Consider the following 57671-nt stretch of genomic DNA (forward strand, 5'->3'; position numbering starts at 1 on the left):
ATGTTGCCTGATGCGGGGATCGTAACGGTGGTAGGTGGCCTGGCCGGAGCCGACCCGGCATGACAGGGTACTACCCCTGGAATGTTGGCTTACCCATTGCCTTGCCGGTGCCCAGAGAATCTGCCGGGTGGTATGGCACATCAACTGGCCAATGGATCGTGCGGTGTTGCGTTCGGGATTCATGAATCTGATATGGCCGTGGCATTCGAGGGGCTGGTGGTTCAGATTCGATCATACCCGCAATTCAAGCGGTGGTAAAAACAACAACGGCCAGCGTCAGCTGGCCGTTGATCTGGCAGTACCCGGTGGTCGATCAGGCTTCGATCGGCGAGCGCCAGTCGTCTGCACCGGACGTGCCGGCAACGGCATGCTCCCAGGTGACCTTGCGGTAAGACAGGGATACCTGGACCAGCTGGGTGAAGTCAGCGTTGTCTGAATCCTGGCAGTGAGGCATGTTGCAGTCGATGTCAATGATGGTGGCATCTTCCAGGATGGTGGAGAAGAAGTGCTCCTGTTTGCCCTCAACGGAGGTGCGGTACCACTTCAGCTCCACCTTCGGCAGCATTTCACCGGAAGCCAGGGCGTTGTACATCAGCGGGGTGGCCTTGTTCAGTGCTGAGGTGAACTTGAACGGCTTGTGGACGCGCTGACCGGAAGGCTGACCGGACTGTGGGTCGGTCGGAACGGTGACAACGTGGCTGAATTCCTGAACCAGCACTTCGTCTTCGTGACCTTCCACGTAGATGTTACCGACAGAGTCGGACGTGAATGCGCCGGCGGTGATGTTGCCCTGAGTCTGGCCTTCGATGCTGATATAACAAGGAGTTGGCATAGTCTGCTCCATGACGTGTGAATGAATAAATGTCCCCGGGTTCTTCCCTGGACGGTCTACGTCATAACAAGAGCTGTGCCAGGACAGAAAAGTAGAGAAAAAACAGATGGTTGGGGTTTTGGGTGCCGTTGGCTGCCAGGGGGCTGGGCAAGAGCTCGCTTCAGATCAGGCGAGAGATTGCTGGCCGGGCAATAAGTTGCCCGGCTTCAACGCAGCCGGAAGCGCACCGGGAGCGCGTAACTGAAGCTCCTGCCGTGCATGGATTCAGGCACTTCGGGCAGCGGTGCAGCCTGTTCCAGCATGTCCATGGCGGCCTCGTCCAGCAGGTCGTGGCCTGATGAGCTTCTCAGGGAGTGACTCAGCAGTGTGCCGTCGCGGCTGAACTCGAAGATAATCACCGGTGCGCCCTCCTGCCCCAGTCGGCGGGCACGGCGAGGGTAGTCGTAATAGCGGCTCAGATGCCGGCTCAGTCTGGACAGGTAATTGTCCACATCCGAGGAGCTGCCAGCATTGAGTTCAACCTGCTGACTTTCGCTGTTGTCCTCGGCAGTCTCTTCCGTAGTGTTTTCGGCGTATTCTTCCGCCTCCGGCAGGTCAGGCTCCTCCACCTTTTCGGGGGTGGTTTTTTTCACCGGTTCGGGTGTTGGCACGGGTTCTGGCTCCGGTTCGGGATCCGGCACAATTTCTGGCTCTGGCTCTGGCTCTGGCTCTGGCTCTGGCTCTGGCTCTGGCTCTGGCTCTGCAGGCTGCTCCTCGGGCTCCGCCTTGGGGGCTTCGTTACGGGGCGCTCCCGCAAGGGAGATTTTCATGGCCGGAGCAGTATTGACGGCTGACTCGCCAAGGGCGGGCAATGTCGGTACGTTCCGAGGCATCGCAACAACCACCGCAACTGCGGTAATCAAAACCGCCAGTACCAGAAACAGTCCCCTTACCTTGCTGTTTGCCACCATTATTGCATGGGCTCCGTCAGCAGAATGACTTCGGTGTAGCCGTTATCCTCCAGCAGCCGGAGCAGGTCCTCGAGATCCGACATGGACACGTCTTCGCCAGCGGCAATCTTCAGGGGCGTGGTTTCATCCGGAGCGGGAAGCCGGGTCGGCAGTGCCTCCCTGGAGACGGTTTCACCGTTGATGTGCCAGCCTCTGTCCGCAGAGATCATGAGATCGGCGTGGGGTGGTTGCCTGCTTTCAGCCCGTGCGGCGGCCGGAAGATCCGGCAAGGGGGTATCCGCCAGTTGTCCTGCCACGATGAAGAACATCAGCAACAGGAACACCAGGTTGATCAGTGGCAGCAGGGCGTCTTCTACGCGCTCCATCAGGGTCTTGCCGGACGTCGACGGCGGTGGAACCAGGTCGTTCACGGGCGGCTCCCGGACAGCGGTGTCCGTTTCCAGTGCGCGGTAATTCCCTGATCCTTGAGGCTGCTCAGGGTCTGGGTAAAGTGGTTAAGTCCGGTTTCCGGTGCGGTGCTGACGTTCACCTCCCGGACACCGTTCGCCTGCAAAGCGGGTAAAACCTCTGGCAGGGTGAGGGTTTGGTTTTTCCATTCCAGACGCCCATCCGTCAGCACCCGGAGTTCCGGAATCGGTTCGCCGGTCGTGGGGCTGGTGTCACCCGTCTGGTTGGACAGTTCCAGGAAATCCACCGGCAGTAATCGGCTGGTGAGCATAAAGAACACCAGCAGAATGAACACCACGTCGATCAGGGGTGTTATCCGGATCGGGATCGGGCGGCGCGGCCTCGGATCAACCAGTTGCATGGGCAAGATGGCTCCGGGACTCTGTGGCGACTTCGCGAGGGGGGTGCGCTGGTTTGCGGGCTACCGGTTCCGGAGTCTCTTCAACAGCGGAGTAAATCGTGTCTTGCTGGCTGTTCGGGTCGACGGCAAGAACGCTGACCAGGGCGCCGTTGACGGTTTTGTGGATCCGGCGCAGGCGGAACTCGATCCAGGCCGCCAGGGCCGCAAAGGGAATGGCCACCACCAGACCGGCCGCCGTGGTGGTTAGCGCTTCGTAAATGCCGCCACTGAGCTGGCTGGCGTTGGCCCGTCCTTCGGTTGCGGCCATGGCGCTGAAAGCTTCCATCATACCGAGCACCGTGCCCAGCAGGCCCAGCAGGGGGGCCAGGGCGGCAATCACCTCGATGATTTTCAATGGTGCTTCGAATGGCTCAAGGGATCGTTGTGCATCCCGGGCTGCAGTCTCACGAACCTGTTGTGGGCTACGGCCAGCCAACTGGTTTTCCATGGTGTCTGCCAACAGGTGGTGCAGGGGATTGAGACGCGACCAGAAAGTGGCCTGGTTGCGTAGCCGCTGCGGGGCCTGATTGGACAGGTTTTCTTGCCAAAAGGTAATCGCGTTTTTAAGTTTCCCGGTCAGGCGAGGGGTGTAGAAGGTGCCAAAAAGCATCAGATAGACAAAAGTCACTGCCCCCGCAACGGCCAGTGCAAGCAAAACCACCATCACCGGCCCACCCATTTCAATCAGCTGACTGAGCGGTGTTGCCAGGGGTTCCGGTGAATTGGCAAGGGGAACTTCAGACATGGTTGTGCCTCGCTAGGAAAATAGATCTAAATAATAACGATTATCACTAAATATTCAAGTTTTGTAACCTGAGGTGCGGTGTCGGGTCTGTTAAAATCCTGAAACTATGTCGTTTACCTCAATGCTCATGTACTAACCTGTGTGTAATCATGTTTACCAACCAAAGCAGGGCGGGTTGTCCCGCTTCTGTTTGCCCGGAGTCGCGTCACTGTGCTGATTAAACGCTGGTTGGGTAGCCTGGTAAATCGTGCCGTTGCGTTCGTCATTCTGGTTATCTTTCTGTCGGCGCTTGTCGTCACAATTGCCGGTACGCTGGTCAGTCAAAGCGAACTGGAAACCCAGGCAAAGGCCGAAGTCGTCACCATTGCCAGTCTCGTTGCAGGAGAGCTGGACGACAAACTGGCGGAACGCCTGGCCATCCTTGCCGAAATCGCCGACGGTTTGAGTATGCGCGAGGATATCCTGCAGATTCGCGCCAGCATTCTGATCCGCCGTGAGACTGCCTTGCGTCACCTGTTCGACGGGTTTTACCTGATTGGCGCCGAAGGCAGGATTCTTGCCGAGTATCCTGAGGCGTTTGCCCAGAAAGGCCGGGATGTCAGTGGCCGGGAGTATTTCAAGAGAACGTCTCAGCAACTGACTCCCGTTATCAGCCAGCCCTACCGATCGTTCTATCAGGACAAGCCGGCGATCATGACGACCGCTCCAATCTTCGATCGTAGTGGCCGATTTATAGGTATGATCGCGGGCGCCATTTTGCTGGATGCGGACAATTTTCTGGGGGATGTTGGCAGGGTGCGCGTTGGCAAGACCGGTTATGTCAAGGTCGCCACTCAGTCAGGATTTACTCTGGCCCATGGCAGGACCGGAGCGGTGATGGAGCCGGTACCTGCCAGGAGTTCCCCTATGCAGCAGGCGATGTCCGGATTTGAAGGGGTTTTCGCCTCGGAAAATGGTGATGACGAACAGACCATCATGGCGGTGAAGCAGATGGATCACGTGCCCTGGTTCGTTGCCGCTGTGTGGCCCGCCAAAGAAGCGTTTGCGCCCGCCGGACGCCTGCTGGACAACCTGTTATGGGTGTTATTGGCGGTCATCGTTACGCTGGCCCCCATTGCCTATGTGGTGTTTCGACGGCTGATGACGCCGATGGACGTTCTTGGGCGCCAGATTACCGAAAGGCACCTGGGGGTCCGCACGACGCCGGTGGATGTTACTGGCGTGCGTGAAATCCGCCAGGTAGCGGAAACCTTCAATACGGTGATGGAAGAGCGCGATGAGGTTTTGTCATCGCTGGCTGAGCGGGAAGCGTTTTTCCGTTCACTGACCCAGAGTGCCCCCATCGGTATCGTGCAGACCGATGTGCTGGGTCGGATCGAGTTTCTGAACCCCGCGTTTGAGAAAATCACCGGCAGCGCTGGTAACGGATTGCTCCACAAGTATCTGATTGCAGCCGTCCATGAGGATGACCGGGAGAACGCGCTGGAGAAATGGTATTCCGCCTTACGCAACCACGAAGTGTTCCGTGGGCGTTTCCGGTTGCTGCGTGGCACGTCCGGCGGGTCAGTCTGGGCCGATGTGATGACCGCTGCCATCGAAACGCCGGACAGGTCCCTGGGGACCATTACCGTCGTGCGCGATATCACTCATGAGCTGGCAGTTCAGCAGGCGCTGCGGGAAGAGCAACAGCGGGCGGACAGCATTCTCGGAGTGCTGCAGGAAGGCGTGCTGATGGTGGATACCGGTGGTGTGATCCGGTATGCCAATCGTGCTGCCTGTTCGTTCCTGGGTAATGGGGACAACTGCGAGGATCAGAACTTCTTCAAGCGCACCATCATCGAAAGTGAGGAGCGTCAGTGGCAGGCTACGGATTTTCTCGCCGGTGAGGACTTTGAAAGCCTGTACGTAACCCTTCGTAACGTCCGGGGACAGATTTATGATATCGATCTGACCATGTTGCACCTGCGTAAAGGCCAGCAAAATGAACGGCTTGTCTTTGTGCTGAGGGACGACAGCGAACGCCGCCGCCAGGAGGAGCGATTGTCCTGGGAGGCCACCCACGACAGCCTGACCCAGTTACTGAATCGTCGGGCGTTTAGCGCCTCACTGGTGAAATGTCTTGGCCAGGTCAACGATCAGTCATCCGCCAGTGTGTTGATGCTGATTGACCTGGATTACTTCAAACCGATCAATGATGAAGGTGGCCACCTGCTTGGGGATGATCTGCTGAAACGTCTGGCGGATTTGCTCAGGGACTCCGTACGCCAGACGGACACGGTGGCACGTCTGGGCGGCGATGAGTTCGGGATTATTCTGCCGGCCTGTGGTCTGGACCGAGCCGAAGTGTTGGCCGAAAAAATCCGCGCCGGCGTTCAGGCAATGCGTATCGAACAGGACGGTCGCTCTTTCGGGGTGACCACCAGTATCGGACTGACAGGCTTGTCGTCCGGGGATTCCGGTCCCCGTGAGGTGGTGGCCCGTGCTGATGAGGGGTGCTACATCGCCAAGGCCCAGGGTCGCAACAAGGTTGTTGTGGTGCCGGTTCCCGGGTCCTGATTCTCCGTTCAGATTAAAGCAGGGCTGCGCTGGCAGATTGCCACAGGAGTCTGAGTGCAAGTATCGTCAGCAGAATGTTGAAAGCCAGGCTGAACAGCCGGTTGCTCATGGTCCTGAGCATGTGCAGGCCAATCCAGGTGCCGGCAAAGCCACAGGCAATCATACCCAGAATGAACACCAGCCATTCATGAAAGACAAATCCGGCGACACCAAACACCAGTGCCTTGGGGGCATGCTGCAGGCACATGGCGGTGGCGAAGGTGGCGACGGTGGTGAACCTTTCCGTATGCATCTGCTTGATAAACGCCGCGACCAGGGGGCCGGTGGCACCCACGAACAGACTCACGAAACTGGTTACGCCCGAGGCCACGAAGACCCCGAAAGGCCCGAACGCCCCTTTCGGCAGGCTTGGCCCCCAGCAAAGGTACAGCACGAACAGGGCAATGGTCAGTTGCCAGAGATGGGCTGGCAGATCCACCAGAAGCCAGGCCCCCAAGCCTGCACCTACAAGGACGCCTGGAGCAAAGGCGGCTATGGTTTTCCAGTCCGTGTGGCGGCGGGCCAGGACGGCGCGTCCCGCATTGGAGCCGAGCTGAATCATGCCATGTACCGGGATAATGGCGGCGGGAGGCACCCACATGGCCATTAGCACCAGTAACAGTACGCCACCACCGGCCCCCAGACTGGCCGTGATCATGGACGTAATGACGGAGGCGAGTAGCAGGAAAACCGCAAGGTAGGGAGACAGGCTCTCCGGAATCAGGGTCAGTTCCACACGTTTCCACCGGTGGTCAGTTGCAAAAGTCGGTGTCCTTGAGTTTCGGGCGGTTGCACAGGGCTTCAGTGGCCAGTTGCACGTCCGCCACATAATACAGCGAGGCCAGTCCGAACCGGTCCCTGCCCAGGTTATGGAAGATCATGCCGAACGCGATATCCCCTGCTGTGTAACTGTCATGGTGTTGGGCGAAATAGGCCGCCGGTCTTGCCAGGCTGTCATCGTCCAGCAGTGTCCCTACGCGGTTGGCGCCACCGTGGTAGGCCTGTACCAGCAACAGGGTGAACAGGCGATCCTGCTTGGCTTTTGGCAGGTGGCCAAAGCGTTCTTCGAATGCCGGCCGCAGATTGCTTGCGTTCTGGTTGATCAGGCGCAGGGCACAATCAATCTGCGCCAGTCTATGCCAGTAGTTTGCGGGCCGGATCCTGCAATCTTTCAGGGCTGCCGGCGACAGCTGCAGAATACCGCGGGCATTGGCAGCGGAGTGCGCGCGCTGTTGACCACCACTTTCAATCAGCAACTGGCCACCAAGATAGCGGATCAGATCCCTGGGCAGGCTGATTCTCTGTTGCTGTTTGCGAGTGTCGTACACATACAGCAAGGCGTTGTGAAGGGATTGCGGGGCGTCAGCGGAGGCGAAGCTGAGGTCATCCCAGGCGCCCCAGACCCGGTCGGCGGGCAGGTTCCCGAGATACCGTGCCATGGCTTCGTCGAGATTGACGTGGGGCTGATCGCAGGCCAGGGCAAAGGGATAGCCTGTTGTACCCTCGCTGCCTTCTGCCCAGGTATCGGCACGCCCCTCAGCGACCAGCCGGGCACGGGTGTCATTGAGTCGCCGCTGGGTTTCTTCACGGTTGTCGCCATCGTTCATGTAGCCGAGGAACTGCCCGCGCATGTTGTACAGGATGTGTCGCTCGCTGTCGGAACAGTAACCGGATTCCTTCAGCACCCAGCGCCGGATGGTGACAATGTTGTCGTAGACGCCCTGACTGACCCAATAGGGAGAGTTTCGAATGATGTCTGTCCAGTCATCAACCGACTCCGCCCCCCTGGCAATGGATGCCAGAAATATCAGCGGGACAAACAGGGCAGCCAGAAGGCGACTCTTGAGTCTTGTCGTCATAAGCGTTATACCCGTGACTCGTCAGATATCAGAATAACAAATGGAAGCAACGATGAAGCAATCCGAATACCAAAAATACGATGCCGTGGCTCTGGCCGATCTGATTCGACGGGGAGACGTCTCTTCCCGTGAGGTCTGTGAGGCTGCGATAGAACGAGCGGATCAGGTCAATGGCAGCCTCAATGCCATTTGTTTCCCACAGTTTTCCCAAGCGCTGGAGCAGCCCTACAACAAGGAGGCGCCTTTTGCCGGCGTGCCCCTGCTGTTAAAGGATCTGGCCCAGGAGCAGGAAGGCCAGCCGTGCACCTATGGCAGCCGCGGGTTCAAAAACAATATTGCCCCGAGGGATTCGGAATTCGTACGCCGTGCCCGTGAGGGAGGTTTGTTGTTCCTGGGACGCACGGCCACCCCGGAGTTTGGTCTGAAAGCGGTGACAGAATCCACCCTGTGGGGGCCATCCCGTAATCCCTGGGACACCGGCCTGACGCCCGGTGGTTCCAGCGGCGGATCCGGTGCCGCGGTTGCCGCAGGTATTGTGCCCATGGCCGGCGCTAATGACGGCGGAGGCTCTATTCGTATCCCGGCAGCCTATAACGGATTGTTCGGGCTCAAACCTTCCCGCGGCCGTATTTCTTCCGGACCGTTTGCGGGGGAGGCCTGGACCGGCGCTTCCTCGGACCATGTGGTCACCCGCACCGTCCGGGACAGTGCAGCCATGTTGGATGTGCTGGCCGGACCAGCGAGCGGTGATCCGTTCGTGATTCCGCCTCCGCCGGAACCCTACGCGGATCTGATGCGCCGCGCGCCGGACAAACTCCGCATTGGCGTTTTTACGTCGTCACCCTATCAGACCGAAGTGGCGCCGGAATGTGTGGAAGCGGTCGAGGAAACAGCGCGCATGCTGGAAAACCTCGGCCACCACGTGGAATATGCCCGCCCCGACTTCGATGGCATGGCATTGGCCCGCTGTTACCTGGGGCTGTATTTTGGCGAAGTGTCGGTACTGATGGAAAAGGCGAAAACGGAGTTTGGTGCCAGTGAGGATGATTTCGAGCTGGATACCCGGTTGATTGGCATGTTGGGTCGTACACTGCCATTGCCGGAGTACGTCAGTCGACGACAGCAATGGAACGACTTTTCCCGCGCTTTGGGGGCCTATTTTGGTCAATTCGATCTGTACCTGTGCCCGGCCACTGGTCAACTACCGGCAAAAATCGGGGAGCTGGACACACCGTCGCACCTGCAATTCGCCGCCAAACTGATGCTGGCGCTGAAGGCCGGAAAACTGGTGCACAAGAGTGGCCAGGTCGATCAGATGGCGCTGGAAAACCTCGCCCGTACGCCCTTCACCCAGCTGGCCAACCTGACCGGAACCCCGGCGATGTCGGTGCCCTTGCACTGGACGTCGGCTGGTCTGCCGGTCGGTGTTCAGTTCGGGGGAGCCCATGGCAGCGAGGGGGTGCTGTTGCAACTGGCGGCCCAGCTGGAGGAAGCCAATCCCTGGTTCTCCCAATACGAGCGGCTGGAGGAAGGGATCAACTGAAATCCTTAGCCGGCGGGCAGGGTTGATTTTCCGGATTGTGATCCGACATAGCCAACTCCACGTTTATCTTTATAGGCGGAACAGGCTATGCTGTAAGTCAGGAAGGCCTCAGTCTTCCTGACAGACCCTGATGGCATCGAGGAGGCGAGCGTATTATGAACCAACCGATGGCAATCGACGAACTGGTATCTGTAGCACAGGCCGAGGCCATGGGGGAGCTTGATGCCCCGATGATGGCCATCGTTCTGTCCAGCGAACAAAGCTACGACTTGCCCATCAATTCCCTTGAAACCGATGCCGATAAGGCCCGCTGGGGGTTGATCCTCCGCGCTGCCCGCGAGCATGTGGAAGCGGATGCCGTGGCGGTACTCTATCCCGCCTGGACCACCATTCGCCATAAAAAGCCGGAGAACGAGGCTGCGGACGCAGCCGAGGCAAAGACGGAAGAGGAGGCCGACCCGTCAGACCCCATCGATACGCTGTTCGTGCAGCTACACACCCGGGACCACGTCTACTGGCGGGGGTTTGAGCAGATCCGGGATCCCAAGCACCAACGTATCATTGGTTTCCGCCGCATCAAGGCGCTGTCTACGGACTACAAACGGGATGAAGCGCCTTCTGTGACGGCGTGGTTGAGCACTTTGTTCGAGCCATTGCCGGACGAAGGCGAAGAAACCGAAGTGGACCGCGAACTGGCGGATCTGCTGGAAGAGCCGGAAGTGAGCGCGGCACTCTACCCCAGGCAGATGCGCGCCCTGCACTGAGTCATGCTGAACAATACAGGTAATGGTGAACGCCCGACGACAGTGATGCCGCCGGGCGTTTTTGCAATGGCTGCTAGATGGCCGTTGCGCGCTCAGCCACCCAGTACAGGCTCAGGGCACCCGCCATCAGCAGCATCGCGGGTACCGCGGCGCGCTCGTAGATCCGGAACCGCCCGCACAGGTACAGCAGCGGGAACAGAACCACCAGCAGTACCAGTTGACCCAGCTCCACGCCCAGGTTGAAACCAGCCAGAGCGACGACGGTCTGTGACACTCCGGACGTCAGATTCCCCAGCACACTGGCGAAACCGAAGCCGTGAATCAGCCCGAACCCGAACGCCAGTTTCCAGGTCTTGCGGCCGAGGATCGGCCAGAATACGTTCAGCGCAGCAACGGCGATGGACAGGGCAATGACCGTTTCCACCCAGGCAATGGGCAGTGTCACGATCTCCAGCGCCGCCAGCGCCAGGGTAAAGGAGTGAGCTACGGTAAAGGCGGTGACAACGCCAACCAGCTCAAGCAGGCGGGGTTTCAGATCGTGGCCCCGGCCCGAATGCTTTCCAGACCGGCGGGTTTTCAACGGCAGGGTGGCTGGCAGCATCAGCACCAGCAGGAACAGGATATGGTCGAGGCCGATCAACAGGTGGATGATGCCCTCAGAGAGGAAAGTGCCGAACAGTTTCAGACTGTTGCCGAGCGTGGTCGCGCTGTTGATCAGTGTCAATGTCTGGTCATCGGGCGCCAGCACACTCAGACGTTCGCCCTGGCTGTCGGTGACACTGACGAGCGCGCGGTGCAGGGGGTCCTGCTCAAACAGCAGAGAGTATTTGAGGGACTCCGGTGCGAGGCTGTCCGGGCATGCAACCTGGTAGAGCCCGGCGGCGTATGGGCCGTCACTGTGGCGGGACAGCCCCCATTGCCTGCCGGTCAACTGACAGATACCGCTGGTGTTGCTGAGTGTCACGCCCTGATCAACCAGACGGGTGATGGCCTCCCGTCCTGTGCGGACTTCCGCGCCGGTGAGCTGCCCGTCACCATTGCTGTCCAGGGGCAACACCAGGGCAAGATCCCTCAGGGCCAGGTCAATGCGGATCTGCGACTTGGTCTGGTCCACATAAATGAAACTGTCACTGGCCTTGTGGGCCCATACTGGCAGCGCGAAGACCAGGAGCGCGGTAAAGACGGAAGTGAGTCGAAGCAACGCAGCCATCATGAGCGCACCTCCGGATAGCGGGCATCGCGCTGGTCATGCTGGTCCAGCCAGGACCTGACGTCGGCCTGTACCGAGTCGTTACCGGCTGACTGTGCCGCGCGGAGCAGTAGTCGGGTGTCCAGGGGTTCACGCTGGTCCTGCCAGTTGGCCAGGGCGTGGGTCAGGGCGGTGTCGGCCTCGCCTTCAATGTCCAGGGCGTAACGCGCGAGATCCCGCTGATGCAGCAGGGTGCCGCGCCAGCGGGCTTCGCTAAAGCGTTCTTCCAGCTTGGCGGAAAGTCGGCCGGCGTCCGTATGGTTGTGGCGCTTCATCGCAATGGCGCGGAGCACCGCGAGGGAGTCGACCTGTTCGTAAGTCTCGGTCAACTTGATCACAGCCTCGTTTTCCCCTCGTTCCAGCAGCCAGTCAGCCAGCTGCGCTCGCGTGTAGAGGTCGTCTGGCGCGAGGGTGAGCACCTGGCGCCAGTGTTGTTCGGCTTCGGGTCTGCCAAGTTGTGCGGCAATGTCGGCCAGGGTGCCAAGGGCCCAGGTCTGGCTGGTGCTGTCGCTGGCGGGTGATCGGCGGGTCAGCGCGAGCAGGGATTGGTAAGCTGTTTGTGCCTTGCCGGTTCGCGCTTCCACCTGGGCCAGGCAGCTTGCTGCAATCAGGCCGGGAAACTCGTTCGCCAATTGCTGGCAGTGGGAATGCGCGGACTTGTAGTGACCCTGCACCAGTTCCAGGTTTGCCAGAGTCAGCCTGGCCTGGCTGGAGAGCCGTTGGTTAATATTTGGTGTATTGATAACAGCGGTCAGTTCTTCACGGGCAGGCTCAAAACGGTGAAGGCTCTGGTTGAGTGTGGCGCGAAGGATCCTGAGCCGGTCTGTCATCCTGTTCTCAGGCCAGCGCTCGAATAATGCCTGGGCATAACCAAGGTAACGTGGATCCCCCTGAGAACGTGCCTGAACCAGATATTTCTGGGCCCGTTCCGCAAGTGCCGGGGCGGTTTCCGGGAGTGTATCGGGTGCGATTGCCTCGGAGGGCAATGAAATCAGAACTTCCTGGTCGTCAAACTCTGTTTCAATCGCAGCGGGGGCTGCCAGTGCCGTTTCCAGGGTCAGTGCTGTGACCAGCGCGACGATGGAAAAAGCCCTGCGCCGAAGCGCAGGGTTCAGGGCCGTCAGCCAAGGGTCGGAGTCAGACTGACGGCGGAGCCCGCAGGATTCAAAACAGGTCGTCGTATGCCTGTTCGTTGTCCTTGTCATTGAAACTGAACTCCAGGTTGTTGATGGCAACCGCGTTGCGGTCATTGTCTGTCTGATTGATCTCACCCTTCACGAAGGTGGTAAAATCAACCGGCAGACCTAATCCCTGGCCATTGCCGGAGCCACCGAAGCAGCCCGCCAGTGAAAGTACTGCAACCAGGGTGATACCTATTCGAAGTATCATCGCTTTCCCTCCCTTAAAGGTCATTAGGTGAACCGGCAATCGGAGTAGCCAGGTATGGGAAGGTGGTCCTCAACTCCGCCGGGTTGAGCTGTACACCGTCGGTGTACTCCAGGTCACCATCGGGAGCGTCAGCGGGATCTGCCAGCACACCCATGGCGACGCGAAGCGAGATGTCGACGGTATCGTCAACCGGACGACGGCCGTTGGGGAAACCTGCATTATCCCCACCGAGGACGCCCAGGTCGTTCTGAGAGGCGGGTGCCGTGGTGGCGATGCTCGGGTTCAGCCGCAACATTTCTGACGCGGTGACACCGTCGGGACCGTTCAGGTCCGGTACACCGGTCAGGAACGCGGTGATCAGGTCGTTCCGCGGGAAGTTGTTGGGAGCGGTCACACCAAAGAGGATCTCCACCAACTCGGGCAGTGTCGGGTTGGTAACATAGGTCAGGAACTGGCCATCATCCTTGGGTTCGCTGGCGTTAAAGCCATCCTTGTCCTTCAGGCCAATAACGACTTCGTTGACCAGAGGCATGCCCAGCCGCGAGACCTGCGCATAGGCGCCGCCTTCCACGGTCGCACCCTTGCCGTTGGCAGTCGGTGCCGGATTGATGACGCGGGCCTGACGTACGCTGGCGGTAGTCCAGCCGCCAATAACCGGGTCACCCGAGGCGGTCTGCGCACTGCCGGTCAGACAGGTGGTAGGAACTTCCAGCGCAAAGGAAGTGGTGTTCTTGTCCGCCAGGTCACCTGCGCCTTCCCCGTTCCGTGGGCCGAGCGGGTTGGTGTTTACCAGGTCGAAAATCTCACCCAGGTTCACCGCAAACGCTTCTTTGCGCTGACCCACGAATACCCGGCCTTCGTTACCGCATCCGGGAATCGCAATGTCAAAGATGTGCTGGTTGGCGTAGGCCTCGTAGTCACCGAAGGATTTTCCGCCGATGTTATCCAGTGGCTTGGCGAACGTTTCCGTACCGGTGGTCGCGTTGGTGGCCACCTGGCGTGTGCCGGAGCGGCGGTCGCCACGGATAACGGTGACGGTGTACTCCTGTCGCATCTGCACGTTGGCATTATCGGTGGCGTCGCCAATGTTCTTCAGCGGCACGGAGACCATTTCTCCGCCGACGGGCAGCTGGATATCGTTCAAGACATCCTGCATCTGGAACTGGAAGGTGATGTCTTCCTGGGCGTTGCCAGAGTTATCGATATGAATCTCGTAGATGGCGTCCTCGTCCAGGTCGAAGTAGTTGGGACCGCCATACGCGTCCTGAAGCGGCAAGTAGTTGGCGATCAGGGTGACAAAGTTTTCCCGACCGCTTTCGTAGCTTCGGAACATGTAAAAGTCGGTGCCATCAACCTTGGGAACTTCGGTGATGAACGGCGCCTCGCGGTGACTGGAGGCAGAGGCTGTGCCTGCTGTCAGACAGATGCCGGCAATCGCGAGAGCGAGGCCGGAGCGTTTAATTACTGTGTTCATTCCGCTTTCCTCATCTATTGTTAGTGTTGCATACGGAGAAACGGCATGACTTTGAAAAAAGATGCAGGTCGTTAACAAAAAAATGTTGAATGGGTGTAACAGGGTGACGGTGCATCCCGAACGGCCCAGAGAACGTAGTAAGCAAAAGGCCAGAGGAAGAAAAAGGTGCGAAGATCACAATGATAAATACAGAGATAGAACAGGCAGAATTGATGACGTTGCTGCTGGCTGTTGCCCGCAGTGATCGTCGGGCGTTCGAGAGGCTGTATGAAAAGATCGCGGCCAGAATGTTCGGCCTGTGCTACAAGCTGGCGGGTCAGCAGGAACTGGCTGAGGAAGCCTTGCAGGATGCGTTTGTGCAGATCTGGCATCACGCCGGGGAATATCACAGCGATCGGGGAACCCCGTTGAGCTGGATGTTGACCATTGCCCGGTATCGGACGCTGGATCTGATGAGGGCCAGGACTGTGCGCAGAACCGCCGGAGACGAGCACCTTGAGCACGTGGAGGATCCTCGCAGCGGTCCTCTGGACCATTCATTGCGACGTGCTGGTGCCGAGCAGTTGACGGGCTGTCTTGATGAACTCAGCGATGTCCAGCGAGACAGTATCCTGTTGTCCTACTACCGGGGGTTCACCCATGACGAACTGGCTCAGGCGCTGAGTTCGCCCATCGGTACGGTCAAAAGCTGGATCCGCCGCGGATTGATGGCCTTGAAGAGGTGCCTGGAACGATGAGAAAGACACCGGAAAGAGTTGAAAGTCTGGCGGCGGAGTATGTTCTTGGCTCGCTGAAGGGCAAAGCAAGAAGCCGCTTTGAGCGCTGGATGATGGAGTCGGGCCGGGTCAGGCAGGAAGTCTGGTACTGGGAGGAAAAGCTCGGTCTGCTGGGCAATCAGGTGCCGGAACGTGAGCCTCCGGAATCCGTGTGGCTGGCGATCCAGCAGCGCCTCTGGCCCCAGGACGACACGCGTCCGGCTGTTCAAAGGGAGGCGGCAAACAGGGTCTGGCCGGTCTGGAGCCTGTTCGCAACGGCGGCGGCTCTGGTGCTGGCGGTCCTGTTGGTTCAGCAGCCGGCACCGGAGCCGACGCTGTCGGGTGCGGTTGTTCAGGCGGATGTCAGTGATCCCTTGTGGCTGGTGAGCGAATCCAGTCGCGACAACCGTCTGCGGCTTAGATCTGTGGCCGCAACGTCCGCCGAAGCTGGCAAGGACTACGAGTTATGGATTGTGCCGGATAGCGGCAACCCGCTGTCTCTGGGGGTGATTCCGGTGGGGGACGTCTATCAGGTGAAACTCACGGATGAAGCCCGTGAAACCCTCAGCCAGAGCCGGACCCTTGCGATCAGCCTTGAGCCACGGGGTGGTTCGCCAACCGGCGCGCCAACCGGCCCGATCCTGCACGTCACCAAACTGTACGAGCTGTGAGGCCGGTGAGCCTGGCGGTCAGTTGGATGCCAGCAGCGTAATGCACAACTGGGCGTTCTGGACGAAGTGACCGAACGCCGTCAGTTGCTCGTCCGACGGGACATAGTCCCCGGCGGCGTTGTCGGCATAGAACAGGCCGACCAGGCGGCCTTTGGCTGTCAGCGGGCCGATCAGCGCCGGTACCTTGCCCAGCCAGCGGTCATAGGGCACGCCTCCGTCAGTGGGGGCGGGTCTGAAAATGCCACAGCTGGCATGGGGAAGCAGGTTGCCCAGTGGGCCGGTACCATCCCTGGGAATGATAAACTCCTCGCGCCAGTTTTCAGTACCCCGTCCGCCGACTTTCCTGGGAACCAGATTCTGTCCGGTTTTGTCAGCCATCAACAAGGCCACTCGTTGCATGCCAATGGCCCGGTGAATGCCCTCGATGATCAGCTGGCAGACTTCATTGAGATCCGGTTTCTCCGTCAGGCTCAGGGTCAGGTCTCGTAAAATCTGCAATTGCAGGGCCGGATCCATCACCGGCGCCTGGGCTGACTGGCGGTTGTTACCCTCCTGACTGCCAGGCATCAGTGCCGTCACCTGGGGAATGCCCAGGGAGACCGCTACTTTCGCGGCTTCTTCGGCGTTGACCTTGATCTGATCACGAATGGCAGCCGGTGTCTCGCCAGTGTCCTTACTCAGTTGTTCCAGCACCTTGTCCATCTCGGCGCCGCGCCAGCCATTTTCCGATAGCCGGGCCATTTCCACCGAGTGACGTACCAGACTGGCAGCCATGGAGTTGGCCTGGCCGGAGGAGACCACATCCTTGATGAACGGACCCAGCGCCCAGGCTTCCACCAGACCCCGGGTAATTTCTGTAAAGGTGCTGTGCAGCACGGCTTTCTGAGCCTCAACCGGAGGTTCTTCCAGCCGCAACCGCTGTTCCAGTTCCGTGGCCTGCTCAGTTTCGCAGGACCAGAACGCCAGTTCACCGATATTCATCAGCAAAGCCCCGATGAAGACTTCTTCCAGGGCATTTTCGTTGCGCCTGGGCGTCAGGCAGCGGGCCTGAACGGCAGAGTGAATCGCCCGGGCAAGGCAGCGCAGCAGATGTGGCCGGTCGTTGCGTTGCAGCAGTGAATCCACGATCAGCGATGAGATGGCCATGGATTTCACGGAGTCGAAGCCGATCAGGGTAATCGCGCGACTGACGGTGCTGACCTGGGTCCGCGTCTGGTTGTAGAAAACGGTATTGGAAAGCCGCAATACCTGGGAGGTTAGCTGGGCGTCATTGAGTATCACGTTGGCCAGTTCATTGACGGTACTGTTTGTACTGTCGGTCAACTCGGTGATGCGTTTCAGGGTGTTGGCCAGTACCGGCAGCTCAACCTTACTGAGATAGGTCACCCATGCCTGGGTAGAGTTCATTCTTGAGGGCAGATTCTCGGATTTTGTGGTCACGTTATTTGTTCACTCTGGCTTGCCCTGAGGCTCGAACGGTTCTTTTATTACCCGAGTTTAGCCCAGTGGGCCGGAGAGTGTCGGTAACAGAACGTGTACGGGGATTTACCAAGCGTCGTGAATTCGGGTTTGGCAAGCGATTGGGCTATAATGGCCAGTTTTAACACTGCACCCACAAGGCGCTGACAAGGCTGATCCGTGATTGTATTTGACCAGGTCCAGAAGTCATATCAGGTAGGCGGGCGGGCGATCCCTGCATTGCATTCCACCAGTATGACCATTGAAACCGGCGAGGTGTTTGGCATCGTCGGTCACTCCGGCGCGGGGAAATCCACCCTCGTTCGCCTGATTAATCTGCTGGAGCCGCCCACCGGTGGTCGCATTCTCGTTGATGATGAGAACATCACCGACTACGACGCCGCCGAACTGCGGGCCTTCCGTCGCAAGGTCGGGATGATCTTCCAGCACTTCAACCTGCTGTCGTCGAAGACGGTGGCGGACAACATTGCCTTCCCGATGAAGCTGGCAGGCATATACTCCCGCACCGAGATTCGCGAGCGGGTGGAGGAATTGCTGGCTCGGGTCAGTCTGACGGATCACGCCAACAAGTATCCCTCCCAGCTGTCCGGTGGCCAGAAACAGCGGGTCGGTATTGCCCGCGCCCTGGCCTGTCGCCCCACCATTCTGTTGTGTGATGAAGCCACCAGCGCCCTCGATCCGCAGACGACCCAGTCAGTGTTGCGTCTGCTGGCGGACATCAACCGCGAGCTGGGGCTGACCATCGTGCTGATCACCCACGAGATGGATGTGGTGCGCCGTGTCTGTGACCGGGTGGCGGTCATGGATGCCGGTGAAGTGGTTGAAATGGGAGCGGTCAGCGATGTGTTCCTCCACCCGCAGCATCCCACCACCCGGGATTTCGTGTTCGAGAGCGAAAACATCGATCATGACGAATTGCAGGAGGACCTGCAAAAGGCCAGCGGACGTATCCTGCGGCTGACCTTCCGCGGTGAGTCCACCTACAAGCCGTTGCTGGGCAGCGTAGCGCGGGAATCCGGCGTGGATTTCAGCATCCTCTCCGGTCGCATTGACCACATCAAGGACACACCCTACGGCCAGCTGACCCTCTCCCTGGTCGGTGGTGACCTGGAGGTGGCGATGAAAGCACTGGAAGCCGCAGAAGTTCACGTGGAGGTGGTACGCTGATGGAAGATTTACTGAGTAACGTGGACTGGGCGGAAATCGGCGTTGCCAGTTGGGACACCCTGGTGATGGTGGGTATGTCGCTGCTGTTCAGCGTGCTGATCGGTCTGCCGATCGGCGTGCTGCTGTTCCTGTTTGGCAAACGCCAGTTGCTGGAGCAGCCGGTGGCGTATGCGGTACTGTCGTTCGTGGTGAACGTGCTGCGTTCGGTGCCGTTCATTATCCTGCTGATTGTGATGATTCCGTTTACGGTGATGCTGATCGGCACGTCTCTCGGGGTCGCCGGTGCCATTCCGCCGCTGGTGGCGGGTGGCGCCCCCTTCTTTGCCCGCCTTGTGGAAACCTCCCTGCGGGAGGTGGATCGCGGCATCATTGAGGCTACTCAGGCGATGGGTGCCAACATTCGCCAGATCATTTTTGGTGCCTTGCTGCCGGAAGCGCTGCCGGGCATCATCGCTGGCATTACCGTCACGGCGATCACCCTGGTGTCCTACGCGGCCATGTCCGGTGTGATTGGTGGCGGCGGTCTGGGCGACCTGGCCATTCGTTTCGGTTATCAACGGTTCCAGACCGATGTCATGGTGATTACTGTGGCGCTACTGGTCATTTTCGTTCAGCTGTTGCAGATGGCCGGCGACCGGCTCGTCTTGTATTTCAGCCGTAGGTAAATCAACACAGCCAGATATAGGCGCGCGGTCGGCAACACCTTCCGAAAACGTGGAGCGCCAGGGATGGCGCGACCGAGCCCTACATGGATGTATTCACGGGCGTTTTTCGGAAGGTGTTGCCGACCGTGGGCCGTACTCACAAGCTGAATTAATTGCCCATACATTCCCGTAGGAGAACGTGCGTATGAACTTCAAGAAAACCCTGGTGGCCCTGGCCGCCGTTGCTACTTTCTCTTCTGCTGCCTCAGCGGAAACGCTCTCTGTTGCGGCTACCCCGGTGCCCCACGCGGAGATTCTGGAATTTGTGAAGCCGCAACTGGCGGAGCAGGGTGTTGAGTTGGACGTTAAGGTATTCACCGATTACATCCAGCCGAACATTCAGGTGGATCAGAAGCGGATGGATGCCAACTTTTTCCAGCACCAGCCGTACCTTGATGAATTCAATGATGGTCGTGGTACCAGTCTGGTTACCGTAACCGGTGTTCACGTCGAACCGTTTGGCGCATACTCCAGCAAGATCGACTCCCTGGAAGAGCTGCAGGACGGCGCCGTAGTGGCCATCCCGAACGATCCCACCAACGGTGGTCGCGCTCTGCTGCTGCTCCAGAAAGCCGGGCTGGTCACGCTGGAAGACGAAAGCAAGATCACCGCGACACCCCGTGATATTGCCGACAACCCGAAAGACCTGGACTTCAAGGAGCTGGAAGCCGCGACTCTGCCGCGTATTCTGGGGCAAGTGGATGTTGCGCTGATCAACACCAACTACGCACTGGAAGCGGGCCTGAATCCGTCCGAGGATGCGCTGATTATCGAGGGTTCCGAGTCACCCTACGTGAACATTCTGGTTGCCCGCCCGGACAACAAGGACAGCGAGGCCATGCAGAAGCTGGCGAAGGCGCTGAAGTCTGACGAAGTGAAGGATTTCATCATGGAGCAGTACGAGGGTGCGGTTGTTCCTGCCTTCTGATAGTACACTCTCTATGGAAAAATGCCGGGCATCTGCCCGGCATTTTCGTTATAGGCTGCGGGTGATCAGTCACCGCTCCAGTTGGATGTGGGGTCCGGTGTCACGCGCAGGTAGGACCGAACCTCTCGGTGACCCTGCGGGAAGCGTTCCTTGATTTCGTCTTCGTCCTGCAGCGATGGCACGATGACCACATCGCCTCCACTTTCCCAGTTGCCCGGGGTTGCCACCTTGTGGTTGTCGGTCAGTTGCAGCGAGTCAATGACCCTTAGTAGCTCTTTGAAGTTACGACCGGTGCTCGCCGGGTAGGTGATTATCAGCCTCACCTTCTTTGCCGGATCGATGACGAACAACGAACGCACGGTCAGAGTTTCGTTGGCATTGGGGTGGATCATGTCATACAGGTCGGACACTTTCCGGTCATGGTCTGCAATGATCGGGAAGTTTACCGAACAGCCCTGGGTTTCGTTGATGTCCTTGATCCACTCGTGGTGTGAATCGACCGGATCCACGCTCAGCGCGATAACCTTGACGTCGCGCTTGGCGAACTCGTCTTTGAGCTTGGCGGTCAGTCCCAGTTCGGTGGTGCAAACCGGTGTGAAGTCCGCGGGATGGGAAAACAGAACCCCCCAGCTGTCGCCCAGCCAGTCGTGAAAGCGGATCTTGCCTTCAGTGGAGTCCTGTTCGAAATCCGGTGCGGTATCTCCCAGACGTAAACTCATAGCGTAACCTCCTTCGGTGAAGCTCGTGACAACCTTAAGTGTGTCACCGGCATGATCAATCGCCGGAGTGTTCAATTTGAGTCTATACGATAATCAGTGGTGATGGATGAGAGGAAAACAAGGGAGCTTGATTTGCCTCATCCATCGCTTACCAGAACATTATAGCGGTCATTTATGACCGCTGAAGCGCTGGATCAGTTTTTGACGCCAAGAGCCTTCTCCTTCTCGAAGTGCTCACGAGTCAGCTTGAACACCACCGGGCTGAGGAACAGCAATGCGATCAGGTTCGGCAGGGCCATCATGGCGTTGAGCGTGTCCGCCAGCAGCCAGATGAAACCCAGGTTGATGGTCGCGCCGACCGGAATGGCAAGAATCCACAACACCCGGTAGGGCACGATGGCTTTTACGCCAAACAGGAACTCAACGCATCGCTCCCCGTAGAACGACCAGCCGAGAATGGTGGTAAAGGCAAAGACGGCCAGCGCAATGGCCACCACGTAGTTACCAAAACCGGGCAGGCCGTTTTCGAACGCCAGTGAGGTCAGGGCGGCCCCGGTTTCGCCGGAACTCCAGGCACCAGAGGTAATGATGACCAGGCCGGTGATGCTGCAGACGATGATGGTATCGATAAAGGTGCCCAACATGGCCACCATGCCCTGGGTAATCGGGCTTTTGGTCTGCGCGGCGGCATGGGCAATCGGTGCGGAACCCAGGCCGGCTTCATTGGAGAAAATGCCACGGGCTACACCAAAACGGATGGCGGCCCAGACGGCGGCGCCGGCAAAGCCCCCTTCGGCAGCGATCGGGCTGAAGGCATGCTTGAAGACCATGGCGAATGCAGCAGGAATCTGATCGGCGTTGACCGCCAGCGCAATCAGGCCGACAAAGATGTAAGAAATAGCCATCAACGGAACCAGCGAACTGGCGACGTGTCCGATACGCCTGATGCCGCCGATCAATACCATGCCCACCAGGACCATGAGGATCACCCCGGTCATCCAGTGAGGCAGGCCAAAGTTGGCGTTCAGCACGTCCGCGACCGAGTTGGCCTGTACTGTATTGCCGATACCGAAGCCGGCAATGGCGGCGAAAATGGCGAACAACACACCCAGCCAGGCCCATTTATGCCCCAGCCCGTTGCGAATGTAGTACATCGGGCCACCGACATGAGCGCCGCGCTCGTCCACTTCCCGGAAACGAACCGCGAGAACAGCTTCGGAGTACTTGGTGGCCATGCCCACCAGGGCGGTCAGCCACATCCAGAACAGGGCTCCCGGGCCACCCAGGAAGACAGCGGTGGCAACACCGGCAATGTTACCGGTGCCGACGGTCGCGGACAGCGCCGTCATCAAAGCCTGGAAGGGGGGGATTTCGCCCTCACTTTCCGCACCTGCGCCGGAACGGCCTTTCCACATCAGCCTGAAACCCGCGCCCAGTTTGAGCACGGGCATCATTTTCAAGCCAAGGCTGAGGAAAAGCCCCACGCCGAGGATCATGACCAGCATGGGGGGGCCCCAGACCAGTCCGTTTACTGCACTTACAAAGTTTCCAATGGCTTCCATGGGGATCTCCCTCTGTTTTTGCCAAAGACGGTTTTATGATTTTCCCCTTGTAAGGGTATAACTGATTGAGTTTAGTCGGATATTTCTGTCTGTAAACCGATTGGCCAGGGAATTTGCCCGTTGAACATTGGGGAATGTCATCAAAGTGATTGGATTTGACGTCATTTGCGGTACTGTTTGATAAGCAATCCCGGTTTAAATCACGAGGAATACCGATGTCCCAGAGCGCTGTCGCACAGACCAGCCCGGAATCCGATCTCACCGGTTCTCATGCGGCGAATCATCGTTTTGTCGATGCCAACGGACTGTCTTTCTGTGTGGAAACACGGGGCAATCCCGAGGGTGAGCCGGTATTGTTTATCATGGGGCTGGGTGCCCAGATGACGCTGTGGCCGGAGGCTTTGCTGGACCGATACGCGGACGAGGGATATCACGTAATCAGGTTTGATAACCGGGATATCGGTCTGTCCACACACCTGAAGGATCGGCTGGAGGGCCATCCGGTGGCAATGATGGCACGCTCCAGGATCGGCATGCCGATTCCTGCACCTTACACGCTGAAAGACCTGGCAGCGGATGCGGTTGGAATCCTGGATGCCCTTAATCTGCCAAGTGCTCACCTGGTCGGGGTGTCCATGGGTGGCATGATCAGTCAGTTGGTGTCTTCCTTGTGGCCGGAGCGTGTGCGCAGCGCCACGTTGATTATGACGTCGACCAACAGTCCGCGTTTGCCGATGCCCAAGACGAAACTGATCTGGCGGCTGGCAGGTGTGGGTGCCAAGGGCCACGATGAAGCATCGGTGGTTGCCCGCTCCCTGGATTTCTGGAAACTGATCCAGAGCCCGGCATTCCCGCCGCCGGAGGATAATGTCCGTGAGCGACTGATCCGGGAATACCGCCGCAGCTACCACCCGGCGGGTATTCTGCGTCAGACCCGGGCGATTCTGGCCACTGGCAGTTTGTCGTCCCTGAGCCGGCGGATTCGCGTTCCGACGGCCATTATCCACGGTAAGGCCGATCCTCTGGTACGTCCGGTGTCTGCTGAACAGTTAAAATACCTGATTCCACATGCTCACCTGGAACTGATCGACGGTATGGGGCACGACTTGCCTGAACCCCTGCTGGAGCGCTTTGCGGCCATAAGCCTGTCAGTGATGCGGGCGTCGTCCTGAAATCGCCCCCCCGGGGGAGGATATCCACAATATCCCCCCTTTGTGTTTTCACTTTTTGCCCCCATTGCCTATGGTTATAGGAGGACGTTTCGGTTCTGCGACGTTACTTCGGAACGATAACTGCGAGGGGAATACCCATGCGCTCATTAAAAGCTTCTGATGTCATGTGGAATCACATCGAGCCAATTCGGTGTGGTGAGCCGTTAACCCGGGTAGTGAAAGCGCTCCTGAGGAATCACGTCACCGGTCTGCCCGTGGTGGATGAACACCGGAAAGTCATCGGATTTATTTCAGAGCAGGACTGCATCCACGCATTGCTGGTCAGCAGTTACCACTGTGAGGGTGATCCCATTGTTGATGACGTGATGTTCCGCGAACCTGTGACGATCTCCCAGGAAATGGCCGTGGTTGACCTGGCCCAGAATCTGGGGGCTGGCAAACCCAAGGTATACCCGGTGGTGGATCATGGGCGCCTGGTAGGCATAGTGACCCGCACCGCCATTCTGGCAGAACTTGCCAGAGCGGGTTGCGGCATCGAATTACCAAAGTACGCTGCGGCGGAAGACTGACCAGTATTCGTACCCTGAACCGAGGACATCATGGAACTGCTATCCACCAACGTTTGTTTCGAGGGTGAACACCGTCGTTACCGTCATACCTCGGCAGCCCTGGGCTGTACCATGGAGTTTGCCGTTTACCTGCCGCCGCTGGCGGTTGGTCGCAATCCGCGCCCGGTTCCCGCGCTCTACTGGCTTTCCGGGCTGACCTGTAACGACCAGAATTTCATGCAGAAAGCGGGGGCACAGAGACAGGCGGCCAAACTGGGCATGGCCATTGTGTGCCCGGATACCAGCCCGCGTGGGCTCGGTCTTCCGGGTGAGGACGACAGCTACGACTTCGGCACCGGTGCCGGTTTTTACATCAACGCAACGGAACAGCCTTGGGCTCCGCATTACCGGATGTATGACTATGTCGTGAAAGAGCTGCCGCAACTGGTGGAAGGCCAGCTTCCGGTGACTGACAAGCGCGCGATAAGCGGCCATTCCATGGGTGGTCACGGGGCTCTGATCTCTGCCCTGAAGAATCCGGGGCGATATGCGTCGGTATCAGCGTTTGCACCCATCTCCAATCCCAGCGAGTGTCCCTGGGGACAAAAGGCGTTCACCGGTTATCTGGGTGCCGATAAGAGCCACTGGGAAGAATGGGATGCAACGCTATTGATCCCGACCGCACGGGAACGACTGCCCCTGCTGATAGATCAGGGCACGTCCGACGAGTTTCTGGACAGTCAGCTGAACCCGGATGTATTGGCCGATGCCTGCGAGAAAATGCATCATCACATCAACCTGAGGATGCACCGGGGCTACGATCACAGCTACTTCTTCATCGCCTCGTTTATTGACGATCACTTGAATTATCATGCCGAGGCTCTGGGGCTGAGGTAGGGGACGGTTTCAGCGCAAGTCCCAGATCAGGCTGAAATCCATGGAGGGCATGATTTCGGGTTGTTCCACTGCCCGAATATTGAATTCCAGCAGGCTGCAGTCCCGTTCAAACGTTCCACTGTACCGGTTGCCCTTCGGGCTGATGATGGCCCTTACGAAGGGGCCCAGGTGGCGGATAGGGCGTTGGGTCACAACGCCAACCTCACTATTGGCCAGCCGCACCAGGGTGCCGGGCGGGTAATCTGTCAGCACTGTCAGTAATGCCCTTGGAATGGCCGGGCGTAGCTGGCCGTCAGTCAGGCTGGCGACCAGTTTTCTGGCGTCGATAATGTTCATCCGTTCGCGGTAGGCCCGTTTGGTGATCATGGCGACATAGCGTTCAGCCAGGGCGAGAATTTCCGCTTCCGGCCTTATTTCAGTACCGCTGAGTCCTTTGGGATATCCGGATCCGTCGGCTTGCTCGTGGTGTTGCACAATGATCTCGAACAGGGCCTCGTTCTGGATACCAGCGGCATACAGGGCGTTAACACTGCGTTGCGGATGCTTGCGAATAACCGCGCGTTGATTGCCGTTAAGAAGTTTGCTGGAAGCGTTCAGCTGGTCGGCAACAGGGACTAATGCCAGGTTGGCAACCAGGGCGGCGCTGGTGAGCAGACTGGTTCGGTTGTTATCGAGTCCGAACGTCTGCGCGGTAAAGTGACAGAGAATGGCGTAGAACAGAATCTGTTCGTGAATGGTGGGCTCAACAGAGTACAAATGGATCAGGGCGAGGCTGGCATCCGGTGCTTCGTCGCAGATACGTTCAATCAGGCGGGTAAGGCCGAGCAGGCGCTTTTCTGCACTGTCGTCACCGGAGGTGATGGCGTTCAGGGTTGCTTCCAGAGTTTGTAGCAGCACCGGATAATCCGCGAAGGGATTGCGCTGACGGGTATCCTCGAAGATCTCCTCCTGCTCACGCTCCATCTTGCGGGGGTGGAACAATCCCCGTTCAAACAGCTGCTCGAGCTGCATGTCATTCTGGATGACGTAGCCCTGGCGCAACAGGACGTTGCCTTCAACGTCATAAACGGTCCACGGCAGTGGTCTACCCACCACCAGGGCGCCGGGTGCGATACGGGCGAGATTCGACACGGATTGATTTCCTGAACTTTGTTTTTCTTGCATCGCAGTCTAACGCCAAACTCGGGGTAACTCCAGAAGCCAGGGAGGCCCTCAGGCTACTCCTGCATGAGAGTATAGTAGTGGAAGGCTTGCTGAATATGCTCCCTTATCTGTTTGTCATCCCACGGTTTCGTCAGGAACTTGTATATTGCTCCCTCGTTGATGGCATCCGTGACGGATTTTAGGTCGGTGTAGCCAGACAGCACGATGCGCACAGTATCAGGATGGAGTGCTTTGACCTGGCTAAAGAACTCGGTACCGGACATCTCCGGCATTCGCTGATCCGAAATGATTACCTGCACATGGTTCTGGGCGAGCAGGTCAAAAGCATCATGCACACTGGTCGTCGATAATATCCGGTAACCATCGCGTCGCAGGACCCTTGTTAAGGCTCGGAGAATGTTGGCTTCATCGTCAAGAAGAAGCAAGGTTCTCGTCTCTTCCGCAGTGTCTGACCCAGTAGATATAGATGGTGTTTGATTATAATGCGAATGCAGGTATTTCAGTAGTTTCTGAAATGGTATTGGCCTGGAGTACGCAAAGCCCTGTAGCAGATCGCATTGATGCTTGCGGAGGAACGCTGCATGTGCCTCCGTTTCTACGCCCTCAGCGACTACTTCAAGGCCAAGGTGGTGGGCCATGGAAATGACCCCCTGTGTAATAGCAGCGTCGCTTCGGTTCTTGATGACGTTTTTAATGAATGACCGGTCGATTTTGATCTTGCTTGCCGGAAGCAGCTTGATGTAGCTGAGACTCGAAAAGCCGGTTCCAAAATCGTCAATTGCAACTTTAACCCCCAGATCACGGATTGCACGTAGCGTACTGATGACCTGATCGGTGTCGAACAGTACCGCAGATTCCACAATCTCCAGTTCCAGGCTTTCCGGGGGGAGTCCGGACGCCTTGAGAGCCTGCTTTACGATATCGGCGAATCCGGCTTTGCGAAGCTGAACAGGGGATACGTTGACTGCCACGCTGCATTCTTTGAAACCCTTGGACTGTAAGTGAACGGTATCGCGGCATGCTTGCTCCAGAACCCTTTTCCCCAAACCGATAATTTGCCCGGTTTCCTCTGCCAGAGGCACGAAATCAGCGGGGGAAACCAGTCCCAGTTCCGGGTGCTCCCAACGGACCAGAGCTTCCACCGATCTGGGATGACCCGTTCTCGCGTCAATCACGGGTTGATAGAACAGTGTCAGCTTGTCGTTATCGATGGCGTCCTGCAGCTGATTTCTCAGCCTGACTCGGTAATTGGCCTCCGTGTTCAGGTTTGTCGAATACCATTGGTAGGTATTTTTCCCTAACTGTTTGGCCCGATACATTGCCATGTCAGCTTGCTGTAATAGCTCCATGGGAGTGCAGATATCGCCGTCATCGGTGGTGATGCCGATACTGGCTGTAAGGTGAAGAGTATGATCATCAACCTTGTAAGGAACAGAGAGTTCCCTGATAAGCTTTTCGACAACTTGCAATACGTCGTTCGTGTGCGCAAGGTCCGGAAGCAGGACAACGAACTCATCTCCACTGATACGAGCCACGGTGTCTCCCGACCGCACCGTTCTGGCTAGACGTTCCCCGACCTCAGTCAATATCTTGTCACCCAAGCGATGACCCAACGAGTCATTTATAAGTTTGAAACCATCGAGGTCGACGAATAGAACGGCGACTTTCCGGTCGTATCGGGACGCAAACTGACATGCCTGGGTGAGCCGGTCCTCCAGTAGCGCGCGGTTCGGGAGGCCGGTTAGGACATCGTGGCTGATATTGTAGGCCAATTGATGTTCTACGGATTTACGGTCGGATATATCGTTCAGTACGCCAATGAAATGGGTCACCTGGCCATTGTTGTCCGGGATTGGAGCCAGGTATAGGTCGTTCCAGAACGGCGTCCCGTCTTTTCGATAGTTGCGCAGGACAACCTTGATAGGACTCTGGTTTTCCAGTCCTTCACGTATTTCATTTAATGCCTGTTCGTTGAAGGGGTCGGCGATGGTACCCTGAAGAAATCGGCAGTTTTGTCCGAGCGCTTCTTCCCCGGAGTAACCCGTTATTTGCTCGAAAGCCGGGTTCACATATATAAGCGGAAAATCTGATTCTTTTGCATCCGCGATAATGATGCCATTGGATGTGTATTCAATGCTGCGTTTCAACAGGCGCAGCTGACGACTACTCTTTACCCGTTCCGTTATGTCAGTGAGCATCAAAAGTTGCAGAGGCTGATGGTTGATTTCAATGTCCCGGCTAATAATTTCAACCAGTATCTTGTTACCCGATTTACTTTGGTGGCCTTCCAGTCTAGCGCCCTTGGCCAATAAAATTCCTTCTGACGCCAGTAACTCCGGTTCGTTATACTCGGTTCTCAGGTCCTTAAGGCTCAGCTCGTTTACAGAATTGTTATCATATTGATAAAGATTTCGGGCAGCGTGGTTCATTGAATGCAACCGCTGAGTGCCCGGGTGTACCAGACACATCGGAGCCGGATTATTCTCGAACAACAGACGATAGTGAGCCTCGCTACTCGCAAGACGTTCTGATGCTATTGCTCGATCAATGGCATAGCGGATGCTCCTGATCAGGGTATGGCCATCCAGCATGCCCTTAACCAGATAATCAGTCGCACCCAGCTCAACCGCCCTGACATCCAGTTCCTCGTCACCCTGGCCAGTCAGCAGAATAAACGGTGTCGTAATACCGGACAGTTTGGCGTCGTGGATAAGATCAAGTCCCGAATCCGGGCCAAGACGAAAGTCGATCAGGGCTGCGGCATAGACTTTGGTTTTCAGTGCTTCAAGTCCCGCACTGGCAGTGCTGTACCAGTCGAGGTGTGTGGGAACTGGGCTGCTATCTTTAAGCAGGTCTCGTGTGATCAGGTAATCGTCTTCGTCGTCCTCGATCAGGAGGATATTCAGTTCAGGGTCAAATTTACTCATAATATTCCGCATTTCCCGGCAGACGGACGGTATCGACCCAATAGGTCTTCAACGATTGGACTACACCCAGTAAGTCTGAATACCGCGCCGGCTTTATGATGTAAGAATTTGCTCCCTTCTCGTAACATTCGTCGACGTCATCTTCGCTCTTGGAGGTGGTCAATACCACCGTTGGCAGTTTCCTCAGTCTTGGATCGGATTTGATCTCTTGCAGGGCTTGCCGCCCATCTTTCAGAGGCATGTTAAGGTCGAGTAGGATCAAGTCCGGTAATCCACAGTATGATTCTGGTGTCGCAGCCTCGGGATCGCCGTTGAGGAACCGCATCAGTTCCTCGCCATCCTGCACGAAGCAAAGGAGGCACTCGTTACATCGCTCATCAAATGCATCCCGTATCAGCAGGCGATCATCCGGATCGTCGTCAGCAACAAGAACAAAAGGTGTTACATCCTGATTATCCATCTTGGGGAGAAACCTCCTTGTTGTTCGCCACAAACCGAATCCTGAAAGTCGTACCAGCATTCGGGGCGCTTTCCACCTCAATCGATGCGTTATGACGGTCCAGTATTTTTTTGACGATGGCCATACCTATGCCGGTACCGTCATACTCATGCTTCTGATGAAGTCGCTGGAACGGGTGGAACAGCTTGTCCGCATACTTCGGATCAAAACCAATGCCATTGTCTTGAACCACCAATGTCCACCCATCTTGAGCCTTATTTTCAGGGTAGACCAAAATCCTCGGTGGCCGATCTTTTGGATGAAATTTGACAGCATTACTCAACAGGTTTTGAAGCACCTGGCGGATCTGCGTCGGATCTCCGTGAATCGGAGGTAAACGGGATGTCTCCAGCACAGCGTTTTCCCGAGCAATGGTTGCCTCCATGTCGTCGAGGACTCCCTGTAATATCTTGTTGGTATCGCAATTGACGAACGGTTTGGCCTTGCTTGTCACCCTGGAGTAACTCAGTAAATCGAGAATCAATGCCTGCATTCGCATAGCCGCAGATTGCATCCGCTTGAGGTAGTCCAGATCCTGAGTGGTTAACCGATCTGACGTACTGATCAGGCGGTCGGAGAATGCCTGAATCTTCCTCAGTGGCTCCTGCAGATCGTGCGAGGCGACAAAGGCAAAGTCCTGGAGTTCCCTGTTACTGCGCTCCAGTTCCTTAAGTGTGGTTTCAAGCTTCTCCTGGGCCTCTTTGCGTTCGGTGATACTACGATAGTAGACGGATAGTCCTTCTTCGGACGGGTATGCACTTACTTCGAACCATTCCCTCAACGGGGGGTAGTAGGCCTCGAATGCGACCGATTCACCTTTCTCCATGGCGTATCGATACTGGTCATCGAATTCTGATCCAATGGCTTCGGGGAACCACTCCCAGAGCGTTCTGCCCAAAAGCTCCTCGCGACTCCTGCGCAGGATTTCTTCCGAACGCTTGTTTACGTATATGAATCGCCAGTCCTTATCCAGAGTAAAGAAGGCGTCGGTGATGCTCTCGAAGATCGTGGATTGTCTTTCGGCATACCTTCGAAGTTGTTCCGTGGCTTGGCGATTTTCGGTTATGTCCTGAAAAGCACCTTGAAGCCTGACAATGTTGCCTTTCGCATCCTTCACTGCGTGTCCGATTGTTCTTACCCAGCGAAGGCGCCCCTTAGCTGTGCGCAGTTCTAGCTCTTCATCGTATGGAAACCCGGTTTCGATGCAAAGCTCCACAGCTTCCCTGATACGTTGCTGGTGTTCAGGGATGTAATAGCGGATAGCCTCCTCGATATCAGGTACCTGGCCTCTGGGAACTTCGTGTATATCACACACGGCATCGGACCAAAGGGTCTTTCCGGATGATATATCAACAATCCAGCCGCCAACCTGAGCCAAATGTCCCGCGATACGAAGCAGGGCTTCACTTTCTTTGAGCTTCTCCTGAATGGCTTGGGTCTCAGTGATGTCCCGTGCCACGGCGTAGATCATTTCGTCGGTGCTAAGGATGGCGTTGATTTGTATCCAACGCGCCGTTCCATTTCTGTGCAAAACGCGTATGTAGAGATCATTAACGATGTTGCCTGCAACGAGGGATCGAACTGCTTTTTTGACGTCCTCTTCGTCGTCCTTGTGGACAAGTTCCAGATATGAGGTGCCCAAGAGTTCATTCCTCTCATAGCCCAAAGTTTTTACAAAGCTTTGATTCAACTCAAAGAAGTTATTGTTCAGGTCAACAATGCAGAACATGTCGGGGGAGAGAGAAAAAAATTGTTCCCGTTCGTGAGAGAGGACTTCCGCCGCCAGTTCATTAGATACGTCACGGCCCACGCAAAACAGGGCATTGTCTTCCTGTGACCATTCTGCTGTCCAGGCGACTGTGACCACCTGGCCGTTCTTGTGCCTCAGGCGAGTTTTAAGATCCCGTGTTCTTTCATTTTCACCCGTCACCAGTCGACTGATTTCGTCAGTAGCCGACGCTTTGTCCTCTGGAAGCAGTAATTGATCGTATCGGGTGCCAACTAACTCTTGAGGGGAATAGCCTAAAACGGTTTCACAGGCAGGGCTGACGGCAGTGAAAACACCCTCGTGACTGACAGAGCAAAGGATTTCCCGGGAGAACTGCATAATTCTTTCATGGGTGTGTCTGAGATTTCTTTCTTTCTTCAGGTGACGATTCAGTGTGTCATTGAGTGCGGATAGGCGCTGGGAGTGGTGTACGGATTCACGCCAGAAAAAGTGGCTGAGCATCATCAGGAAACTGAGCCCCAGGCCTGTAAAGAGAATTAACGGAGGAAGATAGAAATCATTTCCCTGTAATATGTTGCTAGTCGGAAAAACTTCAATCTGCCATTTGCTGTCATGGTGGGGGTACAGATCCAGTGCGGCCAGAGGCTGAATGGATTCCGGGCGTTCCCCGCCAGTTGAATCGAATATGATCTGTCCGCTGTATTTAACGAGTAATTCCAACGCTCCCTTTCTTTGCTGAAGCTCACTGAAGACATCATTTAGATTAATGGTTGCAATTATGAGCCAGGAGCGGTTTTGGGGCCGGTCGGAGGGAGCGGCTATTACAGAATACCACCCGCCGCCAGGTCCGGCCTTTTTGGGGGGGCTAAGGTGAGTTACTCTGGTTGCCGTCACATGCCCAAGCCAAGTCCGATTTTGTGGTTCATTGAGAAAGCCATCAATCCATATGCGGTCGTCCGGCAAACGTGCCTCTGTCTTCTCCGGCCGCATGGTGGGGTCGAGTATGCTGATCAGTCGAAGCTCGGGAAAATCGCGAAAATAACTAGTCACTTCCTGTCGCCAGTGGCCATCAGAGGGCTGGCTCTCCACTAACCGGAACCGTTCAGCCAATCTCTGAAGCAGGGTTAACCGAATATCGACTGCAGAATTAGCTGCGTCCTGCACCTGTATTGCCAGGGTTTCGGCCCGCTGTTGAATACTTTCGCTAGTATGTAAGCGCATGATATGCCATATCATCGTGGTAATGGTGATCCCCAGAACACCGACTAATACCACTCCCCGAGAAAACAGGGGGACTTTGGATTTATCGAAGTGGAAGAGGAAGGGGAGGGCCAGGCTGGCCAATATCGCCAACGGGCTGACGACGATAGTCGCTTCCGGGATGCTGCCCAGGCTCATGGGCGCAAGCTGTGGATACCAGTAAGATAACAGGGACAGGAACCCGATAACCATTACCAAAGGGGCTGCAATCAGACCAGCCAGCCACCCCCTGGTGAGGTGAATAGCGCTTAATACACTAATAGCCACAGCGAAAATGACAGTAAAGACAGCTGGGCCGATATAAAATCTGTCAAGGAAGGGGTGACTGGCCGTTGTCAGGGGCAGGTGGGGCAAGGCTGTGAAGAAAAAAGCTGCCAGAATAGTGCCCACCGAAGTCACAGACGCTACTATTCGCAATCCGAACAGAACCGCAAAAAGAGCTATGCTGATGGCGATGGCCATCAAACCACCGCCAGGCTCCAATGTGATTCGGCCGACAGCTCCATTTTGGAGTGTGGCGGCGTCAAACAGAATAATGGTCCCGATCGCGGCCAGCGAGATTGACAGTGCTAAAGTCAGACAGAACCAAAAAGTGAGCTGACGTTCAGCCATTCAACACCTGCGGACCTAACAACCGTAGAATTTCGTCTGCCGTGGTCAGTCCATCCTCCAGCTTTTTCAGTGCGTCATCCAGCAATATTTCCATGCCTTGCTCCTGCGCAATATGTTCAATCTGCATTGCGCTGGCGCCTTCAGTGATGGCAATTCTCAAGGTTTCATTCATGGTCAGCACTTCGTGAATTGCGACTCGTCCTTTGTAGCCTTTGTGGCATTTTTCACAGCCCCTGCCCTGATAGAAGGTCAGGTTGGCATCCGTAAACTTTGGGCCAAGCTGGTCAAGAACCTCTGTGGGTGGTGCAATCTCCTCTCGACAGCTCGAACAGATTCGGCGTACCAGACGCTGGGCAATGATGGCCTCAAGGGCTGAGGCCAGAACGAACGGCTTTAGGCCCAGATCGAGTAGGCGAGCAACCGTCGCCGCTGCGGAGCTGGTGTGTAATGTGGAATACACCAGGTGCCCGGTCATGGCAGCGTGGAATGCTACATCGGCGGTTTCCTCATCGCGGATTTCCCCCAACAGGATTACATCTGGATCCTGTCGCAGGATGGCCCGTAACACGCTGGCAAAGCTCAGCCCAATTCGCTCCTTTACAGGCACCTGGCCTGCCATGTCTACGTGGAATTCTACCGGGTCTTCGATAGTGACGTAATTACGTTCCGGGGAAGCATTGTGCTGCAGCAGGGCATACAGAGTGGTGGTTTTACCGCTGCCGGTGGGGCCTGTGGCCAGGATAATGCCTTGGGGCTTGGCCACCACGTGCATCAGCCGTTTTCGGTTATGCTCCGACAAACCCAGATCTTCAAGGGATTGTGCCGATGACTGACGCTCCAGAACCCGCATCACCACTTTCTCTCCATTAATGGTCGGAAGTGTGGAAATGCGCAGATCGACAATCCGCATGGGAGTTTTTACGGTAATGCGGCCGTCCTGGGGTTTGCGACGCTCGGTAATGTCCAGTTCCGCCATCACCTTGATTCGCGATACAACGGACATTAATAGGTTGGTCGGAATATGGATCTTGTCCTGTAGCACGCCGTCAATCCGGTAGCGGACCACCAGGGATTTAGTGCGTGGGTGCACGTGGATGTCACTAGCGCTCAGGCGCAAGGCTTCTAAGATAATAGCGTTGACCAGACGGATCGCTGGTGGCTCTTCCGAGCTGCCGAGCAACTGCTCCAGTGATTCCTTCTCGATATCTTCATCCAGGACAATCTCGATGCCCTCGTAGGGATCATCTGTGCCGACCTTGGTAGCGATATCATCCAGGTCGTTGGTTTCCCCGAAAATTTCTGCCAGCTTGGCCTGCATCTGCGAGGTTTCGCACAGCAGCGGATGGATCGTGTAGCCGGTCATGAAACCGAGCTCGTCGATAAGGTTCACATCCATGGGGTCGACCATGGCCAAGCGCAGGCGCTGTCCCTGTACACGCAGCGGTAATACCAATTGGCGAGTACAGATCTTCTGGGGAATCAGGGACAGCAGGCTGGGGTCTGGTTGGAATTCCCGCAGGTCAATTTCCTCGAACATCATGTCATCCCGCAGCATTTCATACACCTTGCGGAAATCGACCCATTCATGTTTGAGAAGCTGACGCACCACGGGGGTTTTCTGGCTTTGCATTTCCCGGTGCAGTTGCTGGATCTGCTGAGGATTCAGCCAGCCTTTCTTGTGCAGCAGGATCGCCAGTTGACTGCGGTTGGTGGCTGTCAGCTTACTGATGGTTTCCAGATCTTTGCTCTGCTTTTCTGTTTGTCGTTCAAGTGAACGGGTACGCTGGATCAGCTCATACTGCTCCAGAGCCAGAGCAATGGTCAGGCGAATATCGTCATCGTTCCAGGGTTTGAGAATGAATCGGTAAACCGCGCCATCCTTGATGGACCCCATGACAGCGTCGGTGTTGGCGTGGCCGGTGAGCATGATGCGGATGGTCTGGGGCCATCGCTCGCGCACGTCCCGTAGTAGCTCGCTGCCGTTCATGCCTGGCATCATGAAATCGGTCATGATGAGTTCAACAGGCTGCTTCTCCAGGATTCGCAAGGCTTCTTCTGCACTGCGGGCAAACAACAGCTCATAGTTCTCGCGCTGGAATACCCGGCGCAATGAGGCCAGGATGTTGGGCTCATCATCCACCAAAAGTAGCCGATAGGGGGCTTTCTTCTCTTCCTTTGGTGGTTCCGGTTCATTGCCGGTTTCCTGGCCGAAGAACAGTGACGCGTAGCGTTTCGCCATGGTGGATCCTTATGTCGCCGGCAAGGTCAGGGTCACCCGTGTGCCTGCACCTTCCCGACTGTCTATCTTGATGGTGCCCCGGTGTGCGCGAACCGTGTCGTGGGCGACCGTTAGCCCAAGGCCCGTGCCAGAACCGATCGGACGAGTGGTGTAGAAGGCATCAAACACCTGGCTGCGACTGGCGTCGGGAATGCCGCAGCCGTTGTCCTGGATGACGATGTCCACCTCATTGTCCCGTGCGGCGGTTTTAACCAGGATGCGTCCCTGGCCTTTTTTCGGTTTAGCATCCAGCAGCGCGTGGGCGGCGTTGTCCAGCAGGTTATAAAGGCTCTGGGATATGCGTCCAGGGTGACAGGAAATTTTGGGCACATCGTTTAGTCGTTCCATTATGTGCAATTGATGGCCATGTTCAGTTTGCAGCAGGTGAATGGCACTGGTGAGCAATGCATTGACATCACACGGGGTGTAGTCGGCCTGGTCGATGCTGGAAAAGGTTTTCAGGTCCGAAACGATACTGGCAATACGCTTCGCCCCATCGACCGATTCCCCGATCAGGTCGTGGAAATCATCAAGCAGTTCGCGGTTCGCTTCTGTATCTGGTACAAGGCCCTGCAGATCTTCCAGGTAGTCCCTCGCCACTCTCAGGTTGCTGGAGATGAAGCCGATAGGGTTATTGATCTCATGAGCTACGCCCGCTGCCAAATGGCCGACCGACCTGAGGCGGGAACTTTCGTACAGGTCCTGTTGGGTCTGTTGGATGACTTCCACCTGATCATCAACACGTTGCTGCAGCTGGCCTGACAGTTCCCGATAACGGGCTTCAGAGGCCCTCAGGGCTTCGTTCTGGCGTTGAAGTTCGGCGTAACTTGCCTCTGTGGTGTCGTGATGGAGGCTTGCCGCCAATCGGTACTTGGCAATAAACATCATCAGGAACGACACCAGTTCGGACGCGGCCTGCCGTTCCCCTGGGGACGCACCGCCGGACAACCAGCCTACGGTCTCCAGGTTGAACTCGACTGCAACGGCATCGTCCTGTCGGTGTGGCGTTATGGTGACTGATTTCCGGCATAGCGCGCTCAAGGCGTGGGTAAGTCGCTGCAGCTGCTCTGCGGTCAGTAGATCATCCAGGGTGGGATCGTCTTCAAAACTACGCACGATTCACCTCATGGCTGGCGCTTAGTCTGGTGATAAACTGGCTGCGATCAATACCGTGACGGTTGGCGAGTTCAAATTCATTATCGATCTCGGTGTACAGTCGATCCAGTACAGTGCGTAAGGTTTCGATGACGCCCTGGCCGTGAAGGGCAGACGCCATGATCAACGGCGACCATGGCGTGACGGACCATCGCGCCTGCAGTACGGTTTCATCCACAGCGCCCGGAATGTCCCGTTTGTTGAATTGCACCGCCAGGGGAAGCGTGTCGATGTCCAGTCCGACTTTCTCGAGATTCTCTTCCAGGTTGCCAAAAGCGTTGGCGTTATTGTCTTGTTGGCTGGGCTGTGAGTCCGCAACGAAGACAACGGCATCTGCACGAGAGAGAACCGCTTTGCGGGTGCTGTCGTGCTGGACCTGCCCGGGAACGGTGTACAGCTTCAGGCGCAGATCGAGACCAGAATTGCTTTTCAGGCCGATGGGCAGCATGTCGAAGAAAAGCGTGCGGTCATCCCGGGTCTCAAGCACCATCAGTTCGCCCTTGCGCTCCGGGTTCAGCAGGGAGTGCAATTGCATCAGGTTGGTGGTCTTTCCGCTCAGGGCTGGACCGTAAAAAACCACCTTGAGGGCGAGCTTGTTGTCTTCCGAGGTATATTCAGCCATGTTTTTTTAATCAAAGTCACTGATCGCTGATGAGGACAGAGCCGTCCGTATCCCGCTTTACGCGGGTAATTCCCGGGTTCTCCGATTCCAGCCTGAGTAATTCCTGCTCTCGCGCCCAGAGCATCTGCCTCTGTGCCTGAATCTCGGCTATAAGCCGTCGGTTTTCGGTCTTTAACTCGTAAAGATCAATGGCGGATTTGATTGCGGCGACCACTTCGTATTCATCCCAGGGTTTCGACAGATAACGGTAGACCTCCGCCTGGTTAATGGCCTTGATCATGGAGTTGCGGTCGCCGTAGGCACTCAACACCAATCGCATGGCGTCAGGTTGCCGTTGCTTGGCAAACTGGAGGTAGGTAACGCCATCCGCTGTGGGCATCTGGTAATCAGAGACGATGACCGCGTAATCATGCTCCAGCAGACCCTGAAGCGCTGATTCAACTGTTTCGTAGGTGTGAACGTCCCAGCCTTGTGGTCTCAGTAGACGTTTGAGGGCGCTCAGGATGTTGGGCTCATCATCCACTAGCTGGATCTTGATCATGATTCGTTCTCCGTTTCCTCGTCATCCGGGCGATGCACATACAGAGTGTAGCGGTATCCGTCCGGTTCTCCTTTTTCGAAGGAGGTGAGCTTGTCGATAAGAGGGGCGGTCAGTTCCTTGCCCTCGTTAAGCAGTAGCATGCCAGAGGCCGCGTACAGATTTTTTGCCAGCACCATGCCGGGCTTAACCCGCAGGGTGTCGAGTACCAGAATTTCCGGGTCGTCATGCTCTACGTCTGGCGCGACTTCCATGCAGACCTCCAGAAACTGATCTGCGATTTCTGGGTCGTACAGCCGGTCCTTATAACGCTTGATCAGTTTCAAGGCGTTGTCCCGCGACACCTTCCGTTCGAGGATCAGCCCATACTGCAATTCGATAAAATCCACCGCCAGACGCAAGATACGGGAACCATAGGGAATGTTCTTGCCCTGCAGTCGTTCCGGTACGCCATAGCCGTTCCACTTTTCCTGGTGATGGCGAATGATCCGCGCAGTTTCTTTCAGAGGCTCCAGGGCCATCAGTAGCTGTTCGCCTTGGATCGGATACTTGAGGTATTCCAAACGTTGGTCACGGTTCAACAGGTCCGAGGACGCAAAAAACAGCTCGTCGGGCCAGCCCAGTTTGCCGAGGTTATAGAGCGCGGCCGCCATAGAAAGATCCCGGGAGAGGTCTTCATCAAGATTGTGGTACTCGGCAAACGCTTTCACCATGGCAATGACCAGGGGGTTGGGCTGCTTGTGAACCGGCAGGCGTTTGGCGATCAGGCTGGAGAAAACCTCGGTGGTGGTTACGTAGCTTTGCTTGAGCTCAGTGTACGCAGCGTCCAGCATATCGGCCGTTTCTTTCAGTTCCTCCGTGCGAGCCAGCACCTTGTTTTCCAGGCTGGCGTTGAGCGCCTTGAGTTCCTTATTCTGCTTGCGCGTAAGCTTTTCCAAGGCCAGTCGGCGACGCTCTGAAAGCTGGAAAGCCAACGCCTGGCGAACAATGAGTTTCAGCTCTTCGTCATCCCACGGTTTACTAATATATCGGTAAATCTGTCCTTCATTGATAGCCTTGATAGTGGCGGTGACATCCGCATAGCCTGTCAGCAGGATTCGAATACAGAACGGCCATTTTTTCTTGATCTTTGCGAGCAGGGTCGGACCGTCCATGCCAGGCATCCTGGCATCGGATATCACCAGATCGAACTTCTGTTCCTCCATCATGGAAAGTGCGGCTTCACCGGACGTAGCCGTCTCCAACTCGTAAGGTTCCTTACGAAGGATGCGTTGCAGGCTCCGGAGAATGTTTTCCTCATCGTCAACCAACAACAGTCGAGCGGTTGTGGGTAATGAATCGGCCATGATCAGATTCTTCCGTGATCCGTCTTACTGTCGGTTTTACCCGGAGGCTGTGACGCAGGAAGCGTGATCCTGAAACAGGTGCCCTCACCAGGAACGCTATTAACTTCAATATGCCCGTTGTGCTTTTCGATGATATTGAACGATAGAGAGAGGCCAAGTCCTGTGCCTTTGCCAATCGGTTTGGTTGTGAAAAAGGGCTCGAAAATTCGGTTGAGATTATCTTGCGTAATGCCCTTACCGGTGTCCTCAACTTCGATGATCACCTTATCCTGCTGATGACAAGTGCGGATCGTGATACGCCCAAAATTATCAATAGCATGCGCCGCATTAATCAGCAGGTTCATCACCACCTGATTGATTTGCGAGATGATGCACTCCACCTGAGGGATGTCGGTAAACTCCTTGGTGATCTCGGCCTTGTACTTCAACTCGTTATTCACCAGGTTCAGCGTGGTTTCGATACCACGGTGAAGATCGGCAGGCTTGAATTCCTCCTCCTCAATGTGGGAGAAATCCTTCATGGCGGAGATGATAGTTTTGACCCGCTCGATACCCTCCCGGGATTCCGCCAGCAAATCGTTCAGATCCTCCCGAAGGAAATCGTAGTCAATATTCTGTTTGATTGCCCGCAAGTCATCGATAGACGCGGCGGAATCCACCGCATCGGTGAGTCGAAATAAATCTGAAAGGTAGGATTCCAAGCTTTGGAGATTTGAGTAAACATAGCCGACGGGGTTGTTTATCTCATGGGCTACGCCGGCGGCCAGTTGCCCGATCGCTGCCATTTTCTCTGATTGCAGTAACTGGCGATTTGCCTGCTCCAGCCTTTCGTTCAGTTTTTCCTGTTCGGGTACGGAAGATTCTGTATTTGGCATACACTGAGTCCGTTCGTTTCCATTGCTGTTATGCGGTGCGCAAGACAACCCAAGGTGATACGGGTGACCTTATTTCGGGCGGTGTATTGCGAATATGTGAACTGGCTCAAGTATAGAAGCTGTGAAATAGTATCAACGTTATTTTTGGTATCTGGGTTAAGGAAATTAGTTAATTAAAGTCATAAAGAGACTTTGGTTTTTGCGTTCAGGCGTGGGAGGCTCGCTTCTAAAAGTGGAGGCTGTATGTCCGGTAATAATGTGCAATATTGCTTTGAGTTCAGTGATGGTAGTGAGTGGCGATGCGATGTGGCCATGGACAGTGAGTATCAGGAAAGAAGCGCTGAGCTCCCAGAGTGGACGCGGCTGGGGTTTTATCAGTGTAGCCACTGCCCATTATCAACGACTGAAGTAAACTACTGTCCATACGCAGTGGCGCTTCTGGGGCCAGCCAAGGCCACGGCTGACAGACCTTCCCACGAACCCGTAGCTGTTTCGGTAAATGTCCGTGACCGCGAAGTCCGAGCCGAAACAACCCTGCAACGTGCAATGGGATCATTGCTGGGGTTAATCGGACCTTTCTCTGGATGTCCGGTGACGGCGATCCTCCGGCCAATGGCCAGGTACCATCTACCACTCAGCTCCCCTGAGGAAACAGTAGTCCGTGCTTTTAGTACCTACTTGTTGGGGCAATATCTGCGGGATCAGCACAACGAAAGTGCGGATTGGAGTATGCAGGGGCTGCGCCGGATATACGCGGACCTGCGGCAGTTGAATCTCGGGATGAGCCAACGACTCAGAGCTAGTCAGAAAGAGGATGCGGGAGTCAACAGTTTCGTTTTGTTGGATTTGCTGGCGGCGGATGTTGGCTATGCTCTGGACCAATATGAAGGGGAGTTGGATGAAAGCTTTGGTGAGTTTTTGTCTGATGCCTCGCGAAAGACGGAATGAGCCTGCGTCATAGCCCTGGGTTCCGATGGTTAGGTTCTCGGCGCGAACAGAAATAGCCGCAATCCCAGAAGAATGCTGGCGGATGCCAGCCCCCCTGTTAATCCTACCCAGAATCCGGCGGCGCCCATGGCCGGCACCAACCCATCGGTAAAAGTCAGCACGTAGCCAAGCGGCAGCCCCACCAGCCAGAATGAAAACAGCATGATAAACATGGGAATACCGGTGTCCTTGTAGCCCCGCAGAGCACTGATGCAGGTAACCTGGATGACATCGGCGATCTGGAACAGTGCCGCGAACATCAGCAGGCTGACTGTCACTTCCCTGACCGCTGCATCGCTGGTGTACAGTGCGGCGATCTGCTCTGCAAAGGTAAACAGCAGGGTCGCAAACACTAACGCAACGGTGGCTGCGAGGATCAGCGAACTGCGGGAAATCAGCCGAGCGGTATCGGGTGCCTGGGCACCGATAAGGAAGCTGACCCTTAGGGTCAGGGCCATGCCGATACTCAGGGGGAGCATGAACACCAGGGACACCACGTTGAGGGCAATCTGGTGGCCCGCCACCACCACCGGCCCCAGCGGTGCCAGGAACAGTGCAATGACAGAAAACAGGCTGGCTTCCACGAAGATCGTGAAGCCGATGGGCACGCCGATTTTCAGAATGTAGCGAATACCTGCGGGATCGGGTTTTACCCAATCGGCAAGCAGGTGAAAGCGACGGTACACCTCGCTGCGGTTCAGATACACCAGCAGGGCAATGGCGGCGACACCGTTGGACAGCGACGTGGCCCAGCCGCACCCAACGCCCCCCATGGCGGGCAAACCCAGTTTGCCGTAGATGAATACGTAATTAAGCGGCAGGTTGAGCAGGGTGCTTAGTACCGCAAAAGCCATAATCACCCGGGTGTGTCCCAGGCCATCGGTCAGTCCCCGCAATGCGGTCATCAGCAGCAGAGCCGGAATACCCCAGGCAAAGGCGTCAAGATAGCCCTGGGTGATGCCGGCGGTATGGGGGTCGAGGTTGAGTCGGTCCAGAACCGGATGCACGTGGGTCAGTAACAGGATCATCACCACCGAACCGACGGCGGCGATGTAAAGCCCCTGCCAGGTGGCGGGCATGATCTTGTCAGTGGTACGGGCGCCATTGTAGCCGGAGATGATGGGCTGCAGGGCGCCGAGCAATCCCATGAAGAACAGGAACAACGGCATCCACAAGCTGCTGCCGATACCCACTGCCGCCAGGTCTTCGGCACTGGCGTGGCCCGCCATGACGGTATCGATCACCCCATTGGCCATCTGTGCCAGTTGGGCAATCAGGATCGGCCCGCCCAGTATCGCCAGGGTGCGCCATTCGGTAAGGGTCCGCTGGATCAGTGGCTGTTTGCTGGCGGGCAGGGGCTGATGGGTCTCGTCCATGGGGTGTGATACTGCCTTGGCGGTTTGGGCGGTGAACAGGTGTTGTGTCAGCGGGCATGGTAACCGAACACGGTGGTGATCGGCATACTGCTTTTCCGGTATAGGCGAATGGTATTGCGTGGCTGTACAGCCTCGGGAGCGAAGCGGTAAAGTGCCGCTTTTCTGAACAACTGGCGAGTAATATGGGTCTTCTGGTCTTTGTAACCGTCCTCTGGGCATTCTCCTTCAGCCTGATTGGTGAATTTCTCGCCGGGCAGGTGGACAGCGATTTCGCAGTACTAACGCGGGTCCTGCTGGCGGCTCTGGTCTTCCTGCCGTTTACCCGCTGGCGCGGGGTTGCGACGGGCCAGAAGCTGGGTATTGTGGTGACCGGCATGCTGCAGTTTGGCATCACCTACCTGTGCCTCTACCGGTCTTTCAGCTATCTCACGGTGCCGGAGGTGCTGCTGTTCACAATCTTTACGCCGTTGTATGTCACTCTCATTGACGATGCCATGTATCGCCGGTTCTCGCCTGTGGCGCTGTTGGCTGCCGCAGTGGCCACCGTGGGGGCCGGGATTATCCGTTACGATGGGCTGAGCCAGGATTTCATTACCGGTTTCCTGCTGTTGCAGGTGGCCAATTTCACCTTTGCCGCCGGCCAGGTGGGCTATAAGCATGTGATGCGCCATTACCCGTCTGAGGTTCCGGCTTTCCGTACCTTCGGGTATTTCTTCTTTGGGGCTCTGATCATTGCGCTGCCCTCATTCCTGATTTTCGGTGATGGCAGCAGGCTGCCGGAAACCGGCCTTCAGTGGGGCATCCTCGCCTGGCTGGGGCTGGCTGCTTCCGGTGTGGGCCTGTTCCTGTGGAATCGCGGGGCCTGTCATGTCGACGCCGGTACTCTGGCAATCATGAACAACGCCCTGGTGCCGGCGGGCTTGCTGGTTAACCTGTTGATCTGGAACCGGGATGCGGATTTGTTGCGGTTGCTCTTGGGGGGCGCGGTGATTGCGGCATCCCTGTGGCTGAATGCCCGCTTCCACCCTCGGGCCCGTCTCGCTATTACTTGAACTTTCGAACTAATGGTTTTCCGTTACTGGTCGATAATATTGGTAACCATACAAAGATAGTGGTCTTTGGTAGAAGCATGGTACTAATCTATCCTGCAACTATCTGAATTTAAGAATTCGGCCCAAGCGCCCACATAGACGGATGTCGATATGAGAAAAAACCTGCCGGTTACCCAGAGGGAAGTTAGGATGCGTGAGGGTGGTCGCCTGATCACCACCACCGACCTGAAAGGGGTTATCACCTACTGTAACGATGAGTTTGCCGAAATCAGCGGTTTTAGCCGAGAAGAACTGGTCGGTCAGGCTCACAACATCATTCGCCATCCGGATATGCCGCAAGCTGTGTTCAAGGGCATGTGGGATTACCTGAAAGCCGGCAAGGCCTGGATGGGTGTGGTGAAGAACCGTGCCCAGTCCGGTGACCATTACTGGGTGAGTGCTTACGTTACGCCGATTACTGAGAATGGTCAGGTTGTGGGTTACGAGTCGGTTCGTGTTTCCCCCACCCGGGAGCAGGTCAGTCGCGCAGAAAACCTGTACAAGCGCATAAACGCGGGACGTTCCATCGTTGGTATTCAGAGCCGGGTAGCGTCTGTCGTCAAATCCGGCTGGCCGTTTTTCCTGTCCCTGGCGTTGAGTCTGGGCGCACTGGCCATGGGTGAGCCGGCGCTGGCTGTGGCCATGATCGTTGCTGGTCATGCCATTGGGGCGGCGTTCGTTTTCAAATCCGTGACCGGTCGTTTGAATCAGATTCTGAAGCTTCGCGCGGATGCGTTCCGTGATCCCGTGGTGGCCCGGACATACAGTGACGAGAGTGGTCTCTTCTCCCAGCTATCAATGGTATTGCTCAGCGAAGATGCGCGTATCCGGACAGCGCTGGCCCGTATTGAGGATCAGGCGGAACTATTGTCGGCGCAGGCCGAAGCGTCCCATGGTTACATCAGCGAGGGTGCCAAGGCCATCGCCCGGCAGCGCGCGGAAACCGACCAGACTGCGTCTGCCATCAACGAAATGACCGCCTCCATTCAGGAAGTGGCGGAAACGGTTAACGCTAATGCCCGCGATGCTGAGGAAGCCAATAGCTTTGCCGCCTCGGGCAGCAAGCGCAGTGAGGAGGCGCTGGAAGCCATTGAGCAGCTGGTGACGCGGGTTAATGGTATTGGTGAGGTAATCGGCCGACTGGGCGAATCCACCAACAGTATCGGGGAGGCCGCCAACCTGATCTCCGACATTGCCGACCAGACCAATTTGCTGGCACTTAATGCGGCGATTGAGGCAGCCCGTGCCGGCGAGCAGGGTCGGGGCTTTGCGGTGGTCGCGGATGAAGTCCGCACGCTGGCCAGCCGGACCCGGGAGTCAACCGTGAAAATCCAGGAAGTCATCGACGATTTCCGCCAACAGGTTGAACAGGCGGTATCGGCAACTCGCGATGGTGAGCAAGTGGCTGGCCAGGGGTTGGCGAAAGTCCGCGAGGCAGAAACCTCATTGCGGGACATTGTGTCGGCCATCCAGAACATTTCCGACAGCTTCATCAGCATGTCTGCGGCCTTTGAGGAACAAAGTCACGTATCGGATGAGATCAATCGTCAGATTGTGAACATTGCCGAGTTGGCGGACAACAGTACCGAACAGGCCAACTCCGCCCAGGACAGCAGTACAAAACTGAGCGAAATGTCACACGGATTGAAAGACCTGGTGTCGCGCTTTGTAAAGTAAAACCAGTCGGTTGGTTTGCCGGGAGCGTCGGGCTGTCATGTGCTCCGCCCCGGTTAACTGGCATCCATCTGCGACTACTGGCAAAATCCCGCCCCAATTGCCGGAGGCTATCTCCGGCAAATCCAATATAAAGCGATTCCTCAGCCAAAAGCACAGGATGAAAACATGACTGACAATAACCAGGCTGCAGCCCCACGTGGCATGTGGTCCTCGAGGCTGGCCTTTATTCTGGCGGCGACTGGCTCTGCCGTTGGCCTTGGTAATATCTGGAAGTTCCCGTATGTGACCGGTGAGAATGGTGGTGGTGCCTTCGTACTGGTCTACCTTCTGTGTATTGCCATTATTGGTATTCCCATCATGATGGCCGAAGTATTCATCGGTCGTAATGGGCGCCATAACCCGATTACCAGTATGCGACTGGTGGCGGAACGTAACCTCAGCTCCCCGGCCTGGCGCATCTCCGCGATAGTGGGTGTGCTGGCGGCCTTTATAATCCTTTCCTTCTATTCGGTCATTGGTGGTTGGGCGGCTTCCTATATTGGCCATGCCGCCACCGGGGATTTTACGGGTCAGGATGCAGATGCCATCGGTGCCCTGTTCGGTGACCTGCTTGCCAGCCCCGGAATGCTGCTGGCCTGGCACAGTCTGTTTATGGGACTGATCATCTTTGTCGTGGCTCGCGGCCTCAAGTCCGGGCTTGAGCGGGCGGTCAACATCCTGATGCCTGCCCTGTTCGTGTTGCTGTTGCTGGCGGTTGGTTACGCGGCGACCACAACCGGTTTTGGCCAGGCGGTGAGTTTCCTGTTTACACCGAACTTTGGCGCGTTGACCGTTAATGGGGTTCTGATCGCCCTGGGCCATGCTTTCTTCACCCTTAGCCTGGGCATGGCCATCATGATGGCTTACGGTTCCTATCTGGGCCCGGATGTTTCCATTGGCCGCACAGCAATTGCTGTCTCGGTTATGGATACTGTGGTGGCGTTGCTGGCCGGGTTGGCGATCTTCCCGATCGTCTTTGCCAATGGCCTGGAAGCGGGTGCCGGTCCCGGCCTGATCTTCCAGACTCTGCCTCTGGCCTTTGGACAGATGCCCATGGGTAGCCTGTTTGGCACGCTGTTCTTTGTTCTGTTGCTGTTTGCCGCATGGACGTCCGGTATCTCACTGCTGGAACCGGTGGTTGAGTGGGTTGAAGAGAAATTCTCCGTGGGACGTGTTGGAAGCTCGATTCTGGTGGGCGCTGCCTGCTGGTTGCTGGGTATTGCGTCTATCCTTTCGCTGAACGAGTGGTCCGGATTTGCGCCGCTGGGCATGTTTGAGCGCTTTGAAGGCAAGACCATCTTCGACTTGCTGGATTTCTTCACCGCTAACATCATGCTGCCGTTGTCCGGTCTGTTGACTGCGGTATTCGTTGGCTGGTTCGTTGCCAAGGAATCCCTGAAGGCGGATCTGGCGATGAAAGGTGGCAGCTTTACCTTGTGGTATAACCTGATTCGATTCGTGACACCGATCGCCGTGAGTGTTGTATTCGTCTATAACCTGCTGGCGTAAATGAACTAAACGGGGCAGACCTCGCGGTCTGCCCCGTTTATTTTCCGCTCTCTCCGGATTCGGTGACCGCACGCAGGGCCTGCATGTGTGGACGAACTGCCTGTTTGTCTGCAGCCGGAGCCTGTCTGGCGCTTTCCATCGCGGCCGTGGCCCCGCCCATCATCGACCTCATCTGTTCTTTCTGGGCTTCGCTCAGGTTCGGGTTATTGTTGATTTCATCCATGGCTGCCGCCATTTCCCGGGCCATTTGCGGATGTTGGTCCTCCATTTCAATGGCCATCCATGCCTGGAACACCCGATCCCCGGTGGCGCCCCAGTCTTCCATCGAATCAAAACCGTTGTTTTTAACGATGTCTTCCATTCGGTTGTAGGCTTCGTGCCCCCGCATTTGGTTCACCGAGTCGGAAAAGATGGATGAGAAATCGGGCATGTCCGACGGATTTCTGGAGCCCTGCATCTGTTCGTTCAGCTGGTCAAAGTCGTCCTCGAGGGTTTCGGCTTCTTGCAGTGTGTTGATGAAGGCCCGGACTTTCTCGTTAGTGAGACTGTCGGCAGCCAGCGGGCTGGTTGTCAAAAGCAGGGTGAGAGCCAGAACAAGACACAGTGAAAGTGAGTGTTGCATGAGTTTCCTCCGTGAGAAGTATGCCCCCGAATCCTTGTGCCGGGGGCTTATCTATACAATAGACACTACTCCTGGAAACTCGCAACCTGCTCAGGCGTGCCGGCAGCCGGGCCGGCTCAGAAGAAAAGATCCGGCAGGTAGGTGGCGATTTCCGGGAAGATCATGATCAGGGCAAGGCCGACGATCTCGACAAGGACGAAAGGAATGATCGATGAGTAGATGTCCTTCATGGTGATGCCCGGTGGCACCACGCCCTTCAGGTAGAACAAGTTGAAGCCGAACGGCGGTGTCATGTAGCCGATTTCCATGTTGATCACGAACAGGATGCCGAACCAGATTGGATCGAAGCCCAGGGATTCCACAATCGGCATGAACACCGGCAGGGTTATCAGCATGATGCCGACCGGGTCCAGCACCATGGCCAGCAGGAACACAATCAGCATCATGGCGATGATGATGCCCCAGGGGCCGCCGGGAATCGTGTTCATCAGGCTCTCGATCAGGTCCTGGGCGCCCATGCTCTGATAGGCGGCACTGAAGGCGTGGGCTGCGAACAGTATCCACATGATCATGCCAGTGAGCTTGAAGGTCCGGATGGCTGCTTCCTGCAGGATGTTCCACTTGAACTGCCGGTACACCGCCGCGGAAATCAGCGCGCCGAGTACACCCATGGCAGCGGCTTCGGTGGGCGTGGTGATGCCGCCAATGATGGAGCCCAGCACCATAATGACTACGCCGATCGGCAACAGCACCGCCCGCAGGGCGCGAAGCTTCTCCGGCCAGGTGCCGCGCTCTTCCTTGGGCAGTGCGGGCGCCAGTTCGGGCTGCAGATGGCTGCGCACCAGGATGTAGATGGCGGTCAGCACCATCAGCAGAATGCCCGGCATGATGCCGGCGGCAAACATTTTGCCCACGGATACGCCAGTGATCAGGGCATAGAGAATCATCAGGATGCTGGGGGGAATCAGTATGCCCCAGCCACCGCCGGTGTTGATCACACCCAGGGCCATCTTCTTGTCATAACCCCGTTCCAGCATGGACGGCAGGGCGATGGTGCCCATGGCAACAACCGCTGCGCCACTGATACCGACCATGGCCGCAAAGACGGCACAGATGCCCAGGGTGCCGATGGCAAGACCACCCCGAAGACCGCCGCACCAGAGGTGCATCATGCGGTACAGATCCTTGGCCACGCCGGTTCGTTCCAGGATCATCGCCATGAAAACGAACAGGGGGATCGCCACCAGGGTAAAGCTTTCCATGGTGCCCCAGATCTGCGAGGACACCATGTAGAAGGAATCGAAGCCCCAGGTGAAATAGAGGAAGACGACGGATACGCCGCCCAGCACAAAGGCCAGTGGCAGCCCGAGCAGCAGGAAGAACAGCAGGGAGCCGAAGAACAGCAGGGTCAGAACTTCAATACTCACAGTGCCTCTCCTTTTTCGTCTTCCTGTGCTTCGGGGGTGTAGTAACTGAGGTTGAAGGCCACTGCGATGTCTTCCAGTAATTTGACGATACCTTGCAGAACCAGCAAACCGGTGCCCAGTGGAATGGCTGCCTTCACTGGCCAGATAGGCGGGTTCCAGGCGGAATAGGAGGTTTCCCAACTGGCGATGGATTCACTCGCCATGTCGTAGCCGAAGTACAACAGCGCCAATGTGAAGATGAAAAAGACCACGGAAGTCAGAATGTCGAGGATAGCCCGGCCACGAGGGGGCAGGTGTGAATGCAACAGATCGACATTCACGTGGCCACGGTGTGCCATGATGTAACCACCTGACATGACGGCGTAGATACCAAACAGCATCTGGGTCAGTTCGTTGGTCCACACGGTGGGTGAGTTGAACAGGTAGCGGAAGGCCACTTCCATGATCAGGAACACGAACATAGCAAAGACGATAAGCGCTATCCCGCGCCCGATAACCTCATTGAGGCGAGTTACCCCTCTCATGAATGCAGTCAGCACACCCATTGGTATTCTCCGGGAAACGGTGGGTTCATAAGCGAAGCCGGGCCAGAAAACTGGCCCGGCCGGTTTCAGGTGTCAGGCGCTTACAGGTAGCCCAGCTCTGCCAGGTAGTCTTTCAGCATGTCCAGCGCCTTTTTGGCGTTGTCGCTGCGCTTGCCTTCCTCATCCCACAATTTCTGGGCGGTCTGGGTCAGACGATCCTGCACCTCATCCGGCAGCGTGTTGACCTCAACGCCGTGTTCGTTGATGGCCTTGGCGAGAGTAATGCGTTCCTTGTACTGGTACTCGTTGGTGCGGAACCAGAACTGCTCATTCAGCGCCTGCTTGACGATTTTCTGCATGTCTTCCGGCAGCTTGTCCAGGGCCTTCTGGCTGACGATGATGACATCGGTGCCAGCAATGTTCAGAGCCGGCTGCACGTGGTATTTGGCCACTTCGTACAGACCCATGGAGAAAGCACCCTGGGAAGCGCCCCAGTGGGCACCGTCGACAATGCCGGAGTCCAGGGCAGAATAGAGTTCACTACCCGGGATATAGGAGGCGGCAGCACCGGCTTCGGTCAGGAATGTCTGCAATGCACCGGAAGAGCGGATTTTCAGCTTGGTGAAATCTTCCCAGCTGTTGATCGGCTGCTTGACCACCATCTCGGTGGGGTAGACCTTGTCGGTTGCCCAGTAGACACCGTATTCGGCAGCTTCATCGCGAAGCATTTGTTCAAAGCCGAGGCCCTGGTGGAAATAGGCGGCTTCCCAGACATTACGGAAGGCGAACGGCAGACCGGACGCAATGCCCGCGAGGGTGATCTTGTCCTGCGCATAAGACGGGGAAATGGTACCCATTTCCAGAATGCCACGGCTGACAGCGTTGAAGATTTCCTTGGCCTTGAACAATGAGCCGGCTTCGTACAGCTCCAGCTCCAGGCGTCCGTCGGTGCGTTCTTCAAGAATCTTCTGGAGACGAACCAGGCTATCTTCATAGGAACTGCTGGAACCCGGCCAATGGGACTGGACTTTCCAGGTATAGATTTCCTCGGCAGCTGCCGGAGCGCTGGCCAATGCGGCGGTCAGGCCCAGGGTCAGGGCGCTACCGTAGATGGTCAGGGTTTTTCTGGCGGTGGTTAGCATCTTCATTGCGGGACCTCGGTCATTGTTGTGTTGGACGTCCTGTTTTAGTTTCGCACTGCAGAACTGTTGGTTGCAGAATGAATTCGTGTATCTGAATCTATCACACACTTTGCGTTTTGCAATAGGATGGAGGTCTATATTCCGTTACCAAAGTTTAGTCCAAGAGGAGATGTCCAGTGATTAATGCGCAAAGTGAGTCAGGTGTTACCCACCTGGTAATCAGTCGTGCGAACAAGAAAAATGCCCTGACTCGCGATATGTACCAGGCGTTGGCTGAGGGCGTGAGCGCAGCGGCGGCAGACACCCGTGTGCATGCCATCGTGATCAGTGGTGAAGGGGGCGTATTTACCGCCGGCAACGATCTAGACGACTTCCGTGCCCGCGCTACGGATGCCAGCCCGAAGCCCTCGGCTGGCCTGGCCTTCATTGAAACCCTGATGGCGTGCGACACACCGGTCATTGCAGCAGTGGAAGGGCTGGCCATCGGAATCGGTACCACCTTGTTGTTGCACTGTGACTCCGTCATTGCCGGTCGTTCCGCGCGTTTCAAGACCGCATTCGTGGATCTGGGTCTGGTACCGGAGGCCGCCTCCACCGTGACCATGCCATTGCACCTGGGGTCACGGCGCGCTGCGGATTTGTTGCTTATGGGCGAAACACTGAACGGCGAGGAAGCCCGGGAGTGTGGGCTGGTCAGCCGTGCCGTCGATGACGGGCAGGCGGTGGAAGAGGCGCTGGCGCAGGCCAGAAAACTCGCAGCCAAACCCCGGGAAGCCCTGAGAGCCAGTAAGCGGCTAATCAAGGCCCCGTGGAAGGATGCGGTGCGCGAGGCACTCGAACGGGAGCGCACGGTGTTTGCCGAGCGGCTCCGGTCGGAGGATTGTCGGGCCGCTCTGGCACGAATGGATAAGCGCTAGTATTCCGACAGGGCCGCTATTCAGGCCCAGTAAGGCGCTCTCAGCTCCCGCTTCAGTACCTTACCAATGGTGGAGCGGGGCAGCTCCGGACGAAACTCAATCGCCGCCAGGCGTTGGGTCTTGCCCAGTTGTCCATTGGCCCAGTCCAGAATTTCCGTTTCATCCTGCGTGCAGCCGGGCTTGCGCACCACCAGTCCCAGTGGTGTTTCACCCCATTGCTCGCTGGGAATGCCAATCACTGCGACATCGGCGACGCCAGGGTGGGCATGCAGTACCTTTTCAAGGTCCACTGCATAGATATTGAAGCCGCCGGAGATGATCATGTCCTTGCGCCGGTCCAGGATGTAGACAAAGCCCTCGTCGTCGATTCGGCCCATATCACCGCTGCGATAGAACACCAGACCCTCAGGACTGGTCCAGAGCATCTCTTGAGTCTGTTCCTCGCGGTTGACGTAACCCCGCATCATGGAGATGGCGCGACCGACGATTTCCCCGGTTTCGCCCTGAGGCAACTCGTTGCCATCGTCATCAATCACCCGGACTTCCGCGCCTTCGGTTGGTAGCCCCACCGAGTCCCATTTGTCCGGACGGGCGGCGCAATCCAGGCTGGTGGAGATGCCGCCTTCCGTCAGTCCATACACCTCGCGAATATTGCCTGGCCAGCGCTCCATGGCTTCCCGGATGACCTTCGCTCCCAGCGGAGCGCTGGTGCAGAGTTTGAGCTGGAAAGTGGACAGATCGAAGCGATCGAACTCCGGATCGGCGAGGATGCGCTGATACTGAACCGGCACCAGCATGGCGTGGGTCACACGGTAGCGTTCGGCCAGTTCGAGAAAGCGCCGGGCATCGAACTTTGCCATGAGTACCAGAGTGCCACCGTGGAAAAGGGTGGGCAGCACGGACACCAGGGTGGTGTTGGAGTAGATCGGAGTGGAGACCAGGTTGATGGCATCGCCGTCCAGCCCGAAGCGGCTCATGCGGACCATCTGACGCTGGCGAAAACGATAGTCGTGGAGAATGCCCTTGGGAGTGCCGGTAGTGCCTGAGCTGTAAATGATATTGAATGGATCATCCAGGGTCACCGGCGCCGGGTTGGCCTCGGCGTCGATATCTCCCAGCCAGGAATCCAGGTCCTGACCGGTCCGCGGGCCACGGCTATCCAGCCCGATGCATTGATCGGGGCCCAGGGTGTCGAACTTATCGGCCATCGCTTCAATCAGCCCGAAATTCTTTCTGGAGACAAACAGGAAACGGGCCCCGCAATCCTCCACCATCAATGCCAGGCTGCCAGCGCTGGCCATGCCTGAGAGCGGCACCATACAGCCACCGGCGACCAATGTGCCCAGGTACAGTGCGACGTATTCGATGCTGTTTTCCGATAACCCCGCCACCGCATCGCCCCGTTCCAGGCCGGCTGATCTCAGCCGATTGGCAATGCGATTGGCGTGTCTGACCAGCTCCCGCCAGCTGACCTGAGTCTCACCATCAATGAGTGCGATATGGTCCGGGCGTTCCATCGCCAGTTGCTGAATACGTTGACCGATGGCTTCCATGGTCTCCTCGGAATCCATGGGCGCGTAAACGGGCATGTGCTGCGTTCTTTTCATTTTATCGCCTCTCAGTGTTCTTGTGTTTTATCTAGTGAAATTAGCTTTCGAATATATTGACTCAAAACCGGTTGGCGTGACAAATTACGGTCAAGGTGAAATTTATGACGACGCAACAAACCACAATAAGGAGCATCGGCATGGAGCGTTTCGACAATCGGATAGCCATAGTCACCGGGGCGGGCAGCGGTATCGGCAGGGCCACCGCCGTCAGGCTGGCCCGCGAAGGGGCAAAGGTGATGATGGTGGATCGCTCCGAAGCCGGTCTGCTGGATACCGAGGGGCTGATGCCTGAGGGCGCTGAGGCCCTGCGCCGTATCGGTGATGTGGCGGATGAAGACCAGGTCAGGTCGCTGGTTGAGGAGACCATTTCCGCCTTCGGCCGGATTGATGTGCTGTGCAATGTGGCCGGTATTGCCAGTACCGGCAGTGGCCACCCGGACATCACCGGCAATGACCGGGAGGAGTGGGAGAAAGTCCTGTCGGTAAATCTGATCGGCACCATGCTGTTTATCAAGCATGTGGCGCCACACATGCAGGCCCGCAAGCTGGGCTCAATCGTCAATACTGCCTCCGTGGCGGGTATCCGCTCCGGTGCCGGCGGCAATGCCTACAGCGCGTCCAAGGCCGGGGTTATCAATCTCACCATGACGGCTGCCTGTGACCTGGGAACAGACAATGTTCGAGTGAATGCCGTGTGTCCGGGGTTGGTGGAAACCGGGATGACCCAGGCCGTGTTCGACTACGCCCGTGCCAACGAGAAGGCCCACAAACTGGGGTCCCGTTGCGAACTGCGCCGCTACGGTGCACCGGAAGAAATCGCCGCGGCCATTCTGTTCCTGGCCAGTGATGACGCCAGCTACATTACCGGTCAGGCCCTGCCCGTGGATGGTGGCAACACCGCTTCGCTTAACCTGCCGGGGATGAAAGTGTAATGAATGACGAGAGTTTGCATATTCGTGGCGGCCAGGACCTGCCCGGGTTCCACAATCTGCTGGGGTATCGCCAGGTGTCCTGGGAGGAGAACGAGGCGGTGATTGAGCTGGAACTGCAGCCCCGTCACCTGAACCTGGGTGGCGTGGTCCACGGCGGCGTGCTGACCTCACTGCTGGACATTGTCCTGGCCGAGGCTGGCACCTTCTGCCCCTACCCCGGTCGGATGCGTAAGGCCATCACCCTGTCGCTGACCACGACATTCACCGGCCAGTGTTCCGGTGGGACGATTCGGGTGACCGGGCGCAAACGCGCAGGCGGCACCCGGATTTTTAACAGTACCGGAGAAGTCCACGACGACAAGGGCAACCTCCTGGCTATCGCTGAAGGCACCTTCCGTATCCGCTCCGGAAGTGAAGGTCCAGAAGGCGTCCCGATCTGACCCTCCAAACAACAAGAGACACGCCGGTGTTGTCGCCGCCGGCCAACGACTATCAACCAATGAGGTACTGGACATGTTTGAACTGTCTGACAAAGCCAAAAAGCTGCAGGCGCAACTTCACGAATTCATGGATGCTCATATTTATCCCAATGAGCACAAGTACCATGAGCAGGTAGAGCAGGCGGAGAACCGTTGGGCTCCGGTACCGATCATTGAGGAACTGAAGGTCAAGGCCAAGTCGGCCGGTCTGTGGAACCTGTTTCTGCCGGAAAGCGAATTCGGCGCCGGTCTGACCAACTACGAATACGCACACTTGTGCGAAGTCATGGGTCGTTCGGCCATGGCCCCGGAAGTGTTCAACTGCTCCGCTCCTGACACCGGCAACATGGAAACCATTGCCCGCTACGGCAATAAAGAGCAGCAGGAAAAATGGCTGAAGCCACTGCTCAACGGCGAAATCCGTTCCTGTTTCTCCATGACTGAGCCGGATGTCGCCTCCTCCGACGCCACCAATATCGCCTGTGAAATCCGCCGCGAAGGCGACGAGTATGTAATCAACGGTCGCAAATGGTGGTCTTCCGGCGCCATGACCACCACGGCCAAGATTGCCATCGTCATGGGCAAGACCGATCCGGATGCCGAGAAGCACAAGCAGCAGTCGATGATTCTGGTGCCTCTGGACACGCCGGGGGTGAAGATGATCCGCCCGCTGACGGTGTTTGGTTATGACCACGCGCCGCACGGCCACGCCGAGATTCACTATGACAATGTGCGGGTACCGGTGGACAACATTCTGCTGGGTGAGGGCCGTGGTTTTGAGATCGCCCAGGGCCGCCTTGGGCCGGGCCGTATCCACCATTGCATGCGCACCATCGGTGTCGCCGAGCGTGCCCTGGAGTTGATGTGTCAGCGTGCCAATGCCCGCGAGGCCTTTGGCAAGCCTTTGTCCAGTTTCGATTCCATCCGCAAGGACATTGCCCGCAGTCGTATCGAGATCGAGCAGGCGCGGCTGATGACTCTGAAGGCGGCGCACATGATGGACACCGTCGGCAACAAGGTGGCCCGTCAGGAAATCGCGATGATCAAGGTGATTGCCCCGAGTATGGCGCTGAAGATTATTGATCGTGCGATTCAGGTTCACGGTGGTGCCGGTGTGTCCCAGGATACTTTCCTGGCGAAGGCCTGGGCCCACGTCCGGACCCTGCGGCTGGCGGACGGTCCTGATGAGGTGCACCTGGATTCCGTGGCCAAGATCGAACTTAAGCAATATCGGTAAATATTATAGGCCCGCGTTGTCGGGTGTCTGAACGAACGGGGAGGAGCCTGCCGGGACACGCTGTGAATACGTCCATGTACGCTCGACAAAAACATCCATGTTTTTGACGGTCCCGGCAGGCTCCTCCCCGTTCGTTCCCATAGCTCCGAGAAAGATTTTCGAGAATAAGGTGCCAGTATGAACAACCCGCTTTTTGATATGACCGGAAAAATCGCCCTGATTACCGGTTCCACCAAAGGCATCGGCCGTTCTATCGCCGAAGAGATGGCCCGCCTGGGTGCCAAGGTCGTGATCTCCAGCCGCAAGGCTGACGCCTGTGAGCAGGTCGCCGGAGAGCTGAAAGAGCAGGGCTGCGAGGCTATCGCCATTCCCTGTCACGTGGGCAAGAAAGAAGACCTGCAGAACCTGGTGGACAAGACCAACGAAGCCTGGGGTTCCATCGACGTACTGGTGTGCAATGCCGCGACCAACCCGGTCTACGGCACCACCGCAGAAATGACCGACGACGCCTGGGACAAGATCATGGACACCAACGTCAAAGGCACTTTCTGGCTGACCAATATGGTGCTGCCGCAGATGGCTGAGAAAGGCGAGGGCGCTGTTGTTCTTCTATCCAGCATCGCCGGTATTCGCGGTAATACCACCATCGGCACTTACGGTGTGTCCAAGGCCGCCGAAGCGGCCCTGGCCCGCAACCTGGCCGTGGAATGGGGTCCGAAAGGTATCCGTGTGAACAGTATTGCCCCTGGGCTGATCAAAACCGACTTTGCCAAGGCTCTGTGGGAAGACCCGGTGCGCGTCAAACGCGCCGAGGATAAAACCCCGCTGCGCAGAATTGGCGACCCGGTTGATATCGCCGGACTGGCGGTATTTCTGTCCACCAAGGCCAGCGCCTACGTCACGGGACAAGTCATCGTCGCCGACGGCGGCGAAACTATTTGCTGAGGATTGCCATCAAGAGTGGGGAGGCCGACGGGTGGGGGTGCCTTTATTCCCTGCACAAAGGCACCCCCACCCGCCGGCCACCAAACCTTTGTGTGGGCTGCGACCTTTAAAGATTAAAGAAGGCATGAACGAACAATGAGTATGACACCAGAGTTGGTAGACGTGCTGCCAGCCCACCAATTCGATGAAGCGCAACTGCTCGCCTGGCTTCAGAAAGCCATTGATGGTTTTGGTGCCAGGTTGGACGTGAAACAATTTCAGGGCGGGCAGTCCAATCCCACATTCTTGCTGGATACTGACAGTGGGCGTTACGTATTACGTAAGAAACCACCCGGAAAAACACTGCCTTCTGCCCATATGGTAGAACGGGAATACAAAGTCATGCGGGCCCTGTCTGAACACACTGATGTGCCGGTACCAACTACCCGGGCCCTGTGTGAAGACAATAGCATCATTGGCACACCATTCTATGTCATGGACTTCCTGGAAGGCAGGATCGTGAGCCACCCGGGACTGCGGGCGCTGGACCGTCAGGAGCGGATGCCTGCACACCTGTCCGCCATTGATACTCTGGCGACGCTGCACTCTGTAGACGTGAATGCGGTGGGCCTGAGTGATTACGGTCGCCCCGAAGGCTATGTCGCGCGGCAGGTTGCCCGGTGGACGAAACAGTACCTGGCGTCCAAGACCGACGATATGCCCGTCATGGACAAGCTCATGGAGTGGTTGCCGGCGAATCTACCGTCCACCGATGAGTGTGCCATCGCTCATGGCGACTACCGTTTTGGCAACCTGATGCTGGCGCCGGACAAGCCCGAGGTTGTCGCGATCCTAGACTGGGAACTGTCAACGCTCGGCCACCCGCTGGCGGATCTGGCGTACTACTGTCTTCCCTATCATTTGCCTTCGGACATGGAAGGCTCCCGCGGTTTGCTGGGTGAGGACCTGGAGGCCCTGGGCGTTCCCGATGAGCAGGAAACCATTGCCCGCTACTGCAAAAAGACCGGCCGTGACGGTATCGCTGACTGGCATGTGTACCTGGCGTTCTCGCTGTTTCGCCTGGCAGCCATTCTTCAGGGCGTTTATGCCCGCGCCCTGCAGGGCAATGCCGCTAACGCCGACGCGCTGCAAGTGGGTAAGCGTGCGAGTCAGCTGGCGGATGTGGGCTGGAGAATTGCCAGTGAGGGAGACCGGTCATGAGCGAGACTATTGTCCGTCGAATCCTGATCACCAATGACGATGGCATCAACGCACCGGGCCTGGCGATTCTGGAACGTATTGCCCGCAATCTGGCCGAGGAGGT

The 57671-nt window shown here is 56.9% G+C and carries 53 protein-coding genes (2 of these 53 running past the window's edge); 22 read left to right on the top strand and 31 right to left on the bottom strand.

The genetic code is table 11. From position 1 onward, the window contains the following. The 6 genes from Q0Y21_RS16015 to Q0Y21_RS16040 all read right to left on the bottom strand — a co-directional run. On the bottom strand, positions 1–183 hold the 5' end (the start) of the coding sequence (locus Q0Y21_RS16015) for a hypothetical protein (protein WP_297797618.1). 519 nt of this gene lie to the left of the window's left edge; only the first 183 of its 702 coding nucleotides appear in the window; the start codon lies at positions 181–183; the stop codon falls past the left edge of the window. 130 nt (positions 184–313) lie between these two features. Continuing rightward, a complete protein-coding gene (locus Q0Y21_RS16020) occupies positions 314–832 on the bottom strand; it encodes an Hcp family type VI secretion system effector (RefSeq protein ID WP_297797620.1) in 519 nt (172 codons plus the stop codon). A 206-nt stretch (positions 833–1038) separates the two neighbouring features. Then, a complete protein-coding gene (locus Q0Y21_RS16025; protein ID WP_297797622.1) occupies positions 1039–1782 on the bottom strand; it encodes a TonB family protein in 744 nt (247 codons plus the stop codon). Then, the gene (locus tag Q0Y21_RS16030) at positions 1782–2192 is read right to left on the bottom strand and encodes a biopolymer transporter ExbD (RefSeq protein WP_297797624.1); all 411 of its coding nucleotides are present in this window, start codon (positions 2190–2192) and stop codon (positions 1782–1784) included. The genes Q0Y21_RS16025 and Q0Y21_RS16030 overlap by 1 nt, the downstream gene beginning before the upstream one ends. Further along, positions 2189–2590, bottom strand: coding sequence for a biopolymer transporter ExbD (locus Q0Y21_RS16035; RefSeq protein WP_297797626.1), 402 nt, complete (start codon positions 2588–2590; stop codon positions 2189–2191). Before Q0Y21_RS16035 ends, Q0Y21_RS16030 begins: the two co-directional genes overlap by 4 nt. Then, entirely contained in the window at positions 2577–3374 is a 798-nt protein-coding gene (locus Q0Y21_RS16040) for a MotA/TolQ/ExbB proton channel family protein (RefSeq protein WP_297797628.1), read from the bottom strand. The genes Q0Y21_RS16035 and Q0Y21_RS16040 overlap by 14 nt, the downstream gene beginning before the upstream one ends. Positions 3375–3584: 210 nt before the next feature. Here Q0Y21_RS16040 and Q0Y21_RS16045 point away from each other — a divergent pair, with 210 nt between their 5' ends. Beyond that, positions 3585–5930 carry a diguanylate cyclase gene (locus Q0Y21_RS16045; RefSeq protein ID WP_366517694.1) on the top strand — a complete coding sequence of 782 codons (2346 nt, stop codon included), beginning with the start codon at positions 3585–3587 and terminating at the stop codon, positions 5928–5930. A gap of 13 nt (positions 5931–5943) precedes the next feature. Here Q0Y21_RS16045 and Q0Y21_RS16050 read toward each other — a convergent pair whose 3' ends face one another. Both Q0Y21_RS16050 and Q0Y21_RS16055 read right to left on the bottom strand, forming a co-directional pair. After that, a complete protein-coding gene (locus tag Q0Y21_RS16050; RefSeq protein ID WP_297797630.1) occupies positions 5944–6705 on the bottom strand; it encodes a sulfite exporter TauE/SafE family protein in 762 nt (253 codons plus the stop codon). Positions 6706–6721: 16 nt separating this feature from the next. Next, entirely contained in the window at positions 6722–7828 is a 1107-nt protein-coding gene (locus Q0Y21_RS16055; RefSeq protein ID WP_297797632.1) for a hypothetical protein, read from the bottom strand. Between the two features lie 52 nt (positions 7829–7880). On the opposite strand from Q0Y21_RS16055, the gene Q0Y21_RS16060 reads away from it, so the two are divergent. Both Q0Y21_RS16060 and Q0Y21_RS16065 read left to right on the top strand, forming a co-directional pair. Continuing rightward, the gene (locus Q0Y21_RS16060; RefSeq protein ID WP_297797633.1) at positions 7881–9371 is read left to right on the top strand and encodes an amidase family protein; all 1491 of its coding nucleotides are present in this window, start codon (positions 7881–7883) and stop codon (positions 9369–9371) included. A 155-nt stretch (positions 9372–9526) separates the two neighbouring features. Beyond that, complete coding sequence (locus tag Q0Y21_RS16065) at positions 9527–10135, top strand: hypothetical protein (protein ID WP_297797635.1); 609 nt, start codon at positions 9527–9529, stop codon at positions 10133–10135. A gap of 73 nt (positions 10136–10208) precedes the next feature. On the opposite strand, the gene Q0Y21_RS16070 is transcribed toward Q0Y21_RS16065, so the two are convergent. Genes Q0Y21_RS16070 through Q0Y21_RS16085 form a run of 4 tightly spaced genes read right to left on the bottom strand, consistent with a single transcriptional unit; the run spans position 10209 to position 14247 of the window. Then, positions 10209–11348, bottom strand: a complete 1140-nt coding sequence (locus tag Q0Y21_RS16070; RefSeq protein ID WP_297797637.1) for a HupE/UreJ family protein — start codon at positions 11346–11348, stop codon at positions 10209–10211. Further along, positions 11345–12589 carry a hypothetical protein gene (locus Q0Y21_RS16075; protein WP_297797639.1) on the bottom strand — a complete coding sequence of 415 codons (1245 nt, stop codon included), beginning with the start codon at positions 12587–12589 and terminating at the stop codon, positions 11345–11347. Before Q0Y21_RS16075 ends, Q0Y21_RS16070 begins: the two co-directional genes overlap by 4 nt. Then, on the bottom strand, positions 12549–12773 hold the full coding sequence (locus Q0Y21_RS16080) for a hypothetical protein (protein ID WP_297797641.1): 225 nt from the start codon (positions 12771–12773) through the stop codon (positions 12549–12551). Before Q0Y21_RS16080 ends, Q0Y21_RS16075 begins: the two co-directional genes overlap by 41 nt. Before the next feature lie 13 nt (positions 12774–12786). Then, positions 12787–14247: a DUF4331 domain-containing protein gene (locus Q0Y21_RS16085; RefSeq protein WP_297797643.1), complete on the bottom strand. Its 1461-nt coding sequence runs from the start codon at positions 14245–14247 to the stop codon at positions 12787–12789. A gap of 179 nt (positions 14248–14426) precedes the next feature. On the opposite strand from Q0Y21_RS16085, the gene Q0Y21_RS16090 reads away from it, so the two are divergent. Next, positions 14427–14984 carry a sigma-70 family RNA polymerase sigma factor gene (locus Q0Y21_RS16090; RefSeq protein ID WP_297797645.1) on the top strand — a complete coding sequence of 186 codons (558 nt, stop codon included), beginning with the start codon at positions 14427–14429 and terminating at the stop codon, positions 14982–14984. Next, positions 14981–15673 carry an anti-sigma factor gene (locus Q0Y21_RS16095; protein ID WP_297797647.1) on the top strand — a complete coding sequence of 231 codons (693 nt, stop codon included), beginning with the start codon at positions 14981–14983 and terminating at the stop codon, positions 15671–15673. The genes Q0Y21_RS16090 and Q0Y21_RS16095 overlap by 4 nt, the downstream gene beginning before the upstream one ends. An 18-nt stretch (positions 15674–15691) precedes the next feature. Here Q0Y21_RS16095 and Q0Y21_RS16100 read toward each other — a convergent pair whose 3' ends face one another. Then, complete coding sequence (locus Q0Y21_RS16100) at positions 15692–17113, bottom strand: HDOD domain-containing protein (protein WP_297797649.1); 1422 nt, start codon at positions 17111–17113, stop codon at positions 15692–15694. A gap of 198 nt (positions 17114–17311) precedes the next feature. Between Q0Y21_RS16100 and Q0Y21_RS16105 the strand changes: the two genes are divergently transcribed. From Q0Y21_RS16105 to Q0Y21_RS16115, 3 genes are all read left to right on the top strand, one after another. Beyond that, positions 17312–18319 carry a methionine ABC transporter ATP-binding protein gene (locus Q0Y21_RS16105; RefSeq protein ID WP_297797652.1) on the top strand — a complete coding sequence of 336 codons (1008 nt, stop codon included), beginning with the start codon at positions 17312–17314 and terminating at the stop codon, positions 18317–18319. Then, a complete protein-coding gene (locus tag Q0Y21_RS16110; protein ID WP_297797654.1) occupies positions 18319–18984 on the top strand; it encodes a methionine ABC transporter permease in 666 nt (221 codons plus the stop codon). The genes Q0Y21_RS16105 and Q0Y21_RS16110 overlap by 1 nt, the downstream gene beginning before the upstream one ends. Positions 18985–19168: 184 nt before the next feature. After that, a complete protein-coding gene (locus Q0Y21_RS16115; protein ID WP_297797656.1) occupies positions 19169–19951 on the top strand; it encodes a MetQ/NlpA family ABC transporter substrate-binding protein in 783 nt (260 codons plus the stop codon). Between the two features lie 65 nt (positions 19952–20016). On the opposite strand, the gene Q0Y21_RS16120 is transcribed toward Q0Y21_RS16115, so the two are convergent. Both Q0Y21_RS16120 and Q0Y21_RS16125 read right to left on the bottom strand, forming a co-directional pair. Further along, a complete protein-coding gene (locus Q0Y21_RS16120; protein WP_297797657.1) occupies positions 20017–20670 on the bottom strand; it encodes a peroxiredoxin in 654 nt (217 codons plus the stop codon). Positions 20671–20864: 194 nt separating this feature from the next. Next, the gene (locus tag Q0Y21_RS16125) at positions 20865–22232 is read right to left on the bottom strand and encodes a sodium:alanine symporter family protein (protein WP_297797659.1); all 1368 of its coding nucleotides are present in this window, start codon (positions 22230–22232) and stop codon (positions 20865–20867) included. Between the two features lie 215 nt (positions 22233–22447). On the opposite strand from Q0Y21_RS16125, the gene Q0Y21_RS16130 reads away from it, so the two are divergent. From Q0Y21_RS16130 to fghA, 3 genes are all read left to right on the top strand, one after another. Then, entirely contained in the window at positions 22448–23404 is a 957-nt protein-coding gene (locus Q0Y21_RS16130) for an alpha/beta hydrolase (RefSeq protein WP_297797661.1), read from the top strand. 137 nt (positions 23405–23541) lie between these two features. Beyond that, on the top strand, positions 23542–23973 hold the full coding sequence (locus tag Q0Y21_RS16135; RefSeq protein WP_297797663.1) for a CBS domain-containing protein: 432 nt from the start codon (positions 23542–23544) through the stop codon (positions 23971–23973). Between the two features lie 30 nt (positions 23974–24003). Continuing rightward, positions 24004–24849, top strand: a complete 846-nt coding sequence (gene fghA / locus Q0Y21_RS16140) for an S-formylglutathione hydrolase (RefSeq protein ID WP_297797665.1) — start codon at positions 24004–24006, stop codon at positions 24847–24849. Between the two features lie 9 nt (positions 24850–24858). Here the strand turns inward: fghA and Q0Y21_RS16145 are convergent, their stop codons facing one another. The 10 genes from Q0Y21_RS16145 to Q0Y21_RS16190 all read right to left on the bottom strand — a co-directional run bounded on the left by Q0Y21_RS16145 (position 24859) and on the right by Q0Y21_RS16190 (position 39854). After that, positions 24859–25980: an HD domain-containing phosphohydrolase gene (locus tag Q0Y21_RS16145; RefSeq protein ID WP_297797668.1), complete on the bottom strand. Its 1122-nt coding sequence runs from the start codon at positions 25978–25980 to the stop codon at positions 24859–24861. A gap of 86 nt (positions 25981–26066) precedes the next feature. Continuing rightward, complete coding sequence (locus Q0Y21_RS16150; RefSeq protein ID WP_297797670.1) at positions 26067–28940, bottom strand: EAL domain-containing protein; 2874 nt, start codon at positions 28938–28940, stop codon at positions 26067–26069. Next, the gene (locus tag Q0Y21_RS16155; protein ID WP_297797672.1) at positions 28933–29400 is read right to left on the bottom strand and encodes a response regulator; all 468 of its coding nucleotides are present in this window, start codon (positions 29398–29400) and stop codon (positions 28933–28935) included. Before Q0Y21_RS16155 ends, Q0Y21_RS16150 begins: the two co-directional genes overlap by 8 nt. Continuing rightward, positions 29393–33040 carry a PAS domain S-box protein gene (locus Q0Y21_RS16160; RefSeq protein ID WP_297797674.1) on the bottom strand — a complete coding sequence of 1216 codons (3648 nt, stop codon included), beginning with the start codon at positions 33038–33040 and terminating at the stop codon, positions 29393–29395. The genes Q0Y21_RS16155 and Q0Y21_RS16160 overlap by 8 nt, the downstream gene beginning before the upstream one ends. Then, positions 33033–35279, bottom strand: a complete 2247-nt coding sequence (locus Q0Y21_RS16165; RefSeq protein ID WP_297797676.1) for an ATPase, T2SS/T4P/T4SS family — start codon at positions 35277–35279, stop codon at positions 33033–33035. The genes Q0Y21_RS16160 and Q0Y21_RS16165 overlap by 8 nt, the downstream gene beginning before the upstream one ends. A gap of 9 nt (positions 35280–35288) precedes the next feature. Next, positions 35289–36434: an ATP-binding protein gene (locus Q0Y21_RS16170; RefSeq protein WP_297797678.1), complete on the bottom strand. Its 1146-nt coding sequence runs from the start codon at positions 36432–36434 to the stop codon at positions 35289–35291. Continuing rightward, entirely contained in the window at positions 36427–37095 is a 669-nt protein-coding gene (locus Q0Y21_RS16175; protein ID WP_297797679.1) for a GTPase domain-containing protein, read from the bottom strand. The genes Q0Y21_RS16170 and Q0Y21_RS16175 overlap by 8 nt, the downstream gene beginning before the upstream one ends. A gap of 16 nt (positions 37096–37111) precedes the next feature. Next, complete coding sequence (locus Q0Y21_RS16180) at positions 37112–37636, bottom strand: response regulator (RefSeq protein ID WP_297797681.1); 525 nt, start codon at positions 37634–37636, stop codon at positions 37112–37114. Beyond that, positions 37633–38979 carry an HD domain-containing phosphohydrolase gene (locus Q0Y21_RS16185; protein WP_297797683.1) on the bottom strand — a complete coding sequence of 449 codons (1347 nt, stop codon included), beginning with the start codon at positions 38977–38979 and terminating at the stop codon, positions 37633–37635. Before Q0Y21_RS16185 ends, Q0Y21_RS16180 begins: the two co-directional genes overlap by 4 nt. Before the next feature lie 2 nt (positions 38980–38981). Next, positions 38982–39854 carry an ATP-binding protein gene (locus tag Q0Y21_RS16190; RefSeq protein WP_297797685.1) on the bottom strand — a complete coding sequence of 291 codons (873 nt, stop codon included), beginning with the start codon at positions 39852–39854 and terminating at the stop codon, positions 38982–38984. A 243-nt stretch (positions 39855–40097) separates the two neighbouring features. On the opposite strand from Q0Y21_RS16190, the gene Q0Y21_RS16195 reads away from it, so the two are divergent. After that, positions 40098–40802, top strand: coding sequence for a hypothetical protein (locus Q0Y21_RS16195; protein ID WP_297797687.1), 705 nt, complete (start codon positions 40098–40100; stop codon positions 40800–40802). A 29-nt stretch (positions 40803–40831) separates the two neighbouring features. Here Q0Y21_RS16195 and Q0Y21_RS16200 read toward each other — a convergent pair whose 3' ends face one another. Beyond that, positions 40832–42217 (bottom strand): MATE family efflux transporter, encoded by a 1386-nt coding sequence (locus Q0Y21_RS16200; protein WP_297797689.1) that lies wholly within the window; start codon positions 42215–42217, stop codon positions 40832–40834. A 182-nt stretch (positions 42218–42399) separates the two neighbouring features. On the opposite strand from Q0Y21_RS16200, the gene Q0Y21_RS16205 reads away from it, so the two are divergent. The 3 genes from Q0Y21_RS16205 (at position 42400) to Q0Y21_RS16215 (ending at position 46533) form a co-directional block, all read left to right on the top strand. Next, a complete protein-coding gene (locus Q0Y21_RS16205) occupies positions 42400–43269 on the top strand; it encodes a carboxylate/amino acid/amine transporter (RefSeq protein WP_297797691.1) in 870 nt (289 codons plus the stop codon). Positions 43270–43419: 150 nt separating this feature from the next. Further along, positions 43420–44985, top strand: a complete 1566-nt coding sequence (locus tag Q0Y21_RS16210) for a PAS domain-containing methyl-accepting chemotaxis protein (protein WP_297797693.1) — start codon at positions 43420–43422, stop codon at positions 44983–44985. Positions 44986–45150: 165 nt separating this feature from the next. Further along, entirely contained in the window at positions 45151–46533 is a 1383-nt protein-coding gene (locus tag Q0Y21_RS16215) for a sodium-dependent transporter (protein ID WP_297797695.1), read from the top strand. A 37-nt stretch (positions 46534–46570) separates the two neighbouring features. On the opposite strand, the gene Q0Y21_RS16220 is transcribed toward Q0Y21_RS16215, so the two are convergent. From Q0Y21_RS16220 to dctP, 4 genes are all read right to left on the bottom strand, one after another. Continuing rightward, positions 46571–47155 carry a hypothetical protein gene (locus tag Q0Y21_RS16220; protein WP_297797697.1) on the bottom strand — a complete coding sequence of 195 codons (585 nt, stop codon included), beginning with the start codon at positions 47153–47155 and terminating at the stop codon, positions 46571–46573. Positions 47156–47271: 116 nt separating this feature from the next. Beyond that, entirely contained in the window at positions 47272–48582 is a 1311-nt protein-coding gene (locus Q0Y21_RS16225; RefSeq protein ID WP_297797699.1) for a TRAP transporter large permease subunit, read from the bottom strand. Next, entirely contained in the window at positions 48579–49127 is a 549-nt protein-coding gene (locus tag Q0Y21_RS16230) for a TRAP transporter small permease subunit (RefSeq protein ID WP_297797701.1), read from the bottom strand. Before Q0Y21_RS16230 ends, Q0Y21_RS16225 begins: the two co-directional genes overlap by 4 nt. A gap of 80 nt (positions 49128–49207) precedes the next feature. Continuing rightward, positions 49208–50254, bottom strand: a complete 1047-nt coding sequence (gene dctP / locus Q0Y21_RS16235) for a TRAP transporter substrate-binding protein DctP (protein WP_297797703.1) — start codon at positions 50252–50254, stop codon at positions 49208–49210. Between the two features lie 170 nt (positions 50255–50424). Here dctP and Q0Y21_RS16240 point away from each other — a divergent pair, with 170 nt between their 5' ends. Beyond that, on the top strand, positions 50425–51165 hold the full coding sequence (locus Q0Y21_RS16240; RefSeq protein WP_297797705.1) for an enoyl-CoA hydratase-related protein: 741 nt from the start codon (positions 50425–50427) through the stop codon (positions 51163–51165). Positions 51166–51185: 20 nt separating this feature from the next. Here Q0Y21_RS16240 and Q0Y21_RS16245 read toward each other — a convergent pair whose 3' ends face one another. Next, positions 51186–52772 carry a class I adenylate-forming enzyme family protein gene (locus Q0Y21_RS16245; RefSeq protein WP_297797707.1) on the bottom strand — a complete coding sequence of 529 codons (1587 nt, stop codon included), beginning with the start codon at positions 52770–52772 and terminating at the stop codon, positions 51186–51188. Between the two features lie 140 nt (positions 52773–52912). Here Q0Y21_RS16245 and Q0Y21_RS16250 point away from each other — a divergent pair, with 140 nt between their 5' ends. From Q0Y21_RS16250 to surE, 6 genes are all read left to right on the top strand, one after another. Next, a complete protein-coding gene (locus Q0Y21_RS16250) occupies positions 52913–53707 on the top strand; it encodes an SDR family NAD(P)-dependent oxidoreductase (protein WP_366517697.1) in 795 nt (264 codons plus the stop codon). Beyond that, a complete protein-coding gene (locus Q0Y21_RS16255; protein ID WP_297797711.1) occupies positions 53707–54147 on the top strand; it encodes a PaaI family thioesterase in 441 nt (146 codons plus the stop codon). Before Q0Y21_RS16250 ends, Q0Y21_RS16255 begins: the two co-directional genes overlap by 1 nt. Positions 54148–54214: 67 nt before the next feature. After that, on the top strand, positions 54215–55423 hold the full coding sequence (locus Q0Y21_RS16260; RefSeq protein ID WP_297797835.1) for an acyl-CoA dehydrogenase family protein: 1209 nt from the start codon (positions 54215–54217) through the stop codon (positions 55421–55423). A gap of 177 nt (positions 55424–55600) precedes the next feature. Further along, positions 55601–56368 carry an SDR family oxidoreductase gene (locus Q0Y21_RS16265; protein WP_297797713.1) on the top strand — a complete coding sequence of 256 codons (768 nt, stop codon included), beginning with the start codon at positions 55601–55603 and terminating at the stop codon, positions 56366–56368. Positions 56369–56503: 135 nt separating this feature from the next. Further along, on the top strand, positions 56504–57568 hold the full coding sequence (locus tag Q0Y21_RS16270) for a phosphotransferase (RefSeq protein ID WP_297797715.1): 1065 nt from the start codon (positions 56504–56506) through the stop codon (positions 57566–57568). Next, positions 57565–57671: the beginning of a 5'/3'-nucleotidase SurE gene (gene surE / locus Q0Y21_RS16275; protein WP_297797717.1), read on the top strand. Its footprint extends 673 nt past the window's final position; only the first 107 of its 780 coding nucleotides appear in the window; its start codon is at positions 57565–57567; its stop codon lies off the right edge, out of view. Before Q0Y21_RS16270 ends, surE begins: the two co-directional genes overlap by 4 nt.

The organism is uncultured Marinobacter sp. (genome assembly GCF_947259545.1).
Taxonomy (GTDB): Bacteria; Pseudomonadota; Gammaproteobacteria; order Pseudomonadales; family Oleiphilaceae; genus Marinobacter.

Bases quoted from the DNA above. Each gene is read 5' to 3' on its own strand.
- Q0Y21_RS16175 (WP_297797679.1), bottom strand. From the start codon at position 37,095: ATGGCTGAATATACCTCGGAAGACAACAAGCTCGCCCTCAAGGTGGTT.
- Q0Y21_RS16065 (WP_297797635.1), top strand. From the start codon at position 9,527: ATGAACCAACCGATGGCAATCGACGAACTGGTATCTGTAGCACAGGCC.
- Q0Y21_RS16230 (WP_297797701.1), bottom strand. From the start codon at position 49,127: ATGGGTGTGCTGACTGCATTCATGAGAGGGGTAACTCGCCTCAATGAG.
- Q0Y21_RS16115 (WP_297797656.1), top strand. From the start codon at position 19,169: ATGAACTTCAAGAAAACCCTGGTGGCCCTGGCCGCCGTTGCTACTTTC.
- Q0Y21_RS16035 (WP_297797626.1), bottom strand. From the start codon at position 2,590: ATGCAACTGGTTGATCCGAGGCCGCGCCGCCCGATCCCGATCCGGATA.
- Q0Y21_RS16055 (WP_297797632.1), bottom strand. From the start codon at position 7,828: ATGACGACAAGACTCAAGAGTCGCCTTCTGGCTGCCCTGTTTGTCCCG.
- Q0Y21_RS16130 (WP_297797661.1), top strand. From the start codon at position 22,448: ATGTCCCAGAGCGCTGTCGCACAGACCAGCCCGGAATCCGATCTCACC.
- Q0Y21_RS16160 (WP_297797674.1), bottom strand. From the start codon at position 33,040: ATGGCTGAACGTCAGCTCACTTTTTGGTTCTGTCTGACTTTAGCACTG.
- Q0Y21_RS16070 (WP_297797637.1), bottom strand. From the start codon at position 11,348: ATGATGGCTGCGTTGCTTCGACTCACTTCCGTCTTTACCGCGCTCCTG.
- Q0Y21_RS16120 (WP_297797657.1), bottom strand. From the start codon at position 20,670: ATGAGTTTACGTCTGGGAGATACCGCACCGGATTTCGAACAGGACTCC.
- Q0Y21_RS16125 (WP_297797659.1), bottom strand. From the start codon at position 22,232: ATGGAAGCCATTGGAAACTTTGTAAGTGCAGTAAACGGACTGGTCTGG.
- Q0Y21_RS16085 (WP_297797643.1), bottom strand. From the start codon at position 14,247: ATGAACACAGTAATTAAACGCTCCGGCCTCGCTCTCGCGATTGCCGGC.
- Q0Y21_RS16270 (WP_297797715.1), top strand. From the start codon at position 56,504: ATGAGTATGACACCAGAGTTGGTAGACGTGCTGCCAGCCCACCAATTC.
- Q0Y21_RS16190 (WP_297797685.1), bottom strand. From the start codon at position 39,854: ATGCCAAATACAGAATCTTCCGTACCCGAACAGGAAAAACTGAACGAA.
- Q0Y21_RS16060 (WP_297797633.1), top strand. From the start codon at position 7,881: ATGAAGCAATCCGAATACCAAAAATACGATGCCGTGGCTCTGGCCGAT.
- Q0Y21_RS16020 (WP_297797620.1), bottom strand. From the start codon at position 832: ATGCCAACTCCTTGTTATATCAGCATCGAAGGCCAGACTCAGGGCAAC.
- Q0Y21_RS16245 (WP_297797707.1), bottom strand. From the start codon at position 52,772: ATGAAAAGAACGCAGCACATGCCCGTTTACGCGCCCATGGATTCCGAG.
- Q0Y21_RS16040 (WP_297797628.1), bottom strand. From the start codon at position 3,374: ATGTCTGAAGTTCCCCTTGCCAATTCACCGGAACCCCTGGCAACACCG.
- Q0Y21_RS16155 (WP_297797672.1), bottom strand. From the start codon at position 29,400: ATGGATAATCAGGATGTAACACCTTTTGTTCTTGTTGCTGACGACGAT.
- Q0Y21_RS16150 (WP_297797670.1), bottom strand. From the start codon at position 28,940: ATGAGTAAATTTGACCCTGAACTGAATATCCTCCTGATCGAGGACGAC.
- Q0Y21_RS16200 (WP_297797689.1), bottom strand. From the start codon at position 42,217: ATGGACGAGACCCATCAGCCCCTGCCCGCCAGCAAACAGCCACTGATC.
- Q0Y21_RS16250 (WP_366517697.1), top strand. From the start codon at position 52,913: ATGGAGCGTTTCGACAATCGGATAGCCATAGTCACCGGGGCGGGCAGC.
- Q0Y21_RS16135 (WP_297797663.1), top strand. From the start codon at position 23,542: ATGCGCTCATTAAAAGCTTCTGATGTCATGTGGAATCACATCGAGCCA.
- Q0Y21_RS16220 (WP_297797697.1), bottom strand. From the start codon at position 47,155: ATGCAACACTCACTTTCACTGTGTCTTGTTCTGGCTCTCACCCTGCTT.
- Q0Y21_RS16195 (WP_297797687.1), top strand. From the start codon at position 40,098: ATGTCCGGTAATAATGTGCAATATTGCTTTGAGTTCAGTGATGGTAGT.
- Q0Y21_RS16215 (WP_297797695.1), top strand. From the start codon at position 45,151: ATGACTGACAATAACCAGGCTGCAGCCCCACGTGGCATGTGGTCCTCG.
- fghA (WP_297797665.1), top strand. From the start codon at position 24,004: ATGGAACTGCTATCCACCAACGTTTGTTTCGAGGGTGAACACCGTCGT.
- Q0Y21_RS16185 (WP_297797683.1), bottom strand. From the start codon at position 38,979: ATGGCCGATTCATTACCCACAACCGCTCGACTGTTGTTGGTTGACGAT.
- Q0Y21_RS16025 (WP_297797622.1), bottom strand. From the start codon at position 1,782: ATGGTGGCAAACAGCAAGGTAAGGGGACTGTTTCTGGTACTGGCGGTT.
- Q0Y21_RS16205 (WP_297797691.1), top strand. From the start codon at position 42,400: ATGGGTCTTCTGGTCTTTGTAACCGTCCTCTGGGCATTCTCCTTCAGC.
- Q0Y21_RS16165 (WP_297797676.1), bottom strand. From the start codon at position 35,279: ATGGCGAAACGCTACGCGTCACTGTTCTTCGGCCAGGAAACCGGCAAT.
- Q0Y21_RS16265 (WP_297797713.1), top strand. From the start codon at position 55,601: ATGAACAACCCGCTTTTTGATATGACCGGAAAAATCGCCCTGATTACC.
- Q0Y21_RS16110 (WP_297797654.1), top strand. From the start codon at position 18,319: ATGGAAGATTTACTGAGTAACGTGGACTGGGCGGAAATCGGCGTTGCC.
- Q0Y21_RS16080 (WP_297797641.1), bottom strand. From the start codon at position 12,773: ATGATACTTCGAATAGGTATCACCCTGGTTGCAGTACTTTCACTGGCG.
- Q0Y21_RS16180 (WP_297797681.1), bottom strand. From the start codon at position 37,636: ATGATCAAGATCCAGCTAGTGGATGATGAGCCCAACATCCTGAGCGCC.
- Q0Y21_RS16095 (WP_297797647.1), top strand. From the start codon at position 14,981: ATGAGAAAGACACCGGAAAGAGTTGAAAGTCTGGCGGCGGAGTATGTT.
- Q0Y21_RS16210 (WP_297797693.1), top strand. From the start codon at position 43,420: ATGAGAAAAAACCTGCCGGTTACCCAGAGGGAAGTTAGGATGCGTGAG.
- Q0Y21_RS16255 (WP_297797711.1), top strand. From the start codon at position 53,707: ATGAATGACGAGAGTTTGCATATTCGTGGCGGCCAGGACCTGCCCGGG.
- dctP (WP_297797703.1), bottom strand. From the start codon at position 50,254: ATGAAGATGCTAACCACCGCCAGAAAAACCCTGACCATCTACGGTAGC.
- Q0Y21_RS16075 (WP_297797639.1), bottom strand. From the start codon at position 12,589: ATGACAAGGACAACGAACAGGCATACGACGACCTGTTTTGAATCCTGC.
- Q0Y21_RS16090 (WP_297797645.1), top strand. From the start codon at position 14,427: ATGATAAATACAGAGATAGAACAGGCAGAATTGATGACGTTGCTGCTG.